46 protein-coding genes (1 of these 46 cut by a window edge) are annotated in these 54,016 nt (G+C 28.9%); 31 read left to right on the top strand and 15 right to left on the bottom strand.

Translation table 11 applies throughout. The features are described from left to right. From glgD to BMY82_RS01265, 18 genes are all read left to right on the top strand, one after another. Positions 1-193: the end of a glucose-1-phosphate adenylyltransferase subunit GlgD gene (gene glgD, locus BMY82_RS01180; protein ID WP_091973561.1), read on the top strand. The gene continues 914 nt to the left of window position 1, outside the view; 193 of the gene's 1,107 nt are visible here — the last part of the coding sequence; the start codon falls outside the window, past its left edge; it ends in the stop codon at positions 191-193. Between the two features lie 140 nt (positions 194-333). Further along, positions 334-1,764 (top strand): glycogen synthase GlgA, encoded by a 1,431-nt coding sequence (gene glgA / locus BMY82_RS01185; RefSeq protein WP_091973564.1) that lies wholly within the window; start codon positions 334-336, stop codon positions 1,762-1,764. A gap of 105 nt (positions 1,765-1,869) precedes the next feature. After that, the gene (locus tag BMY82_RS01190; protein WP_091973567.1) at positions 1,870-4,257 is read left to right on the top strand and encodes a glycogen/starch/alpha-glucan phosphorylase; all 2,388 of its coding nucleotides are present in this window, start codon (positions 1,870-1,872) and stop codon (positions 4,255-4,257) included. Between the two features lie 188 nt (positions 4,258-4,445). After that, the gene (locus BMY82_RS01195) at positions 4,446-6,059 is read left to right on the top strand and encodes a potassium/proton antiporter (protein ID WP_091973570.1); all 1,614 of its coding nucleotides are present in this window, start codon (positions 4,446-4,448) and stop codon (positions 6,057-6,059) included. Between the two features lie 119 nt (positions 6,060-6,178). Continuing rightward, complete coding sequence (locus BMY82_RS01200; RefSeq protein ID WP_091973573.1) at positions 6,179-7,540, top strand: GTP pyrophosphokinase; 1,362 nt, start codon at positions 6,179-6,181, stop codon at positions 7,538-7,540. Positions 7,541-7,554: 14 nt separating this feature from the next. Continuing rightward, the gene (locus BMY82_RS01205) at positions 7,555-8,430 is read left to right on the top strand and encodes a radical SAM protein (RefSeq protein WP_091973575.1); all 876 of its coding nucleotides are present in this window, start codon (positions 7,555-7,557) and stop codon (positions 8,428-8,430) included. A gap of 140 nt (positions 8,431-8,570) precedes the next feature. Beyond that, on the top strand, positions 8,571-10,199 hold the full coding sequence (locus tag BMY82_RS01210) for a Na/Pi cotransporter family protein (protein ID WP_091973578.1): 1,629 nt from the start codon (positions 8,571-8,573) through the stop codon (positions 10,197-10,199). Positions 10,200-10,362: 163 nt separating this feature from the next. Next, on the top strand, positions 10,363-10,728 hold the full coding sequence (locus BMY82_RS01215; RefSeq protein ID WP_091973581.1) for a NifB/NifX family molybdenum-iron cluster-binding protein: 366 nt from the start codon (positions 10,363-10,365) through the stop codon (positions 10,726-10,728). A 19-nt stretch (positions 10,729-10,747) separates the two neighbouring features. Then, entirely contained in the window at positions 10,748-11,578 is an 831-nt protein-coding gene (locus tag BMY82_RS01220; RefSeq protein ID WP_091973583.1) for a P-loop NTPase, read from the top strand. After that, entirely contained in the window at positions 11,569-12,420 is an 852-nt protein-coding gene (locus BMY82_RS01225; protein WP_091973586.1) for an ATP-binding protein, read from the top strand. Before BMY82_RS01220 ends, BMY82_RS01225 begins: the two co-directional genes overlap by 10 nt. Before the next feature lie 22 nt (positions 12,421-12,442). Next, complete coding sequence (locus BMY82_RS01230; protein ID WP_091973590.1) at positions 12,443-12,892, top strand: DUF134 domain-containing protein; 450 nt, start codon at positions 12,443-12,445, stop codon at positions 12,890-12,892. A gap of 465 nt (positions 12,893-13,357) precedes the next feature. Then, positions 13,358-16,561, top strand: a complete 3,204-nt coding sequence (locus BMY82_RS01235) for a DEAD/DEAH box helicase (protein WP_091973594.1) — start codon at positions 13,358-13,360, stop codon at positions 16,559-16,561. A gap of 157 nt (positions 16,562-16,718) precedes the next feature. Further along, positions 16,719-17,972 (top strand): ABC transporter substrate-binding protein, encoded by a 1,254-nt coding sequence (locus BMY82_RS01240; protein ID WP_091973597.1) that lies wholly within the window; start codon positions 16,719-16,721, stop codon positions 17,970-17,972. Positions 17,973-17,993: 21 nt separating this feature from the next. Further along, positions 17,994-18,884, top strand: a complete 891-nt coding sequence (locus BMY82_RS01245; protein WP_091973600.1) for an ABC transporter permease — start codon at positions 17,994-17,996, stop codon at positions 18,882-18,884. A gap of 129 nt (positions 18,885-19,013) precedes the next feature. Next, positions 19,014-19,841 carry an ABC transporter permease gene (locus tag BMY82_RS01250; RefSeq protein WP_242938879.1) on the top strand — a complete coding sequence of 276 codons (828 nt, stop codon included), beginning with the start codon at positions 19,014-19,016 and terminating at the stop codon, positions 19,839-19,841. 115 nt (positions 19,842-19,956) lie between these two features. Beyond that, positions 19,957-20,985 (top strand): ABC transporter ATP-binding protein, encoded by a 1,029-nt coding sequence (locus tag BMY82_RS01255; protein ID WP_091973603.1) that lies wholly within the window; start codon positions 19,957-19,959, stop codon positions 20,983-20,985. A 110-nt stretch (positions 20,986-21,095) separates the two neighbouring features. Next, on the top strand, positions 21,096-22,115 hold the full coding sequence (gene add / locus BMY82_RS01260; RefSeq protein ID WP_091973606.1) for an adenosine deaminase: 1,020 nt from the start codon (positions 21,096-21,098) through the stop codon (positions 22,113-22,115). Between the two features lie 139 nt (positions 22,116-22,254). Continuing rightward, a complete protein-coding gene (locus BMY82_RS01265) occupies positions 22,255-23,088 on the top strand; it encodes an Mrp/NBP35 family ATP-binding protein (protein WP_091973609.1) in 834 nt (277 codons plus the stop codon). A gap of 91 nt (positions 23,089-23,179) precedes the next feature. Here the strand turns inward: BMY82_RS01265 and BMY82_RS01270 are convergent, their stop codons facing one another. Then, entirely contained in the window at positions 23,180-23,446 is a 267-nt protein-coding gene (locus BMY82_RS01270) for a hypothetical protein (RefSeq protein ID WP_091973614.1), read from the bottom strand. Positions 23,447-23,626: 180 nt separating this feature from the next. Between BMY82_RS01270 and BMY82_RS01275 the strand changes: the two genes are divergently transcribed. The 9 genes from BMY82_RS01275 to bsh all read left to right on the top strand — a co-directional run bounded on the left by BMY82_RS01275 (position 23,627) and on the right by bsh (position 31,632). Next, positions 23,627-24,244 carry an NUDIX hydrolase gene (locus BMY82_RS01275; protein ID WP_091973617.1) on the top strand — a complete coding sequence of 206 codons (618 nt, stop codon included), beginning with the start codon at positions 23,627-23,629 and terminating at the stop codon, positions 24,242-24,244. Beyond that, a complete protein-coding gene (locus tag BMY82_RS01280) occupies positions 24,244-24,552 on the top strand; it encodes a GIY-YIG nuclease family protein (RefSeq protein WP_091973620.1) in 309 nt (102 codons plus the stop codon). Before BMY82_RS01275 ends, BMY82_RS01280 begins: the two co-directional genes overlap by 1 nt. A 343-nt stretch (positions 24,553-24,895) precedes the next feature. Continuing rightward, complete coding sequence (locus BMY82_RS01285) at positions 24,896-25,300, top strand: GntR family transcriptional regulator (RefSeq protein ID WP_242938880.1); 405 nt, start codon at positions 24,896-24,898, stop codon at positions 25,298-25,300. 18 nt (positions 25,301-25,318) lie between these two features. Continuing rightward, positions 25,319-26,038, top strand: a complete 720-nt coding sequence (locus BMY82_RS01290; protein ID WP_091973624.1) for an ABC transporter ATP-binding protein — start codon at positions 25,319-25,321, stop codon at positions 26,036-26,038. A 214-nt stretch (positions 26,039-26,252) separates the two neighbouring features. Further along, entirely contained in the window at positions 26,253-26,861 is a 609-nt protein-coding gene (locus tag BMY82_RS01295) for a hypothetical protein (RefSeq protein WP_144019708.1), read from the top strand. 9 nt (positions 26,862-26,870) lie between these two features. Next, the gene (locus BMY82_RS01300) at positions 26,871-27,776 is read left to right on the top strand and encodes a hypothetical protein (protein WP_091973632.1); all 906 of its coding nucleotides are present in this window, start codon (positions 26,871-26,873) and stop codon (positions 27,774-27,776) included. Continuing rightward, the gene (locus BMY82_RS01305; protein WP_091973635.1) at positions 27,777-29,069 is read left to right on the top strand and encodes a hypothetical protein; all 1,293 of its coding nucleotides are present in this window, start codon (positions 27,777-27,779) and stop codon (positions 29,067-29,069) included. A gap of 255 nt (positions 29,070-29,324) precedes the next feature. Beyond that, positions 29,325-30,428, top strand: a complete 1,104-nt coding sequence (locus tag BMY82_RS01310; RefSeq protein WP_091973639.1) for a DUF3810 family protein — start codon at positions 29,325-29,327, stop codon at positions 30,426-30,428. A 232-nt stretch (positions 30,429-30,660) separates the two neighbouring features. After that, complete coding sequence (gene bsh, locus BMY82_RS01315) at positions 30,661-31,632, top strand: choloylglycine hydrolase (protein ID WP_091973642.1); 972 nt, start codon at positions 30,661-30,663, stop codon at positions 31,630-31,632. 172 nt (positions 31,633-31,804) lie between these two features. Here the strand turns inward: bsh and lexA are convergent, their stop codons facing one another. Beyond that, positions 31,805-32,443: a transcriptional repressor LexA gene (lexA, locus tag BMY82_RS01320; protein WP_091973645.1), complete on the bottom strand. Its 639-nt coding sequence runs from the start codon at positions 32,441-32,443 to the stop codon at positions 31,805-31,807. 227 nt (positions 32,444-32,670) lie between these two features. Here lexA and BMY82_RS01325 point away from each other — a divergent pair, with 227 nt between their 5' ends. After that, entirely contained in the window at positions 32,671-33,228 is a 558-nt protein-coding gene (locus BMY82_RS01325; protein ID WP_091973648.1) for a hypothetical protein, read from the top strand. A 99-nt stretch (positions 33,229-33,327) separates the two neighbouring features. Here BMY82_RS01325 and BMY82_RS01330 read toward each other — a convergent pair whose 3' ends face one another. Continuing rightward, a complete protein-coding gene (locus tag BMY82_RS01330; RefSeq protein ID WP_091973651.1) occupies positions 33,328-34,467 on the bottom strand; it encodes a tyrosine-type recombinase/integrase in 1,140 nt (379 codons plus the stop codon). A 192-nt stretch (positions 34,468-34,659) separates the two neighbouring features. On the opposite strand from BMY82_RS01330, the gene BMY82_RS01335 reads away from it, so the two are divergent. From BMY82_RS01335 to BMY82_RS01345, 3 genes are all read left to right on the top strand, one after another. Further along, positions 34,660-35,709 carry a threonine aldolase family protein gene (locus tag BMY82_RS01335; protein ID WP_091973655.1) on the top strand — a complete coding sequence of 350 codons (1,050 nt, stop codon included), beginning with the start codon at positions 34,660-34,662 and terminating at the stop codon, positions 35,707-35,709. 11 nt (positions 35,710-35,720) lie between these two features. After that, positions 35,721-36,695, top strand: coding sequence for a metallophosphoesterase (locus tag BMY82_RS01340; RefSeq protein ID WP_242938881.1), 975 nt, complete (start codon positions 35,721-35,723; stop codon positions 36,693-36,695). Between the two features lie 249 nt (positions 36,696-36,944). Beyond that, positions 36,945-37,811: a DNA/RNA non-specific endonuclease gene (locus BMY82_RS01345; protein WP_091973660.1), complete on the top strand. Its 867-nt coding sequence runs from the start codon at positions 36,945-36,947 to the stop codon at positions 37,809-37,811. Between the two features lie 121 nt (positions 37,812-37,932). On the opposite strand, the gene BMY82_RS01350 is transcribed toward BMY82_RS01345, so the two are convergent. From BMY82_RS01350 to BMY82_RS01405, 12 genes are all read right to left on the bottom strand, one after another. Beyond that, complete coding sequence (locus tag BMY82_RS01350) at positions 37,933-38,784, bottom strand: DegV family protein (RefSeq protein ID WP_091973662.1); 852 nt, start codon at positions 38,782-38,784, stop codon at positions 37,933-37,935. Between the two features lie 1,465 nt (positions 38,785-40,249). After that, entirely contained in the window at positions 40,250-42,010 is a 1,761-nt protein-coding gene (locus BMY82_RS01355; protein ID WP_091973665.1) for a cell wall-binding repeat-containing protein, read from the bottom strand. Between the two features lie 9 nt (positions 42,011-42,019). Beyond that, positions 42,020-45,232 (bottom strand): hypothetical protein, encoded by a 3,213-nt coding sequence (locus tag BMY82_RS01360; RefSeq protein ID WP_091973668.1) that lies wholly within the window; start codon positions 45,230-45,232, stop codon positions 42,020-42,022. 485 nt (positions 45,233-45,717) lie between these two features. Beyond that, positions 45,718-46,530, bottom strand: a complete 813-nt coding sequence (locus BMY82_RS01365; protein ID WP_242938882.1) for a hypothetical protein — start codon at positions 46,528-46,530, stop codon at positions 45,718-45,720. Between the two features lie 15 nt (positions 46,531-46,545). After that, positions 46,546-47,289, bottom strand: coding sequence for a tRNA (guanosine(46)-N7)-methyltransferase TrmB (gene trmB / locus BMY82_RS01370; protein WP_091973671.1), 744 nt, complete (start codon positions 47,287-47,289; stop codon positions 46,546-46,548). A gap of 222 nt (positions 47,290-47,511) precedes the next feature. Beyond that, positions 47,512-47,832: an iron-sulfur cluster assembly accessory protein gene (locus tag BMY82_RS01375; protein WP_091973674.1), complete on the bottom strand. Its 321-nt coding sequence runs from the start codon at positions 47,830-47,832 to the stop codon at positions 47,512-47,514. A gap of 299 nt (positions 47,833-48,131) precedes the next feature. Further along, the gene (locus BMY82_RS01380) at positions 48,132-49,031 is read right to left on the bottom strand and encodes a radical SAM protein (protein WP_091973677.1); all 900 of its coding nucleotides are present in this window, start codon (positions 49,029-49,031) and stop codon (positions 48,132-48,134) included. A 127-nt stretch (positions 49,032-49,158) separates the two neighbouring features. Continuing rightward, on the bottom strand, positions 49,159-50,007 hold the full coding sequence (gene panC / locus BMY82_RS01385; RefSeq protein WP_091973680.1) for a pantoate--beta-alanine ligase: 849 nt from the start codon (positions 50,005-50,007) through the stop codon (positions 49,159-49,161). 36 nt (positions 50,008-50,043) lie between these two features. Then, positions 50,044-50,895, bottom strand: coding sequence for a 3-methyl-2-oxobutanoate hydroxymethyltransferase (gene panB / locus BMY82_RS01390; protein WP_091973682.1), 852 nt, complete (start codon positions 50,893-50,895; stop codon positions 50,044-50,046). A 43-nt stretch (positions 50,896-50,938) separates the two neighbouring features. Continuing rightward, a complete protein-coding gene (locus BMY82_RS01395) occupies positions 50,939-51,820 on the bottom strand; it encodes a Rossmann-like and DUF2520 domain-containing protein (protein WP_091973684.1) in 882 nt (293 codons plus the stop codon). Positions 51,821-52,242: 422 nt separating this feature from the next. Beyond that, on the bottom strand, positions 52,243-52,767 hold the full coding sequence (locus BMY82_RS01400; RefSeq protein WP_091973687.1) for a CAMP factor family pore-forming toxin: 525 nt from the start codon (positions 52,765-52,767) through the stop codon (positions 52,243-52,245). 161 nt (positions 52,768-52,928) lie between these two features. Then, positions 52,929-54,016: M24 family metallopeptidase (locus BMY82_RS01405; protein ID WP_144019709.1), on the bottom strand; the 1,088-nt coding region annotated here is incomplete at its 5' end.

Consider the following 54,016-nt stretch of genomic DNA (forward strand, 5'->3'; position numbering starts at 1 on the left):
AATATTTAGAGATGTGACTATTGAAGAAGGTGCTAGCGTTAAAAATAGTATTTTGATGTCTGGTACAGTAATTAAATCAGGAGCAAAGCTTGATTATGTAATATCTGACAAACTAGTTACTGTAAGAGAAAATAAAGAGCTAAAAGGAGATAAAAGTTGTCAGTTTACAATTCCTAAGGGAAAGATTATATAATTATGTTTTAACAAAAAAAGGTGTATATTTTAATTTTATAATTTAAAGTATGGCTTTTGTGACTTTATTTAGTATGGAATTATAATTTAATTTATTAAGATATAGTTGATTTTAAAATAGATAATAGAGGTGACTTTTTAATGAAGGTATTGTTTATTGCTGCAGAATCTGCTCCATTTGTAAAAACAGGTGGATTGGGAGATGTTGTAGGTTCCTTGCCAAGAGCCTTGAAAGAAGAAGGTATTGATGCAAGAGTAGTACTTCCACTGTATTCAGATATTGATAGAGAAAAATATAATATAAAATTTGTAAAGTATATTTATGTTTCACTTGCTTGGAGACAAATTTATTGTGGTATTTTTGAAGCAGAGTACAAAGGTGTAAAATATTACTTTATAGATAATGAGCAGTATTTTAATAGGCATAATGTATATGGTGAAGTTGATGATGGAGAAAGATTTGCATTTTTTTCAAAGACAGCAATAGAGATTATGCCACATATAAATTTTAAGGCTGATATAATTAATGCAAATGATTGGCATACTGCTCTTTCAATAATATATTTAGATAAATTTAAAAAAGATAACTTTGAATATTATAGGGAAACAAAAAGTGTCTTTTCCATTCATAATGTGGAATTTCAAGGTAAATATAATCCATATATTTTGGGAAGTCTTTTTGGACTAGAAAATGACTATTTGGATATTATGAGTTTCGATAATGATATTAATCTTTTAAAAGCTGCTGTACAGTTGGCAGATAGAGTTAATACAGTAAGTGAAACATATGCAAAAGAGTTATTGGATCCCTATTTTTCATTTGGATTAAGCCCTATTTTTAAAAGGGAAGAATGGAAGTTAAGAGGAATAATAAATGGTATAGATTATGACATATATAATCCTTATGACGATTCATATATTGCTCATAATTATTCAAAAAATAAATTTGAAATTAAAGATAAGTTTGAGAATAAACTTTTTCTTCAAAAAGAATTAGGTCTTGAAGAAAATTCTGAAATACCTTTAATCGGTATGGTAACAAGGCTTACTGATCAGAAGGGAATCAATTTGATTTTAGATGTAGCAGATCAAATAGTGGACATGGGTGTTCAGCTTGTAATACTTGGAACAGGTTATAAAGACTTTGAGGATAGGTTAAGGGAGTTAGAGTATAGGAGACATGATAGAGTTCGCTCAATAATAATGTTTTCTAATGAAATGGCATCAAAAATATATGCTGCTGCAGATATTTATCTAATGCCTTCAAAGTCAGAACCTTGTGGTTTGTCACAACTTATTGCAATGAGATATGGTGCAGTTCCGGTAGTAAATCGTGTAGGTGGTCTTAGAGATACTGTTATACCATATAATCCAGAAAATGGTGACGGAAGAGGATTTACTTTCGAGACATTTAATGCATATGATATGCTAGATGCTATCAGAAGAAGTTTACAGTTATTTAACTACGATAAAAAAGCATGGATTAAATTAGTTAAAAATGATTTGAAAGTTGATTTTTCATGGAAAAACTCAGCAAAAAAATATATAGATATGTACAATGAAGTTTTTTAATACCGATTATAAAAAATATATGGATATAAGAATTGGAACTTTTTCTAATGGTACTGAAAAGCATAACTATCTTTAAACGTAGGATATTTATAAGGAGTGAAATAAATGGATAATTTTGCAACAGATATAAAAAAGTATTTAGAAAAGATATTTGGAAATACTATTGATGAAGCTAGTGAAAGGCAAATTTATCAAGCTTTGATGGTGATTACAAGAGATAGACTTGCTGAAAAAAGATTTGAAAGTAATAAAAAACTAAAGGAAAGTCAGCAAAAAAGAGTATATTATATGTCTATGGAATTTCTAGTAGGTAAAACGCTTAGAAATAATCTCTACAATTTAGGATATGAAGATGAGATAAAACACTTTTTAGCAAAGCATGGATTTAGTTTAGAAAGAATATACAATATAGAACCTGACCCAGGACTAGGTAATGGAGGTCTTGGTAGACTTGCATCATGTTATATGGATGCACTTACTAGCAATGATTATCCTATAATGGGATTTAGTATTTTATATGAATTTGGCATATTTAAACAGGTTATTTCAGATGGTTGGCAACAGGAGTATCCAGACAACTGGCTTGATTTAGGTAGATATGGATTACTGTATAGAAACGATGAAGAAATAGAAGTTAAATTCTATGGCAATACCAAAGAAGAATGGAGTAGTGAAGGTTTACATATCAGATATGAGGACTATACTGCAATAAAGGCAGAGCCTTATGATTTGTTTATTTCAGGATATGATTCAGATACTGTCAATGTATTAAGATTATGGAAATCTAAAGCCACAGGTGGATTTAATATGAAACTTTTTGAAAAAGGCGAGTATTCAAAGTCTCTAGAATCCGAAGCAATAGCTGAATCTATTTCAAAACTTCTTTATCCAGCTGATGACAATGATAACGGAAAAGCTCTTAGAATAAAGCAACAATATTTTTTTACAAGTGCCTCATTACAACAAATAGTGAAAAATCATTATGACACCTATATGACACTAGATAATTTTGCAGAAAAAGTAGTGATACATATTAATGACACCCATCCATCAATGTGTATTCCAGAACTTATGAGAATACTTATGGATGAATATGAATATTCTTGGGATAAGGCATGGTCCATAACTACAAAGACTTTTGCATACACAAATCATACTATTATGGCAGAGGCTTTGGAAAAATGGTCTGTGGATTTATTTCAGCCTATATTACCAAGAATTTATACAATAATAAGGGAAATAAATAATAGATTTTGTAAATGGTGTAATGACATTGGTGCAGCCGGAGAACTTGACGAAATGTCAATTATACATAATAATGTGATTAGAATGGCGAATTTGTGTATAGTAAGTAGTTACAGTGTTAATGGAGTGTCCATGCTCCATACTGAAATTCTTAAAAAAGATACTTTTAAATCCTTTAATAGAATTTATCCTGGCAAATTTATAAATGTTACTAACGGAATAGCTCATAGAAGATGGCTAGGTCAGGCAAATCCGGAGCTTACAAGATATTTAAACAAGTTGTTAGGTGTCGATTTTATTAAGGATCTTTCTAGTATCGATAAACTACTAGAGTATCAAGATGATAAAGCTGTACTTGAAGACTTGGAAAATATTAAAAACATAAAAAAATTACAACTAGCAGAGTACATAAAAAGTTCTACAGCTATAAAAGTTGATACAAATTCTATATTTGATGTTCAGATAAAAAGACTGCATGAATATAAGAGACAACTTTTAAATGCATTACATATAATATATCTATATAGAATGATAAAGTTTAATGGGCTAAAGCCTTATCCAAGAACATTTATATTTTCTGCAAAGGCATCATCAGGTTATGTTATGGCTAAAAATATTATTAAATTAATTTGCTCTATATCAGAGATTATAGAGGCTGACCCTATTGTAAGAGAATATATTAAGGTAGTTTTCCTAGAAGACTATAGAGTTTCTCTAGCAGAAAAGATTATTCCAGCAGCTAATGTAAGTGAACAGATTTCTCAAGCAGGTAAGGAAGCATCAGGTACGGGAAATATGAAACTTATGTTAAATGGTGCAGTTACACTTGGAACAATGGACGGAGCCAATGTAGAGATACATAATGCAGTTGGACAAGATAATATTTTTATTTTCGGTCTATCTTCAGAAGAAGTAGAAGAACTTTTCAAAAATGATTATAGAGCAATTGATTATTACAATAATAATCAAGATATTAAGGAAACAATAGATTTTATGAGGACACTTGATAACGGACATACGAATTTTAATTATATTGCAGATTATTTGGTGTCTACAGATCCTTATATGTGTCTTGCTGACTTTGAAAGCTATAAAAATACTCAAAAAATTGTAGAGGATACCTATCAAGATAAGGGGAAATGGAATAAGATGAGTCTTGTAAATATAGCTAAGTCAGGTATTTTTTCAGCAGATAGAGCGACAAAAGAATATGTTGAAAAGATATGGAAAATAGAAAAAATAAAATAGTAAATATAAAAGTGTGGGAGAGTATACTTTCCCATACTTTCTTATTAAAAATATAAATCCATTAAAAATACAATTTATTTGTTCGATTTAAAAATAAATTGTATGGAAATAGATTTATTAGAAGTTAAGAAAATTTTAAAAAGCACTTTTATTATTTAAAGTGCTACGAAAAGGAGGGAAAAACAGCTATGATGAATGTTATTTTGTTACTATCTTCAGCTGTTGTACTCATTTCCACGACTTTTTTAAGTAAGATGTCGAAAAAAATAAGAGTGCCTGCACTTTTGGCATTTATATTTTTGGGAATGATATTTGGAACAGAAGGAATATTTAAAATAGACTTTACGAACTTTAAATTAGCCGAAACAATATGCACTGTAGCCCTTATATTTATAATGTTCTACGGTGGATTCGGCATGAACTGGAATATGATAAAACCAGTTTTTTCAAGAGCGGCTACTATGGCATCTCTTGGTACTGTATGTACTGCACTTGCAGTAGGGGCATTTTGTCACTTGGCTTTAAAGATGAATATACTGGAAGGATTTTTATTAGGGGCTGTTATATCATCAACAGACGCTGCATCAGTATTCTCAATATTAAAGGCAAATAGGCTTTCCTTGAAATACAATACAGACTCCTTATTAGAGATGGAAAGTGGTGCCAACGATCCCTTTGCATATCTGCTAACTATTACTTTAATATCAATGATTCAGGGGCAATCATCTGTTAAGAATGTAGCATTGTTGTTATTTAATCAGCTTTTCTTTGGTATGCTTTTAGGACTTGCCATTGCAATATTAACAGTGAAAATATTTAAAAATTTTAGATTTGAAAATGAGGGGATGCAGTCTGCCTTTATGGTTGCCATTGCCACTCTATCTTATGCACTTCCAACAGCTATTGGTGGAAATGGTTTTTTAAGTGCCTATATTGTAGGTGTTATTTTAGGAAACAGATTAAGAGTAAACAAAAAATCAATGGTTAATACCTTTGATAGTATAACAAGCCTTATGCAAATAGTTATATTCTTTATATTAGGACTTTTATCAGTACCTTCAGAAATAGTTCACGCTCTACCTTTAGGAATACTGATAACTATTTTTATGGGACTTGTTGCAAGACCGATAATTTCATTTATTCTAATGAAACCACTAAAAGCGCCAAATGGACAGATAGCGGTAGTTTCTTGGGCAGGGCTTAGAGGAGCTTCCTCTATAGTGTTTGCTACGGTAGCTACAGTTACAATACCTAATTTGAGCATAGACATATTTCATATAGTATTTTGTGTAGTAATACTTTCTATATTAACTCAGGGAACTAGCTTGAAGTTTATTTCAAAGAAATGCCAAATGATAGATCCAGAGGGAGATGTAATGAAAACTTTCAATGATTACAGTGAAGAAATAGATATGGACTTTATAAGTACAATTATAGATCCTTCAAGCAACTGGATAGGTAAAAAAATTTATGAAATTGGAATGCCTAATGATATTTTAATTACTCTAATTCAGAGAAATGGTCAGGACATTATACCAAATGGAGAAACTGTTATTGAGGCGAATGATGAAATTGTACTTACAGCTACAACCTTTAAAAATACAAGTATGGGAATAGACTTACAAGAACATGTAATAGATAAGAAACATAGTTGGGCTTATCTTACACTATCTGAAATTTCGGTTCCAAATAATTATTTAGTTGTAATAATAAAAAGAGAAGGGCATACTGTAGTACCTCATGGAGATACAATTATACTGCCCGGAGATATTGTAGTACTAAATACTTTAAGAAATACATAGAATTTAATATATTATTTATTATATTAAATATACTATCTTTATATCCATATAATTAATTTGTATATGCACAGTAAATTTGGTATAATATCTATGTGTTATAAAAGTAAATGGAGGATATTATGAGTTTAAAAGAGTTCGAGTTTATCGAAACAGCTACTGCTATCCTTGATGAACAAAGACCAGCTTTAGAAGTAATAGAAGATGAACTGGTTAAATTCTTTGGTTCAATACCACTTAAAGAAAATGAACTAATGGCAGTAAGTTCTCGAATAAAGTCAGATAACAGTTTAAAAGAAAAGATTATAAGAAATAGATATATGGTGAAATACTCAAATCCTGCAGAACTTATATCAGATATTCCTGACCTTATAGGTATAAGAATAGAGTGTAAGTTTGTAAAAGAAGAAGAAGATATTTTTATGCAGATAAAGAATTATTTCAGCAAAACAGATGACGGAAAATATTTTTATTCTAAGGCAAATAAAAATATAAGACTTTATCTATTTGACAGACAGCCTCTTAGACAAAAAAATGGTTTTGAAATTTATAAAATAGATGGCGAATATACTTTTCTTAATAGAAAAATTAAGTTTGAGCTACAGATCAAGTCACTAGTAAATGTCTTTTGGAGTGAAATAGAACACAAGATAATATACAAAAATACTACCTATCTTTTAGAGGATAAATTCCTAAAAGATATGATGGTGTCCATAAAAAATAATTTAACAATGATTGATGATCAGCTTCTTAATATTTATAATAATTTTAAGCCAAATAAAAGTATTAGTACAGCTTCTGGAAGAAAGGAAGTTGAAAAGCTGTTTGCTAAATTCCTATATGATACAATTACATACAAGATGGAAAAACAGCTATCATATGCAATTGACTTTAAGAAGCCGTGCGAAACTATTCTTAATTACTCAATTCATAAATATGAGGATTCAGTAGATGGAACAAGTTCTTTTATGACTGAAGAATATACTAAAATTTGCGATTTTATTAAGAAGGACATAGATTTTAATGAAGTGTTAGAACTTGAAGAAGAAATAGAATTTGAAGATGATTTTTCAAACAAAATAGCTAATCTTTTTATTGAGAAGATGAATTCAGAAGTACCTTGGAATTTATTTTTTAGAGTTTTATTTGAATTGGAACCAGACAATAATGCAGAGGATTTTGCAAACTTTATAAAGTTCTACAAAAGATCACTAATATCAAGAGAAAGTATTTACAATACAGTTGATAAATTTGGTGAATATAGTGATAAGATAATAATAGATGTTTACGAATGTATATTTAAAATGATATCACAGATTGGAAAAATAGATATATTTTATGACTATAACCTTAGAAAAATCAATAAGTTGACTTCAGAAGGTTTAGAATATGTTTGTTATGAATTTGATACTTACTATGACTATATGGAACAAAGAAGAATTATTTCCAAAACCATAACAGATAGTCTTATTAAAATATTTTAAAGGAAGTGAGAACTATGGATGAGAGTTTATCTTATCTACGTCTAATTGTAACAGAAGAAAATAATTATTCTCTTATGTACAAAAAGAAAAATGATGATGTTAAAATAATCAGCCAAGATGAACAAGCTATGAAAGTTGATGACTTCAAGGCTGTGATTAAATTCTTCTCAGAAAGAGGTTTAAAAAAGATTAAGTTTGTCGGTGGAGAACCTCTTTTATATAAAGGATTAGAAGAATTAATAGAGTATTCTAAGGAATTAGGAATAGGTGAAATAGGTATTACAACTAATGGTATTGGTTTAGGAACAAGAATCCTTAAACTTAAAGAGTGTGGTCTTACTAATGTAAACATTTCTCTAGATTCTTTGAAAGAATACAAATATAATGCTCTTACAGGTGGAGCCAATCTAAAAGAAGTCTTTATATCAATAGATGCTTGTCAGATGGCAGGTATAAATTTAAAAATAAATTGTGTTGCAATTAAAGATTTTAATGATGATGAGTTAATAGATTTTATGAAACTTACTATAGCAAATAAGATGGATGTAAGACTTATAGAGCTGCTTCCATATAATATAGACAAGAATGTATACGAAAGAGGTTATATGGACCTTAAAGAGTACATGAGAAATATAGAAGCTATTTACAAGATAGACGATGAAGAGTTAAGTGTTACAGAATACTTCCAGATAATGGGAGCAGAAGGTAGAGTAGGTATAATCACTACTTCAAGTCGAGAATATAAAGAAGATTTAAGAAGAGTCAACGTAAGCAATAGAGGTTATATGAATGTAGGTGCTTTACAGGAAAATACATATTTCATAAAGCCTTATGTACACGATAAAGAGAAATTAGACGATTTATTCTATAAAATCACAACAAAATTATAAATTAGAAATGTTAACTCAATGTTAAATTTAACGTTGAGTTAATTTTTTTTGAACATTTTACTTCATTTCATGATATTATATTTATACGAACTAAAATAGAATTTAAAAAGGTTTGAAAATTATTTAAATGAGGTGTGAATATGGAGAGTGCAGTTTACCTAATCGGGGGGTTAGGTATGTTCCTTTATGGAATGAATGTAATGGGAGACGGTCTACAAAAGGCCGCTGGCGAAAAACTTAAAAAAATAATAGAAATGCTGACGACTAACAGACTAATGGGAGTACTTGTTGGAACACTAGTTACAGCTATTATTCAGAGTTCTAGTGCTACAACTGTTATGACTGTTGGGTTTGTAAATGCAGGTATTATGAATTTACAACAGGCAATAGGAATTATAATGGGTGCTAACATAGGTACAACAGTAACAGCACAGTTAGTTTCTTTCAATATTGAAAAGTATGCGCCAATTGCTATTGGTCTTGGTATGCTACTTTGGTTTGTAACAAAGAAAAAGCATGTTAAAAACTTTAGTGAGATATTAATCGGATTTGGTATACTTTTCGTAGGTATGAGCTTTATGAAAGATGCAGCAGCACCTGTATCAAAAATGCCACAGGTACACGATGCAATACTTTATCTAAGTAGAAATCCTCTTCTTGGAATTATTGCAGGTTTTATAATTACTGGTACAATACAAAGTTCAAGTGCATCTATAGGTATCTTGATAGTACTTGCTTCTCAGGGAGTACTTCCAATAACAGCCGCTTTACCAATACTTTACGGTGATAATATAGGTACATGTGTTACATCATTATTATCTACTGTAGGTGCAAGTAGAAACGCTAAGAGAGCCGCTATAATGCATTTATGTTTTAACGTTATAGGTACGCTATTATTTATATTTGTACTAAGCAAACCTATTATAGCTATTGTACAGAGCATAGACCCTACAAATGTTCCAAGACAGATAGCGAATGCACATACATTATTTAACATAGTAAATGTAATAGTACTTCTTCCTTTTGGTGGATACATAGTAAAACTTGCAAACAAGCTTGTACCTGTTACTCCTGAAGAAGAGGAAGAACAGATTTCAACTACTAAGTTCTTAGATGAAAGAATACTTGAAACTCCATCAATAGCTCTTTCAAACACAGTTGATGAAATTATAAGAATGGCTAGTCGTTCAACTAGATCTCTAAATTATGCTTATGAATCAATCAAAACTGGTGATGAAGAAAAGAGAAAGAAAGCTTTTGAATATGAAAAAGTAATAAATACTCTTCAATTGGATATTACAAACTTCTTATTCTTATTAACTACTAAAAATCTTAGTGATCATGAAAGAATAAAGGCGGATGTAATGTTCCATATAGTAAACGATATAGAAAGAGTAGGAGACCATGCAGAAAATCTTGCTGAGATATCAGAGTTTATGGAAAGTAAAAACATAAAGTTCTCTGAAGATGCTCAGAAAGAACTTGATGTAATATTCAAGATAGCATCAACAAACTTCTACGACTCTATAACTGCAATTAAGACAAATGATTACGAACTTGCAGAAGTAGTAAGAAAGCGTGAAAAAGAGATAGATGCTCTTGAAAAGAAAACTAGAAATTCTCACATGGGTAGATTAAATGGAGGATCATGCTCAGTAGAAGCTGGAATATACTTCTCAGATATTATTACAAACCTTGAAAGAATATCTGATCACTCTATAAATATCCTTGAAGAAATGAATAGAATGCAGGGACATGTAACACTATAATATTAATATAAACTATAGCCGACTATACAATATGGTCGGCTTTTTTATGTACTTTTTATCAAAATTTTCATATACATAGTTATTGGCATTTGACAATAACTATGCAAAAGAGTAATATAAAGATAAGATATATAAAAATATAATAATATTAGGGGGAAAAATAATGAAAATATGTATTTCAGCAAAAGGTAAAGAAAAGGAAAGTTTATTAGATAGAAGATTTGGAAGATGTGATTATTTTCAAATATACGATACTGAAACAGGAGATTTCAAAGTTTTAGAAAACGAATCTAAACTATCTAATGGAGGGGCAGGTATTGCTGCATCAAATCAGTTAATAGATGAAGATATAGAGGTAGTAATAACTGGTAATCTTGGTCCTAATGCTTTTGGAATTATTGAAGAAGAAGGAATTAAAGCTTATGCATGTGAAAGTATAGCAATAGGTTCTGTACTAGAAAAGTATGAAAATGGTGAGCTTAAAGAAATTAAATCATCTGGCCCTGCAAATCACAGAGCAAATAGATAGATTGGGGGGGGAAAATATAATGAATATAGCAGTACTTAGCGGAAAAGGTGGAACTGGTAAAACTACTGTATCTACAAATCTTGCCAGTGCATTAAAGTTAAACTATGTAGATTCGGATGTAGAAGAACCAAATGGATTTTTGTTTTTAAATCCTGAAATAGAGGAAAGAAAAAAAGTAATGGTAGAGTATCCAATAATAGATAAGGACAAGTGTGCTTTATGCGGGGAATGTGCAAGGGTTTGCCAGTTTAATTCTCTAGCAAAAGTAAAAGATAAAATTATGTTATTTCAAAATCTCTGTCATAGTTGTGGAGCTTGTGAAGTTGCTTGTAAATATGGAGCTATAACTTACGGAGAAAGAGAAACTGGACTAATAGAAATTGGAAAAACTGAAAATGGGTATTGCAGTAGGGGAATATTAAACATTGGCGAACCTATGGCAGTAGCAGTAATCCAAAATCTTCTAAAAGAAGTAGAAGGTAAGGATAATTTAATCGATTGCCCACCAGGCACTTCTTGCAATATTGTAAATGTCTTAAAGTATTCTGATGCAGCAATACTTGTTACTGAACCATCGCAATTTGGATTTCATGACTTGGCAATAGCAGTAGAAGTTGTAAGGATGTTTAAGATACCTTTTGGAATAATTATTAATAAAGATGATGGAAAAGATAATATGATTAGAAAGTATTGCAAAAAAGAAAACATAGAACTAATAGGCAGTATTCCATATAGAAGAGATATTGCACAAGCTTATTCAAAAGGAGAAACTTTATATAATAATTCGAAATTTAAATCAATTTTTGAAGAATTAGCCAGTAGAACAAAGGAGGTGCTAAAATGGAACTAGTGGTACTTAGTGGAAAAGGTGGAACTGGAAAAACTACCATTGCAACAGCCTTATCTGAATTAGAAAAAGATGTTATAAGAGTAGACTGTGATGTAGAAGCATCTAACTTCTATATGTATTATAAAGGTGAAGATTTAGAAAAAGAAGATTTTTATGCAGGCAAAGTAGCTTCAATAGATGAAGAAAAATGTATACAGTGTGGTAAGTGTGAAGAAATATGTAGATTTGACGCTGTAAAAGATTTTAAAATAGATCCTTTTTATTGTGAAGGTTGTGGAGCTTGTTCTTTAGTATGTCTACAAGATGCTATTGTACTAAAAAAAGAAAAAGTAGCTGACACATTCCTCACTAAAACAGACAAGGGTATAATTACTAGAGCAGAAATGGGAATAGGAAGTGATGCTTCAGGACTTCTTATATCATTTCTTCGTGAAAAAGCAAGAAAATTCAATACTGATGAAAAGTTGACTATAATAGATGGATCACCAGGAATTGGTTGCCCTGTAATAGCTTCAATAACTAATAGCGATTCAGTATTAATAGTAACAGAACCTACAAAATCAGGTCTAGAAGACTTAAAAAGATTGATTTCATTGTGTGAACACTTTGATATTTTTACTATGGTATGTATAAATAAAAGTGATATAAATGAAAACATATCTAGAGAAATAGAAGAATTTGTAGTAGATAGGGGATTAAATTTAGTAGGTAAAGTTCCATACGATGATATGGTTATGAAATCAATAAATGAGCTAAAACCAATAACATATTACAAAGAAAGCATAGCAGAACAAGCAATAGAAAAAATGTGGAAAAATATTAAAAAATTACAAAAAAATTAATTGAAAGGATTAGGTGTTAAAAATGGTTAGACCTACAAAATTAAGAAATGTAGAATTCTTTCCAGAAGGTACATACTTTGTACCTTGGGGTAAGTCTAAATGTGAAGTAGAAGAAATACAATTGAAAATAGAAGAACTTGAAGCCATAAGATTAAAAGATATAGAAGATTTGAAACAAGAAGAATGCGCTGAAAAAATGGAAGTTTCAAGACAAACTTTCCAAAATATTTTAAGCAGTGCAAGAAAGAAGATAGCAATTGCCTTAACAGAGGGAAAAGCTATAAGAATATGTGACGGGAACTATAAGACAAGATCTTGTCAGTTCAAATGTAGGGCTTGCGGAAGTATATACGATATAAATTATAAGGAAGACAAACATACTTGTCCTAAATGTGGTTCAGAGGACGTTACATGCACAAAAAAATCTGATAACTGCAGAAAATGGTGTAGAAAAAGAAATCATAGAGGTTAATAGGAAAAATACTAGTACGAAATATAAACGTACTAGTATTTTTTAAATTTGAATTATAGTCGTTTAAAGAAATACATGTTAATATACAAGTATATATAATTTGAAATAAAAATACTTTGATAGGAGTGATAGATTTGGAAATAACCACAATCAACAGGACTAGAGGATATAGACTAAAATGTAAAGCTAAAATTAATGATATAGAATTTGATATAGCAGGAGATTGTTCATTTAATTTTAATAAAGATAAATAAGAACTTTATAAATAAAATTATTGAAAATGGTAAAAAAGAATTAAAAGATTCAAAAGAACTTGAAAAATATATTAATCTTGCTAATGAATTTTGGAAATTAAAAAAACAATTTATAAATTATAAGTAAATTATTATAAAAACCTTATTCCTTGATATTCTAAGAGATATCAATTAATATTGAATATATATTATAAAAATTAGGAGTGCTTATATGGATAAAATAACTGAAGGTTTGTATGAAGAAGTTATAAATAAGAAAATAGATAAAATAATAGAAGAAAATAAAAACGAATATGATATAGATAAAGAGAAAATAGACAAAGAAGAAGCTGCGAAAATATTTTCAGATTATCTTACAAATGTAATAAAAACGGGATTAAACAATATAAAGGATGATACAAAGAAAAAAGAAAATAGTTTTCAAAGACAAATAAAACTTATAAATAGCATAGTTCAAATTATAGTTGATGAAACAGAAAATGATGATTTAAAAGATTATTTTGTTAAAGACCTAGGAGAACAATTATTCTCTGTGTACAAAAAGAAAAATAATCTAGATTCAGTAAGAAAGCAATCTAAAAAGAAAAACGCTATAAGACCTGAAACATCAATTTCTCAAAGTTCATTGTTTACAGGTGCTTTAAAAGAGCCTAATATGCTTAGTGAGTTTAAAAAAGAAATAGTTAGTTCAAATAGAATAGATCTATTAGTTTCTTTTATTAGATGGAGCGGCTTAATAGTAATAATAGATGAATTAAGAGATTTTACTGAAAACGGAGGTCATTTAAGAGTAATAACAACTTCTTATATGGGTGCTACTGAAGCTAAAGCTGTTCAAGAAATAGCCAATTTACCTAATACAGAAATAAAAATAAGTTATGATACTAAAATGACAAGACTTCACGCAAAAAGTTATATTTTTCATAGAGATACTGGATTTACAACTGCGTATGTAGGTTCTTCTAATATATCAAAAGCAGCTCTTACAAGTGGTTTAGAGTGGAATGTCAAGCTTACTAAAAAAGAACTTCCAGAAACAATAGAAAAAATAGAGGCAACATTTGAAACATATTGGAACTCTTCTGAATTTGAGTACTATGATAAAGAAAAAAATAGTTTAAAAAAATTAAAAGATGCTATTGTATCAGAAAAGAAAAATGATAAATACCTTAAAAATAGAGAAAATCGATATTTATTAGATATAAGACCCTATTCATATCAGCAAGAGGTTTTAGATAGGCTTGAGGCAGAAAGAGAAGTAAGAGGGAATTATAAGAATCTAGTTGTTGCTGCTACAGGTGTTGGGAAAACCTGTATTTCAGCCTTTGACTATAGAAATTTTATAAAAAAGAATCCTAAAAAGAAAAATAGACTTCTTTTTGTAGCGCATAGAGAAGAAATTTTGAAGCAGAGTATAGAAACTTTTAGAGCAATTTTGAAAGATTACAATTTTGGTGATTTATTTGTAGGAAATTATGAACCTGAATCATTGGATCATTTGTTTATTTCAATTCAGACCTTTAATTCAAGAGACTTTATAAAAAATACATCTAAAGATTATTATGATTATATTATAATAGATGAGTTTCATCATGCAGCTTCAAAATCCTATAAAAGTTTGCTAAATCATTATAAACCAAAAATTTTACTTGGATTAACGGCTACTCCTGAAAGAATGGATGGTAAACATAATGAGCTTTATAAAATATTTAATGATAGGATTGCTTCTGAAATAAGATTACCAGAGGCAATTGATAGGGGACTTCTTTGTCCTTTTCAATACTTTGGAGTAACAGATATAGCCGATCTTGATGACATTAAGTTTTCAAAATCAACTTACGATATAAAAGAATTAGAAAACATATATACTATGAATAAAAAAATATCCGAAAAGAGGGCAGATTTAATAATTAACTCCACTGAAAAATACGTTTCTGATATTAATGAAGTAAAAGGATTAGGTTTTTGTGTATCTATCAAGCATGCTGAATTTATGTCAAATGCTTTTAATAGGAGAGGTATAAAGTCTATATACTTAACTGGAGAATCAAAAAGTAGGGAAAGAATAAGTGCAAAAGAAAAGCTTGTGAATGGAGAAATAAACTTTATATTTGTAGTAGATCTATATAACGAAGGTGTCGATATACCAGAAGTAAACACAATTTTATTTTTAAGGCCTACGGAATCAATGACTGTTTTCTTACAACAGTTAGGAAGGGGCCTAAGATTAGCAGATAATAAAGATTGTCTTACAGTTTTAGATTTTATAGCTAATGCAAATAAAAAGTATAATTTTGAAAATAAGTTTTTATCTTTAACTAAAGACAGAGAAAAAAGCATTTCTACTCAAATAAAGGAAGGATTTACGTCTCTACCTAAAGGGTGCTATATCAAACTTGAAAAAAAAGCATCAGAATATATTTATAACAATATAAGAAACTCAATATCAACAAAAAGTGGATTGTTATTGAAGATCAAATCCTTTAAGGAAGATAGTGAGCTTGAATTAAACTTGAAAAATTTTATTGATTTTTACCATATGAATATAGAAGATATTTATTCAAAAGGAAGTTTTTATAGACTGTTGGTTACTGCTGGATTAAGAACTGATTTTGATGAGGAATATGAAGAAGAAATAACAAACTCATTTAAAAAATTTATGCATATAGATTCTAGAAGATTTATAAAATTTTTACTTCGAGTTCTAAGGTCTCAAGAGGAAGCAGATATTAAAAATTTGGATAAAAAAGAAATTAGACTTTTAAATATGTTTAATGTAACTATGTGGCATAAAGATTTTGAAAAAAATAACTTTATAGATGAATTTGAAGGAATAAGAAGATTAAAAAAATCTAAAAATATGTGCAAAGAATTTATCGAAATATTAGAGTATAAATATGAAACAATTTCATTTGTAGATAAACATGTTGATTTAGATTTTGACTGTCCTCTTGATTTGCACTGTAATTATACTAGGGATCAAATATTACTTGCATTTGATCACATGAAGCCATCAAGCGTGCGAGAAGGAGTTAAATATATAGAGGACAAGAAGGTAGATATATTTTTTATTACTCTTAACAAATCTGACAAGGATTATTCTCCAACTACTATGTATAAAGATTATTCTATAAATGAGTTTTTATTCCATTGGCAGAGTCAGAGTAATACTTCAAGTTCTTCTAAAACTGGTCAAAGATATATTAATCATAGAAATATGAATAGTAAAGTTGTTTTGTTTGTTAGAGAACATAAGAATAATAAAAAATTAAATATTGCAGATTCATATACTTTTTTAGGAAAGGCGGAGTTTGTAAGTTATAAGGGCTCAAAACCAATGAATATTATTTGGAAGCTAGAAGAGGCAATACCTTCTAATTTTATAAATAAAACAAATAAGTTAGTTGCGAGATAGAGCTTTCAAGAAGAATTATAGAGTTTTTCTATAATTCTTCTTTTTAAAATAGAAAAAGAGCATGTTTGTTTTTTTATAAAACTATATAAATGCCTTAATAATTAGAAAAAGATGTTATAATGATAATAGTATGCAAATAAAAAATAGGAGGTATAGTATGAAGATTTTTGCAAAAGCTTCTGCATTGTTTTTAGCCGCTACATTAGCTCTTACAGCTTGTGGCTCTGCTAATGAAAAGAAGGAATCCACAAATGACAATGCTCAAAAGATATTATCAGAGTCTTTTGAGGACTACGAAAAGAATTCAGAAGGTACAACTGTAACTATTTATGGTTGGGGAGGTTCGGATCTAACTAACAACTGGATAGATCACTATTTAGCTGATAAGGTGAAAAAGGAATATAACATTACTTTAAAAAGAGTTGGAATGGATATAGATGAAATCCTAAATAACTTGCAAAATAGTGTTCAGGCTAAGGAAGAAAAGGGAAATATAGATATTATTTGGTTAAATGGAGAAAACTTCTATACAGCCATGAATAACAATTTATTATTTGGACCTTTTACAGAAAAACTACCTAATCTAGAAAAGTATGTAGATATAAACTCTGATGATGTAAAGTATGACTTCGGGCATGAAACAAAGGGATATGAAGCTCCTTTTGGAAAGGCTCAGTTGGTTATGATTTACAATTCAGATAAGGTTAAGCCTATTAGAAATTGTGATGAGCTCTTAGCAGCTGCAAAGGCTAATCCTGGTAAGTTTACATATCCAGCATTACCAGACTTTACTGGATCTGCATTTGTAAGAAATATAATTTATGAAAAGGTTGGATATGATAAAATAAAGGACATAGATCCTAAAGATGAAGAAGCCGTTAGAAAAGCTATACAACCAGCTATGGATTATCTAAAAGAGTTAAAGCCTTATCTTTGGAAAGAAGGAAAAACTTACCCTACTGATTCAACTCAGTTAGACAATATGTTTGCTGATGGAACAGTTTATTTTGATGTAAGTTACAATCCAAACTTTGCATCTACTATGATAGAAAAGGGAACTTTCCCAAAGAGTACAAAAACTTGTGTATTTGATAAGGGAACTATAGGAAATACTCATTTCTTGGCAATTGCTAAAAATGCTCCTAATAAAGAAGGTGCTATGGTTGTAATTAATGAAATAGAAGGATTTAATTCACAGCTAGAGAAGTATAAGCCAGAAGTTTGGGGGGATCTTCCTGTTATAGACAACTCAAAGTTAAGTGAAAAGGAAAAGGAAGAAATAGACAGTGTTAAGCTTGGAAGTGCAACACTAGATCAATCAGAGTTATTAGAAAAAAGAAAACCTGAGTTACCAGCTGCTTTTGTTCCAGTAATTGAGAAGATATGGACTGAAGAAATACCAGGTAAGTAAGTTTTTTAAAAAGGAGTATATATGGCAAAAATAAGAAGATACAAGGCGTACTTGGAAATATTACCAGTAGTATCAATTTTATTATTTGTCTTTGTAGTGGGGATATTCGGGGCTTTTATACAAAGTCTCGGATATTTTCCTATTATAGGGATGAAAGAATTGAGCTTTAAATTTTATTTAAAGATTTTCAAAGACACTAACTTTTTAAAAAGTTTATTTTTTACACTTTATATAACAGCTATTTCATCTATTGTATCTGTATCTTTGGGTATTCTTATTGCAAGAGCGATAACAGAGTTGGAAAATAATAATATTGTTAAAAATAAAAAAATTGATATTTTCTATAAGGTGCCAATAGTTGTACCACATATAGCAGTAGCCTTGTTTGCTATAACTTTTTTATCGGATTCAGGGGTATTGGCTAGAATATTGCATGCTATTGGTTTTGAAAATGCTCAAAAGATATTTTCCAATGTTTTATTCAGTTCCAGTGGAGCAGGTATTATACTTTCATATATTTGGAAAGAAACACCTTATGTATTGCTAAGTACATTATCTATTTTGAGAAAGATAAGTATCAAGCATGAGATGGCAGCAAGAAATTTAGGTGCAAGTAGGATGTATGCATTTTTTAAAATTACACTACCGATGTTACTTCCAACTATAATTTCTACTTTTACTATTGTTTTTTCATTTTCCTTTGGTTCTTATGAAATTCCAATGTTGCTTGGAAGTACAGTTCCAAAGACATTACCTGTTCAGGCTTTTATAGAGTATCAGAACCCTATGCTTACTGACAGACCATTAGCCATGGCTATAAATATGATAATAATATTCTTCTGCTTGGTATTTGTGTTATTATTTAATTATGTAATAAAGTCTTTGATTTTGGGTCGAAAAGTTGGGAAATAGATATTGTTCAGTAAAATAATTTATAGTATTGTTATATAAAAAGAAATATGGTTTTAAAAACAATATTAATGAATTTGTATAATAATAAAGTTTAATGGTGATAAATATATAATAGAGGGAAAGTTTATTATGATAAATATAAGAAAGTTTATTTTAAAAATGATAGTTGTAGTTTCTATACTTATTATTGTTATTCCTATAATTACCATGATAATTTGGTCTTTTATAAATAACTATAAGTGGCCAGATCTATTTCCATCTAATTTTTCTTTAAGAGGATGGAAATATATAATACAAAATAATACAAGAGTTTTAGAGGTCTTAAAAAACAGTATTTTTATATCCATAATGACTACGATTATAACTATAGCTATTTCTATACCTTGTGCAAAGGCTTTGGCTTTTGAAAATTTCAAAGGGAAAAAGCTAGTAGAATTGTTGGTTTTTTCACCAGTTATAATACCAGCTGTATCTATTGGTATGGGTCTTAATATACAGTTTATTAGGCTTGGTATAGCGAGGACCTATATAGGTGTAATTCTTGTATGTGTAGTTCCATGTATACCATATGCAGTTAATATGATAAAGGAAGTTTTTATAATTACAGGTAGAAAATATGTAGAGCAAGCCTATGTGCTAGGGGCATCTAAGCTAGATGTAATTAGAAAGATATCTATACCAATGATTATGCCAGGAGTAATTTCGGCTTCAATAATGTGCTATATTGTTTCTTTTAGCCAGTACTTTCTTGTTTATTTAATAGGTGGTGGAAAGATAGTTACTTTTACAATGGATATGTTTCCATTCATTCAATCTGGAGATAGAATGATGGGTTCTGTTTATGGAATTATATTTATTGGAAGCACAATTTTATTGTTAAGTATTATGGAGTATATAATGAGCAGGGTGTATAAACAAAGTTTGGAAAACTATGTGTCTTTGGAAGTAAGTGATTAAACTTGTTTAATAAAAACAAAAAATGAAAATATTTTTATCTTTATTGGAAATGAATATTTTCTTATATAAGTTTTTCTTGCTTCTAATAAAAATAAAATGGAGATACTGATAATTTATGTTTAAATTAATTTTAGAAAATATAGGTAAAAAATATGGTGATAAAAAAATTATAGAGAATTTAAATTTATCTGTTAGGGAAGGCGAAAGAGTAAGTATTTTAGGTCCTTCAGGCTGTGGAAAGAGCACCTTATTTAAAATAGCTTCAGGTATAATTAGCGATTTTGAAGGTAGGGTCTTACTAGATGGAAAAGATATTTCTAATTGTCAAATTAATAAAAGAAATATAGTAATAGTCAATCAAGAAAATCTATTATTTCCACATATGAATGTCTTTGAAAATATAGCTTTTGGGCTTAGAGTTAGAAAAGTGAATAGTGAATATATAAATAATACCGTAAAGAATCTTTTAAATGAGATCGGTTTAAATGGATATGATAATAAAAAAGTATCCCAGCTTTCTGGAGGAGAAAAGCAAAGAGTTGCCCTAGCAAGAGCCCTTGCTGTAAAACCAGAAGTTTTGCTTTTAGATGAAGCCTATTCAAGTTTAGATACAAATTTAAGAGAAAAAATGAGAGAACTGACAATAGAACTTCAGAAAAAACATAATATAACAATGATATTAGTTACTCACGACAAGGAGGAAGCTATTTTATTTAGCGACAGAGTTGCTGTAATGCTAAATGGAGAAATTTTACAATTTGATAAACCAAACTTAGTATATGAAAAGCCTAAAACATTGGAAGTTGCTAAATTTATGGCTGAAAAGAATTTTATAGTTCTTGGGGAAAATACTGTTTTTATTAAGGTTGAGGATATTATAACTTCCAAGACTATAATAGAAGATAGCGTCTATGCCACTGTTATAGATTGTAAATATTCTGGTTCAAGAAATATATATACTGTTAAAATAAAGGCTTTAGACTTTGCAAAAGTAATGGATAAATCTTTTTTAGAGGAATTTTGTAATAATAAAGATAAATCTCAAGAAGATCTAATTGAAATTTCTTTAGAAGCGGATAAAAATACTATATACAATTTAGGTGAAGAAATATATATTAAGATTAAAAAGTATAATTTATACTAAGTTTCTACTAAGAAATAAACTTGTAAAGAAGTTTTTTTGCTTTTATAATAAATACAAGACATATATTTTGAAAATAAGATATCTATAATGATGTAAGAAGAGGTGAATAAATGGAAAAAATATTAGGATATAATGATTTTTTAGAGCTTCCCAAAATAGAACTTCACTGTCATCTGGATGGTTCTTTAAGAGCAGATAGTGTTGTAGAAGAAATAAGAACTCAAAATATTGATATTAGTGAAGATGATATAGTTAATATAAATAGCATTTTAAAGGCGCCACAGGACTGTACCTCACTTGTAGAATACTTAAGTGCCTTTGATATGCCTCTTAAAGTTCTACAGAGCAAAAGGGCAATAAGAAGATTTGTATTTGAAGTTTTTGAAGATGCCTACAAGGAAAATGTAGTTTATCTTGAACTTAGATTTGCTCCGATTCTTCATACTCAGAAAGGACTAAGTATGAAGGAAATAATTTCTTCTGCAATTGAAGGGATGAATAATGCAAAGGATAGGTACGACATTGAAGGTGGACTAATTTTATGTTGTATGAAAAACTTCTCTGAAGAAGATGCAATAAGTACTATTGAATCTGGGAAAGAGTTTCTAGGTAAGGGAGTTTGTGCTGTGGATTTGGCAGGTCCAGAGGATGAAGCTTTTGCTTATAAATTTATAAATGCTATGAAACTTGCCAAAGAGTATGGTTACAAAATTACAATCCACGCTGGAGAGGCTGCTTCTGCTCAAAATGTAAAAGATTCTATAAAGCTTCTGCATGCTGATAGAATAGGACATGGAGTAAGAACTATAGAATCTGAAGAAGTATATAATCTAGTCAAGGAAAATAATGTACTTCTAGAAATATGTCCTACTAGTAATCTTCAGACAAAAACTGTAGAAAGTCTAGAAAAACATCCTTTGATAAAATATTTTAAAGATGGACTTGCTTTTTCTATAAATACCGATAATAGAACGGTTTCAGACACTACAGAAACAAAAGAATGCAGTATTGTTTCAAAACTTGTCTGCATGAATGTAGACGATTATAAAAAAATATATTATAATACAGTTGGGGCAATTTTTGCCTCAGATAAAGTTAAACAAAAACTCTTAAATAGATTAAATAAATAATAGTATTGATTTTACATAACAACCTAAAATAAATTGTAGTACTTTCTTTACTACTTATTAGAAGTTTCTTTTGTACAGAATACTTTTAAGGTGAACAATTTATACGAGGAGTTTTTAAAACAAATTGGAGGTGTTTTATTTGGGTAATTGTGATACATGTCCATCAAAGGGCAACTGCAATACAAATGCAGAAGCGTGTGGAATTCAAAACAATCCTAATAACAAAATAAAAAACATTATAGGTGTAATGAGTGGTAAAGGCGGCGTTGGTAAATCTACAATGACAACTCTTATCGCTAAGCAGCTAAATGCACAGGGTTATAAAGTTGGTATACTTGATGCAGATATTACTGGTCCAAGTATTCCAAGACTTATGAGAATGGGAGATGTGAAAGCATTTTCAGATGGTACTAATATAATACCTGTTACTACTTCTGCAGGAATAAAGGTTATATCACTTAACCTTATGCTTGAAGATGAAAACTCACCTGTAATATGGAGAGGACCTATGATAGGTGGAGTAGTTAAACAGTTCTATACAGATGTATTATGGGAAGAACTTGACTACCTTCTAATAGATATGCCACCAGGAACAGGGGATGTTGCTCTTACAGTAATGCAATCTATTCCAATTACTGGTGTTGTTATGGTTTCTATGCCTCAGAATCTAGTATCAATGATAGTTTCAAAGGCAATTAACATGACTCAACAGTTAAATGTACCTGTAATAGGAATTATAGAAAATATGAGTTATATACAGTGTCCAAATTGTTCTGAAAAGATCAGAATGTTTGATGATGACGATATAAATAATTTCCTAGATAGCAATAAGGTTGAACTTTTAGGAGAACTTCCTATGTCTAAGGAAATAATAAAGATTTCTACAGAAGGTGTTGGAGAAATAAGTCCAGACCTAAAGGGTATAATAGAAGGAATTACAAGCAAAGTTGAAAGTTTCTGTGCAAACAGATAAAACAAAAGAAGGTACCTTTTAAAAGGTACCTTCTTATTATAGTAATATTCAAAAAAACTTACAAAACGACTATTTCAATTGAATCACCAACCTAGAGCTTCTTAATGTATTTAATTGAATTGATAGGTATGTGTAGTGATTCTGTTTCATTGTAATTTGGATTTTCTTCATCAAGGTACGTAATAGTTAGTGTTAGGGATACATGATCACACTCGGAGATTACTCCATATAACTTAGAACCACTTATGTAGGAACTGATTTCAACGAAATCGTGCACATGGTTTTCAACAAACTTTCTAAATTTTGTTTTTTGATCTTCTCTTTGTAACTGTTTTTGTCTAGTCTTAATTTTTACCATTTAAATCACCCCTTTTATCTGAATGCTACTGGCCTTACTAGATGAATATGAAATTTATTTTTTAAAAAAGATTTTAAAATCAAGTTTTAAAGTTATTCTAATTATAGAAAACGTTATCCTTCTTTTCTTATTTTTATTATATAACTAATTAAAACATATGTAAATACAAAAGGAGAAAAAATGCGAAAATTTGGAAAAATTAATAAAATAACTAAAATTGAAGAAGTATACCACTCAAAATTCCTAAATGTTTTTGAAGTCTATTATAAAACAGAGTTAGGAAATGAAAAAAAGTGGATGGTCGCTTCGAGAAAGAATTTAGAAGACTATAAAAAAATGTTATATAAAGAAGAAAAATTTAGAAATGATGCAGTTATAATTGTACCTTTGGAAACTAATAGAGATGCTCTTGTCTTAATAAGGGAATTTAGAATGCCTATAAATGACTATATATATTCTCTTCCTGCTGGACTTATAGATCCAGGAGAAGACATTTATGAATCCGCTGTAAGAGAAATGTATGAGGAAACTGGCTTAGAACTTTATGAAATAGATAAAGATAAATCTTGTAACAAAGCTTTTGCTTCAGTTGGAATGTCTGATGAATCGCTGGCGATAATCTATGGAAAGGTAAGGGGAGAGTTTTCGACTAAAGGGCAGGAAGAAAGTGAAATAATAGAACCTATTTATGTAGATAGAAAAATGGCAAAAGAGATTCTAGCAAGTAATGTAAATATTGACATTAAAGCATGGTTAATTCTTAAAGAGTTTGTGGAAAAGGAGAGTAAAAAGTTTTAGTGTATACATATATATTAAGATGTAAGGACAATAGCCTGTATTGTGGCTATACTACAGATATTGCTAGGAGAGAAGAAGAACATAAAAATAAAATCGGTTCTAAATATGTAAGAGCTCATGGATTCAAGAAATTGGAATTGTATATAGCATTGGAAAGTAAAAGCCTTGCCATGAAAATGGAATGTGCAATAAAAAAGCTAAGTAAAGGCAAAAAAGAAAAACTTATTCAAGGTGATGATAGTATTATAGATAAATTAGATATAGATTATATATCAATAAATAGACTATCAGCGGATGAAAGAAAATAATATTTATAAAAATATATAAGAAATTAGTGATAAACTTTTCAAAATAAGTCATATATATTTTTTAAAATAAACTATAAAAAATTGAAAACATCGATTATTTTAAAAAGATATTGCTAAAAAAGCCTAAAAGAACAGATGTTCTTTTAGGCTTTTTTTAATACTAGAAGAAAATAAATTTAAATTTAATAGGAGTACATTTGTTTTTTTATATCAAAAATATTAAAAAACAAAATATAATTTCTTTTACATAAAATATAAATATAATCTTGCTTAAAGAGTGTACTAGATATATAATACACTTATAGATGTACTAGTCATATAGTACACTTTAGGAGGTGCAGAATTGAATATTTCTGAATTTAATTTCAACAATAATACACCTATATACCTACAAATTGCAAAATATTTCCAAGCAAAAGTATTTATAGGTGAACTTTCTCCTGGTGATGTTATGCCCTCTAGAAGAGAGCTCGCAGGAGAAGCTAGGGTTAATCTCAATACAGTTCAGAAGGCATATGCCTTTATGGAAGATATTGGGCTAATAAAGACTGAAAGAAATAGATTTAGCTCTATTACAGATAACAAAAATATTATAGAAAATCTTAGAAATGAATTTATCAAAGAACCTCTTGAAAACTTTATATTGACGATGAAATCTGTCAATATAAGTAAAGAACAGGTTTTGAAACTTATTGATAAGGAATTTGATAATATAAAAGAAGTTTCTGAGGATAAAAAAGAAAAATAGATAAAAAGAGGTGAAATTATGATACAACTAAAAAATGTTACAAAAAAATATAAAAAAAGTGCAAATGGCGGTAAAAAATATATGCAGTATGCTTTAGATAATGTATCACTGAATATTGATTCTGGAAAAATAACCGCTATTTTGGGTATAAATGGAGCAGGAAAATCTACTATGTTGAAAATAATAGCTGGCTTGGTTCAAACTACAAGTGGTGAAGTCTATATCGACAATGAAAAAATAAGTGAAAAAATATATGAAAAACTTATTTTCGTTCCAGATTGTGAAACTCATTTTCCTTCATTTACAATAGAGGATATGATGAATTTCTATAAGGATTTTTATAAAACTTGGAATCAAGAAAAAGCAGATGAAATGATGGAATTTTTTAATCTTAATAAAAATGATATAATAGATTCTCTTTCAAAAGGAAATATTGCAAAAGTAAAACTTATTCTAAGTTTTGCTTTAGACATGAAGTATATTCTTCTTGATGAACCTTTTAATGGCATAGATATTTTCAAAAGACAAGAATTCGTAAGTATTATTGCTAGATATATAGATAATGATCAGTCTGTAATTATTACTACACATGAAATTGATGAAATTGAGCAGATTGTAGATGATGTGATTATTCTTTCTGATGGAAGAGTAGCTGCTAAATTCGATGCCGAAGAAATGAGATTTAATGAAGGAAAATCTATAAAAGATAAAATCAGAGAGGTGTCTATAGATGATTAAGTATTTAAAATTATTTAAAGTTAATATTAGACAAAATCTGAAAATATTTATATCATTTAATATTATATCCATTTTATCTTTTATAATAATATTTTTAATTTGTAAATTTAGCATAGATGCTGCTATTATGAATCATATATCAAATGGCATTGAGCTTACCCTGAATTTAAATTTTAAAATAGAAACCTTTTTATTATTTGAGACGGTTTTATTTATGCTATTTGTATTGACAACTATACATATTAGATTTTCAGATTACTTTGGGACTTTATATACAACCATGCAAATACCAGTAAACAGAGCATTTCATGTGATCTCTATTATTTTAGAAGCAGTAATATTTATAGCAATACAGTATGTTTTATTCTATATTTTGCTAAAATTAAACTACACTTATATTCTAAGTAGTCTTTCAAAAATAGAATATTCTCATTTGTATAATGTCTACGATGGCTTTAAAAATACAACATCTATTAATGCTTTTGGCGAACTTATACCTATCTGGAATCTTTCAATAAAAAATATTATATTTAGATTGTTTATATCTTGGCCTGCTATAGCCTCATACTGCATTCTTTTTTATATGATATTTTATAGATATGGAGCTAAAATAGTTTCAGCCATTATTACTGCTATTTTAATTTTAATAATATTTATAAGTAATATACATTTGATTTCTAATATTATAGATTTGATATTTATATTATTATTTGAAGTGATTTTTCATAATTTGTCATCAGGTAATATAATTAACTCAATTTTAATATTAATAGGGAGTGTACTTTTAAATTCATATATTATAAGAAGAAAACTAGATTTTTAGGAGGATGTTATGAATCAATTATTAAGTTTATACTATTACGAACTTAAAAAGAATAAAACAAAATTCCTGATAATGACATTGTTTGCTATACTATTTTTTATTATATCGTGCTTTACAATATTTTTTCAAAATGGCTATGGTATGAATGTTTTAGAGGCAAAAAAAGTTGTTGAAATGTCTTTAAGAAATACAAATATAACTTCAAATATGTCAGCTGAAATACTAGAAAATTCAATAGCTGGAATATCTTTTACGGAAGATTTCATTTTTATATCAGCTATTTTAAAAGTAATAGGAGCTGTACTAGCAGTTTTAATGTCATTTGGAGTGGCTATAAGGAGTTTTAAGAAGAAAAATAAAAGTTACTATATTGATTCTTGTTTACCAGTTAAAATATGGAAAATAAAGCTTTCAAGAATCTTATGTGGACTTAGTATATATATATATTATTTGCTTTCTCTTTCCTGTGCTTTAATTATAATAGATATATTACAAAAGATTCTGTTAGGTAAGTATTATACTGGAGCAATGGGCTTGTTTTATCCAGAGCTTATTTTCATACCAACAGATCCCCCAATAGCAGTATTTATAACATTTATGTTTGTCCCTGTTTGTATAGCAGGAATTCAAACAATAGCAGACATATTTTTTGTTCAAAGCTCAGGTAAAAACATTGTAAAGAAAATATTTTCTATTGCAATACTTGTTATATGTGGAATAGGCATGATTGCATTAATAATATATATGCAAATTTATGAAAGCTTTATGCTAAGTACAGATTTAGAAGTAGGAAATAGTCTGATATTAAACATAAACCCATTTTACTTAGGAATGTTTGTATTTCCTGTAATGTTTTTGATTTTATTTATAATTGACGTGAAAATTAGCAAAAGAAAATTTAGAGGAGGTGTTTAAATGTTAAAAAGTTCAAAAAAAGGTGCATTTATACTAATATCCTTGATACTATCACTTATTTTAGTATCTACAATATTTAAACACTTTACTAAAGAAAAATTTACAGTTGAAAGCCTAAGCGGTGATCAAAAATACTTTGATGATATTAACCTTATTTATTCAAATAATTTAGAGTATCTACAAGGTTTAATAAATTCTAAAACGCCTGAAAATAAAAATATAAGAATAAAAAATTCAATATTAATATCTGGAAAGGAGAATAGTGATTTAAATAATATCTCTATAGAAGATAATAAATTTGTTTTTTCAAGTAAAGATAAGGATAAGTATAATATTAATTACTACAATGTTTCAGTATTTAACGATGTATATAAATCTTATATACTTTACAATGATACTATTAAAGGAGAACGTAGAAAATTTTTAATAAAGGATAATGGTCTTTTGAATAAATTTAAAGATTATAATTATCAGGATTATTCTTTGCTAGAATACAAAGGAGAAAAATATATTATAGGATATTTTATGGATGATAATATGCAAGAGAACCCTCCTAGTAAATTGACTCTTGAAATGCTTTCTTTAAAGTTATCTAAAAAAGGCAATTCCTATAGTGAGTTTGGAAGTAAAAGTTTTACTATAAATAATGTTTCAAAGAAAGAGGAAGATGGTAAAAGCTATAGCATAGAAAAATACTCTAAAGCCTTTCAAATTGACGGAAAATCATTTTTAGCTTTTAAAATAGGAGATACTATTGATGTTTATTTATATAGTCCGGAAGAAAATACTTTTGAAAAAGTAAGAAATGTAGAAAAAGATTTGTTTCCAGAATTAGAATATGATGATTCATTTTTTGTAAACTATGAAAATAAATTATACTACATATACTTAAAGGGCAATGTACAATATATAAGGGAAATAGAATATAAAAATAATAGTTTATCTTCTTCTGTTACTTCTGAGACAGGAATCAAAAGAAATTCTGCAGACTCTAAGTTATCAGAAATGAACTTTGATAAAAATGGAAATAAAGTGTCAAAAGATAAAAACTATGATTATGGATTTTGGCTTCAATCTCCAGCGTCTCGTTTCTTTGTAAAAGATAATAAAGTGATTTTTATAGCAGAAAATTCACTTATGATTTCTAATCCTAGAAGTTATAATATGAACCCTATATTTAAGGTGAGTATTCTAGATCTAGACAAGAAAAAAGAGATTTACAGAGGAATAATAAGGGCAAACTTTAACGCAAATGTCAGTGCTATGTATATTTCTGATAAAATAAGTAAATAAGTGATAAAAAAGCACATTACTTGACTTAAATAATATCTACTTGAAGGTTTGATTTATTTAAAAAGATAATGTGCTTTTTCATTGAAATATTTAAAGTGCTTTATACTTGAAGTTTAGCTAAATATAACTTGCTTTTAATCTTTAAAATAAAATGAAAAACGGCTTAAAATCAACGTTTTAAAACATTATTATTCAAATGTATACAATGAATATAAATTGTGGTATAATATAGACTGTTAGTTGGAGGTGAGGTTTTTGTTTAAGTTTAGAGTAAGACCTTTATTTTTGTTTCTAATTTCTATATTTTTTATAGGATTAGCTTCAAAATATAATAAGGCTACTGAACTTATATATACTAATGTAATTAATAAATTTATAAGAGAAAAACTAAGCAACTTGTTCAGTTACATACCATTTCCAGTAGGAGATATTCTGACACTTGTATTTATAGGCTTAATAATATATTGTGTGGTAACTCTAGTTAGAAGACTGAAAAAGACTTCAAATGTGTTTGAGTTTCTTTACAAACTATTTTGGGGGATTGTAAATGTGTCTTCTATCTTATTTTTTGTATATATTATTGTGTTTGGATTGAACTATCACACAACTCCTGTAAAAAAGGTGCTTATAGACAAGTATAACAGCAAGTATGCTACTAACATAAAGGTGGATATTGATAACGCAAAAAGAGTCGAAGTTTATAATTTTTTGGTAGATAAAGCAAAAGAAACGAGAAAATTGGCACTTGATTCAGAGACAAAGTATTCTACTAATAATTTGAATCTTGTATCAGAGCAAGCGGATGAAGGCTATAGAATGATTTCCGATATGTTTCCTACTCTTGAAGGTAACTACGGTAACGCTAAAGCCTCTATAAAGTCTCCAGTATTTAACTTTTTTGGGCTTGATGGAAGACATTATGACCTAACAAATGAGATAAGTATAAATAAAAATGTACCCAGTGAGTATCTTCCGTTTATCGTTTCAAAATATATGGCTTATCAAAGAGGTGTTGCTAGAGAAGATGAGGCTTGTTTTTATGCTTATTTAGCATGTATAAACAATACTGATCCTAAGTTCAAATACTCGGGTTACCTTTCAGCTCTTGAATATGTAATATCTACACTTAGAACAAACGATAAAATAGATTACAATAATTTAATCGTTAATCTTGATCCAGAAATTAGACGAGATTTGAATACTATAGAAGCTTACCAATCTCAATATGGATTTGGAACCGAGTTAAAAGATCAGTTCATGTATAAATTCAAAAGACTAAATGGAGATATAAGAGTCGAAGATATTGATACACAGGTTACCGATTTAATAGCAAGCTATTATTCTCTGTTTACATATTAGTAATGAGTTCACAAGAGACTACTTATATATTGGTAGTCTCTTTTTTATTGTAAAAATTATAAAAATATAAACTTAAGCTATTGTAAAAATAAGATATGTCTAATAGCGGCTTTTTTATCTGTAAAATAAAGCGAGTTACAGATGTCCAAAATTTGCTTTTAAGGAAAAATATAGATTTATATGCTATATTGTTTTAAAATAAAAGAATATTGAAGAAGGTGAGGTAATATATATGTGTACATTTTTTACCTATAAGAAAGATGATTTTTTTGTTGGAAGAAATATGGATATAGAGTATAGCTTCGGAGAAAGAGTTGTTATATCTCCAAGAAAGTATCCTTGGAAGTGGAAAATGCAAAAGAAAAGCTTATCTTCTTACGCAATAATGGGGATGGCTAATATTACTGATAATTTTCCGCTATATGCAGAGGCTGTAAATGAGTATGGTCTTTGTATGGCAAGTCTTAACTTTCCTAAAAGCGCAAAGTATTTTGAAGCCAAAGACAATAAGGTGAATTTAGCTCCATATGAACTGATTCCATATATACTTACAAAGTTTAAAACTGTTGAAGAAGCTAGAAGCACAGTAGAAAATATCAATATAATCGATATTAGGTTTAGAGATGATATGCCACTTGCTCCTTTACATTTTGTACTTGCAGACAGCAAGGATTGTATTGTTATAGAGCAAGACGAACAAGGATTACATATCTATGATAATGACATAGGTGTTCTTACTAATAATCCATCATTTCCTGCACATAGGGTTAATTTGGAAAATTATATGAATCTTAGTCCTAGAAATCCTAAATCTTGCTACTCAGATAAGATAGTACCTAATTCTTATGGTCAGGGTATGGGAGCAGTAGGTTTACCTGGTGATTCATCTCCTATGTCTAGATTTGTTAGAACTGTATATAATAAGTATGTATCACTTAACTCTCCAAGTAAGAGAGCCGTAACAGAGGTATTTAAAATTTTAGATCAAGTGTCAATGATAAGAGGAAGTGTGATTACGGAAAGTAATTTATATGATATAACATCGTACTCATGTTGTATCGATGCTTCTAAGGGGATTTATTATTTCAAGACATATGATAATCTTAAGGTTTATGCAATAGATATGCATAGAGAAAATCTCAACTCTCATATACTACTTGATTTCCCACTGCCAGATGAAACTGGAATTTCTGATTTGAACTAAATTGTTGCTATACGGTATAAGCTAGAGAAGACTAAAATTTAATATTTTGTTATAAATAAAAGAGCTAAGTCCATATAAATAGTGACCTAGCTCTTTACTTTATTAGATAAACATACCTAAAATTATTTCTAGAATTAATCCAAAAGATAGTAACTAATTAAGACAGTTAATTCTAAAACGTTCTAAATAAACCAGTAACTGTTCCAAGTATTTCTACTTCATTAGCTTCAAATACCATATCGCTATATAAAGAGTTCTCTGGTTTTAAAATTATTTTACCGTCTTTTTTATAAAATCTCTTAACTGTTGCATCATCTCCATTTATTAAAGCAGCAACAATTTTCCCCTGTGAAGGAGTTGTCTGAGAAGCATCTACTACTATATAGTCCCTTTCAAAGATTCCTGCCTCAATCATACTATCGCCCTTTACCTTTAGAAGAAAACAATTTTTACCTTGAATATGTGAAGCTGGAAGCGGTACATATTCATCGATATTTTGTGCAGCTAAAATTGGTTCTCCAGCTGCTATTTGCCCTAATAAAGGAAGGTTTAGAATCTCCGCATTAAGACCTATTGCATCATTGTTTTCTATACTCTTATCTAGTATTTCAATAGCTCTAGGCTTTGTAGGATCTTTTCTTATATATTCAAGTTTTTCAAGTCTTTTAAGAACTGCAAAAACAGTAGAAGTAGATTTTATATCCGCCTTTTTACAAATCTCTCTTACTGAAGGTGGATATCCCTTCGCACCACAATGTTCTTTTATATAATCAAGAACGGCAATATCTTTTTCCTTCAAGTCTTCGTACATAAATATCTCCTTTATGATATAAGTTATTAATATTATACCATACAGTGAACATATGTTCAAGAAAATACTAATTAGGCTTTTTCCGCAGTTTTATAGCAAATAAAATTAAGAACTTTAATATCGTATAGTTATTTTATAAAAATTGAAAAAATATTTTTCAAGATATATAATAAGATAAAGGATAAACACAGACAATATTTTTATTTCTTATGAGAGGAGTGCTTCAAATGAAAAGTAGAAAAGAAAAATTAAGTTATCTAAGAAAAAAGGATTTTATTTCAATTTTAATCACGACAGTAACATCTGCACTTATTTTTATATTTTTAAAAAGATACTTTCTAGCTACTTCTGAAGTTTCTATCTTTTCCTATATTGGATTTTTAGGTGCCATTATTGTAGTAATTATATCTTATTTTGAAAGTAAGAGTGAGGATCCCTTTGTAACAGGTAAGACTTTAACTTTAGGTGTAATGAATAGCTTTGTTGCAGCTGCTGTTGTTATAGTTCTTTTATCTTTTAAATTTGGTTTGATTCTAAGTGTTATAGCTATAGATATATTAATAATTATTGCAAGAGAGCTTGGGCGAAATAATAGACAGAAAATGATTAACAAATATATGAACAGAACTGGAAAGATTGTAAAAGACTGTGGTAAGGGAAAATATATTATGGATTTAAATTCACAGAATGTAAATGTTTATTCTAAAGACAAACTAATCCTTGGTAATAACGTAAAGGTATCAGAATTAAATGGAACATATATTTATGTTGAAAAAATAGATTAAAGTAAAAATCAGGGGCATTAAAGCTCCTGATTTTTAAATTTGTTTGTTTACTAATTTTTATATCTTGTTGTTCATTTCTTTTAGAAGTTTATAAGAGATTTAGTCATCTCTTTTTTCACCTAGAACACTGTCTTCATCAAGCCAATCGAAATTTTTAACAATATCTCTTTTAACATTTTTTCTATGAGCAGCATAAAGCTGTGTAGTAGTTACATTATCGTGATCTAGCAAATTTTGAACATCATATATTGAAAAGCCCGTTTGTATAAGAGACGTTGCTGCCGTTGCTCTTAGCTTGTGTGGACTGTAACCTCTACTTCTTTCTGTTTTCATTCCTATAGAAGTGTATTTTTTTACCAAAAGTCTTATAGATTTTGCAGTCATTCTTTTTTTCTGAAGAGATAAAAATAAAGCATCATGATATTCTTCAGCGACTAATTCATTTTTTGGTCTTTCAAGTTCTATGTATTCTTTAACTACTTTTTCGCAGGCATCATTAATAGGCATTAGTACTTCTTTACCACGCTTTCTAAATATAACAAATTCTCCTCTTGAAAAGTTAAATGAAGAAATATTAAGTTCCCTTAACTCATTTAATCTAAGACCATATGTTACGAAAAGCACCAATATAGCTCTATCTCTAAGCTTGGTTTTCATCCAATATTCCTTTTCCTTGTCTGTAAGTCCACTACCATTTTCTACTGCATCGAGCATTATAGCAACCTCATCTATATCCATACGCTTTATAGCATCTGGTTGGGGTTTAGGAAGCTTGATAGGGTTAAAACCACCTGTTATATCCTCTTTAAGTTGACCGTTTCTAAATAGAAATTTAAATAGAGTGGATATAGAGGATTTTTTCCTAGCAAGAGCCTTATTGTTATTTTCATATAGTACTCTTTCATTGTTTATTTCTTTATAATATCTATTGCAATAGTCTCCAAGAAATAAATTAATATCTCTTGATCCTATTTCACTAAATTCTTCAAGAGTAATATCCTTTATATTTTCAGCACTTGTAAACAAATCTGTTCCTACTATATAGTTACAGAAGAACTTTATATCCTGAAGATAAGCTCTTCTTGTAGTAGATGCCACAGAGCCCCTAAGATATACAAAGTAATCTCTCATAAAGCTAGGAAGCTCTGATTCTATTTTTTCGCAATCTTCAATAACACTATTATCTCTGATAACTATGTTATCAGGTTTTGATGATTTATTATTAACTTTTATCGCCAAAATTATGCCTCCTTCTTTTATTTATAAAAAATCTTCATAAATACATTATACCAAATTTTTATCAGATAGTGTATTTTCTTATTTTATTGTAAAGATTTAAAAGTAATTTTTTCCAAATTTAAAGAAAAGTTTTAAAATTTATTGTATAATAGACATTGTAAGTCAAATTGATTAATACTATGAGGAGGAGCCATGATTAGATTTGAGAACGATTACGCAGAAGGTTGTATTGATGAAATACTTGAAAAGTTAGTTGCTACAAACTATGAGCAGACAGCTGGATATAGAGTAGATGATTATTGTAAGTCAGCAGCAAAAAAAATACAAGATTATTGCAATAAAGATGTTGATGTTCATTTTCTTGTAGGCGGAACACAGGCAAATATGACTGTACTTGATGCGATACTTAGACCTCACCAAGGTGTCATTTCACCAGTTTTAGGTCATATTAATGTTCATGAGGTAGGCGCAATAGAAGGTAGAGGTCATAAGGTTATAGCTTTATCCAATGGAGATGTAAAGGCTGATGAAGAATCAAAACTTCTTCCAGAAACTTTAGAGAGTTATTTAGATGACTTCTTCAATCCACTTGATTGGCATAAGGTTCAGCCAGGTGCTGTATATATATCTCATCCAACCGAGAGAGGAGCTCTCTATTCAAAAGATGAACTTATAAAGATTAAGTCTATCTGTGATAAGTTTGAAATACCTCTTTTTTTAGATGGAGCAAGATTGGCATATGCCCTTGTTTCAGAAGAAAATGATATTACAATGGAGGATCTTGCTAAGTATACTGATATTTTTTATATCGGTGGAACTAAGTGTGGAGCTTTATTTGGAGAAGCAATCTGCTTTACTAATGATAAATACAATAAAGATTTTCATTGTATAACTAAGCATAATGGAGCTGTTATAGCAAAGGGAAGAATAATCGGTATACAGTTTGATGTTCTATTTACAGATAACAATTATATTGAAAAGGCAAGAAAATCCTACCCCTATGCAATGAGAATTAAAGAGGCTTTTAAAAAGAAAGGGATTGAATTTATTGTTGATTCCTATACAAATCAGCAATTCCCGATACTTACAAATCAACAAAAAGATTTTATTGAAAGCCAAGGAATTTCATTTAATGTAGAAAAAAAACTAGATGAAAACAGAGCAGCTCTGAGATTCTGTACTAATTGGGCAAGCTCAGAAGAATCAATTAAGGCTTTAGAAAAAGCGATAGGAGTGATGTAAGCTTGTATTTAGTGTCAACAATAATGCTGATAGTGGCAATAGTAGCCTACTTATTTATAGAAGTAAATAACTTAGAAGTTACTAAATTCTATATAAAATCTGATAAGTTGGTAAATAAATTTATAGGTAAAAAAATTATACAAATAAGCGATCTTCATGGAAAGTCATTTGGTAAAAATAATGACAAGCTTATTCAGTATATTGACAAGGAAAAACCAGATGTAATATTTGTAACTGGAGATATGATTGAATCTGATAAAAAAAATTATGAACCAGTATACCAACTTTTAAAACATCTTTCAGAAAAGTATAAGGTTTACTATATTACAGGGAATCATGAACATAAAGCACTTTTAAAAAAGTATAGAGATAATTACCTTGAATATTTTGAAAAGATAAAAGAGTTGAATATTGTTAGGGTAAATAATCAAAAACTTGTTCTTGATACCAATTTTAACCTAGTAAGAAGGTTTTCTATAAAACCTGAAGATAAGTTGGATATTGATGAAGAAAGTACCATTACAGAGGAAATTTCTAGTGAAGAAGGAGTTCAAAAGAAGCATAAGAAACAGAAAAAGTATAGATACTTTAATTTATATGGATTAGTTCTTCCTTTTGATACATATAGATATCTTTTCAGTAATAGAAATGCTAAAAAGGTTGACTACGATTATATAAAGAATAAACTAGGAAATCTTAATAAGGATGAATGTAACATGCTTCTTGCCCATAATCCACTTTATTTTGAGGAATATGCAAAATGGGGTGTAGATTATGTATTTTCTGGACATGTTCATGGAGGTATTATTCGACTTCCTAAAATAGGTGGACTATTGTCTCCTGATAGAAAGTTCTTTCCTAAGTATAGCTTTGGAGAATATACAAAGGATAATACAAAAATGTTTGTAAGCAAAGGTTTAGGAGGATCAGCAGTAAAGGTTAGAATAAACTGCAGACCAGAGATTGTATCAATTAAATTTATCTAATAAAAAGCGTTACCTTTAACGGTTTTGAAGATGTAAAGCCATGTGTTTTAATCTTTAAATAATAGTTACTAGGTAGCGCTATTTTAAAATATTTATTTGTAAGTTGAATAAGTTGAAAATGAAATGAAATCTTTTTATAAATAAGTAAATTGACAATTGACGAATAAATAAAAAAGAGCATATGTTCGGGAACTATTTTTAAATATATGATATAATAACATATATTATAAAGAAAGAAGAGGTATATATATGGGTAAAAAACGTAAACAAGCACCTAAGATTTCAATTGCTTCTATTCTGCTTGCCTTGTTACTTATTATAGGATCTAAGTTCATTGATTCAGATACAAATAATAATCATAAGTTAGAAACAAGTCAGAATACTCAATATGAAACAAGAGCCGATAAGGACAATAATAGTAAAGAAAGTGAAGATAAATCCTCACAAGACAAGAATCAATACAAAAATAATGATGGAAATAATAATGATGAAAATAATAATGATGAAAATCAAGTAGGACAAAATACAAGCTTTGATTATAATAGAGATGTTCCTACTTATTCAGGCAAGGCAAGTGTAGTAGTTAATAACAATACACCATTCTTCCCCAAACCTACTAGCACAGCAGTGTATAAGAAGTATTCAGACTTAGACAATCTCAATAGAGTAGGAACTTGCGAGCTTGTAACAGGTCCAGAATATCTTCCAAAAGAAAAAAGAGGGGATATTAGCCATGTTAAACCTACAGGTTGGAAGCAAAAGAAATATGATTTTGTTGATGGTCAGTATTTATATAACAGATGTCATCTTATTGGATATCAGATTGCTGGAGATAACGATGATTGGCGAAATCTTATGACTGGAACTAGGTATATGAATGTTGATGGAATGTTACCATATGAAAATAAAGTTGCAGAGTATGTAAAGTCGACAAAAAATCATGTTAAGTATAGAGTTAGTCCTATATTCATTGGTGATGAGAAAGTTGCCAGAGGTGTTTTAATGGAAGCTAGAAGTATAGAAGATAATAGACTCAAGTTCAATGTATTTTGTTATAATGTACAGCCAAGAGTATCTATAGACTATGCAACAGGTTATTCAAAGTTGAAAAAGTAAAGACTTCCGAAAACTTTTTGTTTAAGGAATAGTTATGTTGTAATATAAAAAGGCAGTATTTAATCTATACTGCCTTTTTGCTGCTTATCATAGATATCTTCTACACTATAATTTAAATCTATTATTTTACGAAAAAGGCTAGTCCTACTGCATTAGGACCTGCATGAGTACCTATTGAGCTACCAATCTGATATACAGGTATAAAATCTAGCTTAGTTTCAAATATTTCTTCATACTTTTCCAAATATTTATCTAATAATTCTCGACTTTTTCCAGAATAGCATACTGCAAAAGGCTTATCTCCATCAAATTCACCCTTATCGATTGCTATTTCTCTTAAAAGATTATTTCCCTTTTTAAAACCTCTAGCTTTTCCAGCAAGGACAAGATTTTTGTTTTCTACAGTAAGTATTGGCTTTACAGAAAGTAGAGCACCAGCTATAGAAGTCATCTTTGAAATTCGACCACCTTTTTGTAAATATTCAAGAGTATCTAATAAAAATAGAACTACTATTTTTTCTTTAACTCGGTTTAGTTCAGAAACTATTTTTTCTGGATTTGTTTCAGTTTTCAAAAGTTCTAGAGCATACTCAATTAAAATTCTCTCCCCAACAGATCCAGAGAAGCTATCTACTACATATACCTTACCGTCATCAAATCTATCAGCTGCAATGGAAGCACTTGAATAAGTACCTGAGAAGCTAGACGCAATTGTTATAGCAATTGCAATATCTCCATTTTCTACAATTTTCTCAAAAGCTTGTTCATATTGAAATGGAGTTACCTGACTTGTTTTAGGTAAAATAGGTCCATTTTCCAACCTATCATAAAATTCATCATGTGATATATCTATAGTGTCTTTATATTCTTCATCTCCAAATGTAACTGTAAGTGGTAAAAATACCAATCCCATTTTTTCAGCTTCTTCATATGAAATATCTGAAGCCGAATCAACTACTATTTTTATTGCCATTAAAATCCTCCTTCTAGTACAATTTATTTCTTTGTACTTAGTATAACTATTATATCATAAAACGATATGCAAGATAGTATATTTAATAAATAACTTTGATAATAAAAATAAAATAGGGAATATATTAAAATCAACTGTTTATAAGATGATTTTTTTAAATATATAGGATTTTTTTTGATAAAAAAAATAGATTAAATACGTATTCTAACTTTATAAAATAGATTTTTAAGGATATTTATTCATTTTTCTAGTAATATAGATATTATAAGTCAATCATATTAAATAGTCATAGCTGTTTGTAAATAAATACAGTCTATAGTAAAAATATAATAAAAGAATATTAATTTAGATTACCAAAATAATAGTATGTGATTTGTATAAATAAAATAAGTGAATAAAATATATTTTAGTAGGTTAATATCTATAAATAAGAAATCAGCATATAATGGCAATAAATAGAATTTCATTTCAAAAAATATAAATATCTATATACTATAAAAATTTCAAGCTATCTATATAATAAAGAAATTTTGATAGATAATAGATATATGAAGGCAGCCACTATAAGATTATTAGGGAATAAGAAGAAGATTAAAAATATATACAAGAAGAAAGAAGTAAACACACATAAAAAAGCTATAAAATGACAAATTATAGGAATTAGTAAAAAATAGCAATTTTTAGCATAAAATCAGCTATTTACATATTTCACATATCAACTATTCCCTAAATATACATTTAAAGAATAGTTATGTCTCAACTACTATTTCAACAACGTATGACTTTTATCATAAAAAATGGCTTTTTTTATGTATGTTTTTATAAAAATTATAATTTTTTCTTAAAATTCCTATAGAAAATATAATTTATATTTTCTTTCATTCTAAAGTTTACGTACTTATAAGTACACATAGAGTTACAAGCCCGTATATATATTATTATAATTTCATATAGATTAATATTCTTTATGTTTATACATCAAGTTGTATTTCCATAGATGGCAAATGTTTAAATCTTTTCCCTTGTTTTTATTAATTATTATTTAATTGAGAATATATCATTCTAATTGAGAATACTATATCACATAGCTATATATAGTTTGCATCTAATGAAGAACACTTCTAACTTCTCTATTCTATTTATTATCAAAAACTCAATATTTGCTTAAAATACGTTGCAAAAAAATTAATTTACAAAAACCTATCAGCTATTATTTCTAGCTATGTAATAAAAATATGACTTCCATTTTTTGCTATTTTTGATAAAAATCGATATTTTACGACCTTCTAAAATCGATTTTAAGCTTCGCTATAGTAGTAATACACCTTCAATTTATTAAAATGGGTGTAAAGCATTCTAAAATAGATTTTATATTTATTTTTCAATTATTTTCTTCGATTCTATTATTAAAAATGCTCTCCACCGAATAACTGGCAAAGAGCATTTTATATGTTACTTTATGATTTTACTTATTATCTTTAACTAAACCGTGAACAGTCTTTACTGTTTCGTCGCTTATAGAATTTTCGCCACCAACAAAGATGTTTTTCTTTATTTTGTTGTTTTTCAAATAATCCTTTGTGCTTTCTGATATGTTCTTATCGTTTACAAGAATAATCGGAGCATTCTTGTAACCGCTTAATTGAGCTGAAATCAATGCGTCTTCTATCTTTGTTCCATTTGCATATATACATATATCAGAGTTACCTGAGAACGTTCTAGCAATTTCTACTGCAGTTTCATATCTATCTTTTCCTGAAATTCTTTCTACATTCTTTGATGGTTTAGAACGTACAAACTTTTCAAGATTATCAGATATTGACTGAGATCCACCTGCCAGTATTACATTTTTGCTACTAGAAATTATCTTGTCTGTTCCTTCTGAAAGGTTATTTCCATTTGTCAACAGTATTGGAGAAGTTTGTCTTATAGCTATTGGAGCTATTGATACAGCATCCACCTGACTATCTCCATTTGCTATTACAATGTTATCTGAAGTTCCTAATAACTTCATCATTCTATCTGCTATCATTGAAGAAGTTTCATATCTGTCTTTGCCGTTGATCCTGTCTATTTTAATTCCCATTGCTTTCAACTGTTTTTCCTGAGACTTAGTTATAGACTGTTCTCCACCAACGATTACTATTTTATTTGCTTTTAACCTTTTTATTTCATTTACTATACTGTCTGGTACATCAGATGTATTAGAGTAAAGTATTGGAGCCTTTAATAAATTAGCATATGGAGTAGCCGATATTGAGTCACTTGATTTATCTTTATTAGATATTACAACTATATCTGCCCCTTTTGGATAAATAGACTTACTTACTTTTACTGAAGTTTCAGTTCTGTCTTTTCCTGCTAATCGTACTAGATTTCTTGTACTGTCTATATCTGAAGAAATTATTATGTCATCTATCTTGTATTCATTTTCAGTTACAACGGTAGAATTTTCATATTTCTTCTTTCTTCTTGAAGAACTTGATGGTCTACTTATGCTCGCATCTTCTTTCTTAGTTACAGTTATAGTAACTTCCTTAGATATAGTTTTATCACCATTCTTTACTGTTACATTTAATTTAATCGTTGATTTATTCTTTCCTGGTTCAAATACTATATCCTTTGGCATACCTACTAATGAACCATTTTCATCTATCTTAAGTCCATTTACTTCGTCGCAAATTATCTTAGAACCCTCTAGGTTAGGTACTACTATATCTGCTACATTTACCTTTTCATCTTCTGTTGCTACTGCATTTTTTATTTCTGCATCTAAAATAGCTTCTTTAGAAACTTTTTCATATTCATAATATACAATCGGTTGCTCTTCATATGTTTTTTCCATGTCAGGTTTCTTAACAAGCTTGTACCCAGAAATATCTTTTGCTTCAGAAAGAAGTTCCAAAGTCTTAAAATATGAATAACACTTAATTTCTTCAGTTTTTGCTATTTCTTTTTTAGTATCTTTATCAATATATTTTACTTTGGCTAATTTAACATCATCTTTAGTATAATTATGATAATCATGTAGTTCTTTTACCATTTCAGTTTCTAATGTCATATATACATAAGGTGTATCAACAAAGTTTTTACCATCTATTGCTACTTGAATTTTATATCTTTTATTTGGACCGATTCTTCCAGGAGGTAATATTTCTATTGTTTGAGTATTTCCATCTCCCATTACACCATTATGGTTAGTATAAGCGATTGCACTGAATCGCACTGTTCCCTCTCACGTAGAAACATGGTTAACTGGGAATATAACACCATTTTCATCTATAGCTCTTACTTCTGTTATCTTAGAATTTAAGTTTGTTCCATATAGATGAAGCATTGCTTTCAATCCACCTTCACCAGGCTTTACAAATACTGTAATATCTGTATTATTTTCATTATTACCTTTATAATCATTTGCACTAGCTCTAATTGCACCTAAAGTTTGTTCGTCTTTATTTTTTCCTTTTGGAAGAACTGATGCTGCTGTCATCTCTCCATAACTTACCATATTGGTATAATCAGCTTGTCCTTTAACTGATGCACTGAACACATATGTTATTGTTTTATCTGTTTTATTCTCTGGTAAAGTAAATCTTACAATAGGTTCTACTCCATACTCAATTTTAACAGGAATATCAATAGATTTAGTTGTTCCACCTATATTTATAGAAACATTCAAATCTCCTTCTTTGAGAACTCCCATTCTGTTACCTTTTATACGTACAACAGCTTCTCCACCTTTATAATCATAAAGATTATTGTCATATTTTGTTTCATAAATTCTTGAACTTGTAGATATTGCCCATTGAAGATCTCTTACAATGCCTCCGTTATCAGTAATTAATGAACCTTCCTTAATTATAAGCTTGGCACTTGTTTTTATTTTTTTAGGTTTTTCAAAGTTTATTATCAACTTATTATCTTTAACTGATATTTTATCATTTTCTCCTAAAAAAATATTTCCTTGTTCATCACTTGCATTCCAAACAAACTCTTTTACATATATCAATTCTTTTATCTTTTTAGGATCTTTTTCTAGAAATTCTAAATTCTCCTTAAATGTAGCCTCTATTGTATTATCATCTGGCATTTCTACATATATTGGATTAAGTTCTGTCTTCCATATGTTCTTCTTCAATTCAACTGTAATTGGCTTACCATCGAATTCCTTTTTATTTAAAGTTTTTATCTCTGTACTGTCAACTGTAAATGGTATTGGATTATCTAACTTATATTTTTTAAAAGATTTTTCAAGTAATATAGCTGCATTTTTTAGTTCTTTTCTTTGAACTTTTATAGCCACAATACCGTTTTCATCAGCTTTATATGTATTTTTTAATGGTGAAAAAGAATCCATATCAGTAACAGAAAAAACACTATCATTTATAGGATATCCATTCTCATCAACTACTCTTAATAAGATTGTATCTTTTCTAGCTTCTGGTGCATCTACATCTTTTACCTTTATTACAATATCTTTTCCTTCATACTTAATACCATCGATTTTATCCCACTGAGTTCCCTCATTGCTTGTAAGTTCGTATTCACTTCCACTTCCATTCATAAACATAAAATCTCTATATGGTTTTTTAACAGATAGTGCGAATTCACCTGCTTGTGTCGGTTTTCCAACCTTGCAGTTACCTTCCGTATCTGTAACTAGAGTTTCAATAACTTTATCATTATTGTTTACATCTATATAATCAATTTTTGCGCCCATAATTGGAGCATTATTTTCATCAACAAACTTTACATTTATTTTTTCAAGCTTATTTTCTGGTGTATCTGGAACTTCTGGTATATTGGGATTTTCGGGAAGCCCTGGATCTACCGGTTCTGATGGAATTTCTGGAGTAATTACTGAATCATTTTCTATTAATTCAACTAGTAGTTCAGAACCATTAAACTCTTTGTCTTCAACCTTTATCCAGCTTTCGTTATCACATTGAAGTGAATAGTTAAATTTATTTGGTATTTTCGGATCATAGTTTCTACGGTTACTTAGGTCAAGTTTATAAGAACCTTCATATATAGGCTTTGTAACTGTCATATACCCATACTTATCGGTTTCATAACTTGCAACTGAATTTCCACCATTTTGTAAATCAAGTAGCTTAAATCCGATTCCTTCTATTGGTTTACCTTTCTGATCTATAACTTTAACTCTTACTTTATCAAATTTTTCTTCTGATTTTATATCATCTTCTATTGATGTTGGCTTAGAAGTTTTTTCCTTAACTTCTACAACAAATTCTTTACCATTATAGTCTTTTCCATCTACTGTTTTCCATTCGTTTTGATTATATATACAGGTGAATGAATTCTTATTCGGTATGCTACTTTCATAATTATTCTCTGAATCTAGAGAAATAGCATATGTTCCTATAAACTTCGGATTTGGAATATTTACAATTCCAGCTTCATCACTAATATATGTCCCTACTACAGTAGAAACCACTTTATCAATAAGTTCTATTTTTGCACCTTTTACAGGCTTTTTATTCTTATCTAAAACCTTAATTTTTAAATTAGTTAAATCACCTTTTTCTTTGGGATTCGTTTCACCAGGGATTTCAGGCTTTATTTCTCCTTCATCAGAATTTGTTACTTCATCGGGAACAATATTTCCTTTTTCTTCAAGCTTTATATTTATAACTTTTCCATCATATTGCTTACTAGCAATTACAATTGGTGTAGAGTTATTAGAAACAATATATCTACCTTTTCCCTCTACAATATTATATTTCTTAGCTACTGAATCATCTATTTTTAATTCATATGGTTTCGCTTCTAAATCTGCAATTGGTATTATTATCAAGCCGTTTTTATCAGATGTAGGAATATTTAAAGGTTTATTTTCATCAAATGCCTTCATTAAATATTTAACACCTGATATTGTATTACCATTATTATCTGTTATTTTCAATCTAATATTTTCGTTATCTACTTCTTTAAAAGAATCTTCGCTTTCAACAACTGTATTTAAATGTATAGTCTTTACTTCACCATCAAAATCCTTTTCATCAAAAGTAATATTGTTTTCAAACTTTTTTATTTTATATTCTCTTTTGTTTGAGCCTACCGTTTTATCAACGAAATTAGAATATTGTGGATCTGATAATTCTATAATATAATCGCTATTTTTCAGTTCATCTACACTTAATATACAAATTCCTTCACTGTCTGTTTTATAGTCTTTAGTACTAGCTGTCATTTCATCCTTTAAAGTGAATATGGCATTCTTAACAGGACTCCCAACTTTATCTACTACTTTTATTCTAATATTATTTTTATCTTCTGAATTTTCAAAAGATTTTTCAGAAAGCAAACTGCACTGTCCGCTATTGCATTCTGTCTCTAAAGCATTTGAAAAATCAATAGCTAAATTACTAGTAAAGATAGTAAATGCTAAAGATATTGATAATAACTTTTTTACTCTTTTATGCATTATTTTCCCCCTTTAGATATTTTATTATAATAAATTGCGCAATCTCAATATTTATATTATATTATAATATTTATTTTTTCAAATTGATAAAATCAATATATATTCTACCCATATATTCTAAATATCTATATCGTTTCATTATATTAAAGTTGGAAATAACAAGCGAAATAACTTAAATAACATTAAAGACGCATTATTTAAAGTAAAGAAAAGTATATTTAAGATATTTTTTATTTTTTAAAATTTATCTTATAAATTGATTATTTACTTATTTATAGTAAAAAATAAACTTTTTATTTTATTTAAAAAAATAAATTCAATTAGGTTAAAATTTACTAAAAATATGAGTTTTTTATTATATTGTATTTTTCAATAGCTATAATAGACACTTTTAATTTATATGTTACAATATATAGAAAACTGCTATATTTATTAGCTATAAAATAAATATAAAGAGTGAGAATCCCACTCTTTATATTTTAAAATCATAGTATAAAAAATTCCATTATTTTCGATATCACAAGGGTAAAAATAGCAAATAGCAAGCCAACTGTTAGAAAAGATATTGAACTTATAAACAACTTCAGTAGAATCACCTGATATTTAAGACCTAATACACAGAATATAAGATTTATTAAAAATATAAAGATAACAAATACTACTAATCCAAAAGTGCTATTTGACAAATCTTCCTTGCTAAGATCCATGTGAGTAGTAACTGAATACATAAGATAGATAAATATAATATAAGATAAAAAATTATGACTCCTAAAAGGATTTAAACTTTGTATTATGGCTAATACAATACTTATATATATATTTATAGTATCTTTTACATAGTTTATATTATTCATATAGCTCATATTAATATTGAAGGTTTTCTTTATGCTATTAAATTCATTTGGGAGAAGAATCCACATACATAGTATTATAAATATTGTTCCAAATATAATTGGTGCAACTCCTATAAAGAAATTCCCCGCTCTTTGATATTTGCTATTTATATTACAACTATGGTTTACATATCCCATGATTCCATCATATCTGCTTTTAAATGGACGAAATAGAGAAAACTCTGTTATTCTATGCCTAAAAATAAGACAAAACACCATATGACTAAATTCGTGCACTATTGTTCCTACTAATCCAGTTACAAGCAGTCCATTAAAACCAAAACTTGCATATATAGAAGATGAATTTTTTTTTTCTACAAAACTAAACATAGCTCCAAATGTCAATAATAGTATCATAAAAAAGGTAGTATAAATTATTGATGTTTTTATATATTCTACTATCACTTTTTAGTCCCCCAATTATTTTTCTCTAATATCAACTGCTTCCAATCTATATATAGGCATTCCCAAATTCATAAATTTTTCTTCATATTCTGTTGTCACATTACCTTTAAAATCACTTTCTACTAGGTCTAAAGTAACATTTTTCAGAACCCAATCATTTTCTGAAAATTCATTTAGACTAAATTCAAATAGACCTTTATTGTCCGTTTTAAAGTTAATGTCACCCTCATCTTTTAGTTTTTTTCTATAAAGTTCAAGAAAGTTTCTGTGTGTAAGCCTTCTTTTGGCACATCTTTTTTTAGGCCACGGATCACAGAAGTTGATATATATTCTAGATAATTCACTGTCATTAAAGTAGATTTCAAGAAACTCGACATTTCCCCAAATAAAAGCTATATTATCTAATTTTTGCTTATCTGCTTTTTCAACAGCCCTTACTAAGACTTCTTCTTTAACTTCCAAAGCAATGTAATTGATATTTGGATTTTCAGCAGCAAGAGTAGTGATAAACTTTCCTCTGCCTGTTCCCAACTCTATATGTATTGGATTGTCGTTTTCAAAAAACTGACTCCACTTTCCTCTATAATTATCTATAATATTATTATAAACATCATTTTTAACGGGAATTCTATTATCAAATATTCCTTCCTCGCATTGTTCTACGTTTTCGGGAACCATCTGATCTATCATTCCATTTATTATATAATCTTCATACGAAAGAAGCTTTTCATCAGCTCCCCTTCTTTTTCTTCTTCTCATAAAAAACTCCTTTTTAAAAATTATTATCATTCAATAAAAGTATACCTTTTTAGAAAAAAACTGTCAACTTACTTAATATTATATTACAGCTAATCTTAGGACTACTATTTACGCCATTATGATTTTCTATAGAAAAGTATATAAATAATATAAAAAAACCGACTTTCATTAATTGAAAGTCGGTAGTATGACCGAAGTCTTTAAAAATCTAATAAGTTTAATTTAGTGACAGCCAGAGCATCCACTACATCCGCTCTCCATGTCTTTTAAGCTTTCTGGTATTACTCTAAATCCTCCACCTATGTCCTGTATAAGCATATCTCCGAACTGGTCATATTCCTGTTCATCCATAACGAATTCTAATTCTTCCACTAAGCAAGATACATCACTTGGCTTCTTTTCATCTAAAGCTAAACCAAAAGATGGTCCTGAACAAGCTGCACCTGCAAAGTACATTCTTATTGAAGTAGGAACTCCTTCTCCCTGTTCTGATATTATCTCTCTTAATACTTCTAATGCTGTGTTAGCTGCTTCTACTTTCATAATATTTATCCTTTCTGCATATAGTTTTATTTTAATCACATATTTGCCTAATGCAAAAATACGCACCAGCTACATTTATATGGTCGATATATCTGTCGACTAGTTAATTATACCATATAAGTAATAATATTAAAAGTTATAGCTAAAGTTTATAATCTAAAAACAAAGAGCAAAATAACTATTTTATATTTTGTTACTTATAGCTTCTATTGAGAATCTATAGCAATTAAAATTAGTATTTCTCTATTTTTATAGCATATTCTTCAAAATATTTTTTACTAATTAAAATTTTAGATTTTCTAAAGCATAATTCTTTTTCTATCTATCCAGCTTTGCATTTCTTCAGCTGTACTTTCTTCAAATATTTCGTTTATTTTATTTAACATTTTCTCTCTATCATTAGGCAAAATTCCCTTTATAAACATTGTATTTGAATTATGTGCCGATGAAAGAAGAGCTGTACTTTCTGGATTAAGATTTTCCACTAAAGCTTTAAGTTCAACAAGTCTATCGTATTCTGTGGCTTCCTTGTATTCACCTCTTTGAGTCATTTCCCAAAGTTCAGTTCCAGGAACTAGGGTTACGGACATAGGGAATATAGCTCTACAATTTACTTTACTTAACATTTCACCTGTCATTTTACCGTTTTCAATTGCCTTTTCAACGCCTTCTCCCATCAATCCTGTCAATACCATGGCATAATAATAATATCCATACTGATCTAATCTTTTCATCTCTCTTACAGCTTCATCGACAGTATTTCCCTTATTAATAAATTCAAGTGCCTTTTGATTTCCGCTTTCTACTCCTATGTAAAGATCACTTATACCTGCTTCTTTTATTGCTTTAAGTTCTTCATCGCTTTTGCTCTCTATATCTTTTATAGAAGCGTACATAGAGATCACTTCTACCGTTGGTATATACTTATGTATTAACTCAGCAATTTTTATCAATCTATCTGCTTTTAATACAAATGGATTTCCATTTAGAAGAAAGACTCTTTTAGAATTTCTATAAAAAGGATGTCTACTTGCCTCTATGATATCGGACTCTATTTGCTCTAGACTTTCTATACCAAATCTTACATTTCTATACATACCACAAAATCTGCATTTATTATGTGTGCAACCGTTTGTAACTTGAAGCAAAAGAGACCTCGCTTCCTTAGGTGGTCTGTATATCTGATCATCGTACTTCAAAAAATCACCTTCTTCCTATATCTATATCTTACTATCTTTTCATAAATTTTGAAAGTGATAAAAAGTAATAAGAATTAATTATTACATTCCTTCTGTTTTAAATACTTAAACAGTAATATTTCGAAAATTAAAAATTCAATAAAATAAAATTGTCAATAAGCCTTGTTTTACCAATATAAACAGCTAAAGCTATAATAACGTCATTTTCTATTAATTCAATTCGCTCAAAAGTATCAAAATCTAGAATCTCTATATAATCTATTTTGGCAAGGTCTTCTTTTTTGATAGTTTCTACGATTATATTAGCTATTTTTTTAGTATCTTTTTCTCCTGAAGAAATTATATCTCGTGCTTTATCGATGCTTTTTTTCAAGATAGTTGCAGCTTCTCTTTCCTCATAGTTAAGATATCTATTTCTAGAACTTTTTGCCAAGCCATCATTTTCTCTAACTATTGGACAGCCTTTAATATCTATATCGAAATTCATATCTTTTACCATTCTTTTCACTATTGCAAGCTGTTGTATATCTTTCTCGCCAAAATAAGCTCTATCAGGAGCTATTATATTGAAAAGTTTCGTAAGGACTGTACATACACCTCTAAAATGTGTCGGTCTAGATATGCCACACATAATATTTGTCATATTTTCTCCTGGAATCATGTATGTTGAAAAACCATTTGGATACATATCTTCTGGATTAGGATTAAATACATAATCCACGCCTTCTTCTTTGCATATTTTAGAATCTCTTTCTATATTTCTTGGGTAGTTCTCATAGTCTTCTCCTGGAGCAAATTGTGTGGGATTTACGAAAATACTAACAATTACTATTTCATTATCTTTTCTTGCTCTAGAAATAAGACTTTTATGCCCTTCATGAAGACATCCCATAGTTGGTACAAAACCTATAGTTTTTCTTCCTTTTAAATTTCTTGAAACTTCTCTCATAGTGTTTATGTCTTTTATTATTTCCATAAATTGCGACCTTTCTTATCTTAGTTTATATAAAAACTATTTTGTTATTTCTTCTATATAGCTATCTATTTCATTCATTACATCATCATCAATTTTGAAGGTATGCTTTTCTTCTGGGAATTGATTTCCTTCGACATCGATTATATATTCTTTTATTCCATTTCTCATCATTTCTCCAACATTAGAAAATTTTTTTACAAACTTCGGTGTAAAATCATCATACATTCCAAGCATGTCATTAACTACAAGAACTTGACCATCACACCCTACGCCTGCTCCTATACCTATTGTAGGAATTTCCAGAATTTCACTTATTCTTTTAGCTAGTCGTTGAGGGACACATTCCAAAACAACTGCAAAAGCTCCAGCTTCTTGAACAGCAATAGCATCTTCTACTAATTTTTTAGCTGTAACTAAATTTTTCCCCTGTACCTTGAAGCCACCAAAAGAATTAATTGCTTGTGGCGTAAGACCGATATGTGCACAAACTGGAATTTTTGCTTCTGTAATAGCTTTTATTATATGTGAATACTCCTTGCCACCTTCTAACTTTACACAATTTGCTCTACCTTCACTCATAAATCTTCCAGCATTTAACAATGCATCTCTTACACCAGTGCTATATGACATAAACGGCATGTCTCCTATTATAAGAGCATTTTTTGCACCTCTTGCTACAGCGGCTGTATGATGAATCATATCATCCATTGTTACACTTAACGTATCTTCGTAGCCTAGCATCACCATTCCTAGTGAATCACCTACTAGAATTGAATTTATTCCACACTCATCAACTATTTTAGCTGTAGAATAATCATATGCCGTAAGCATAGTTAGTTTTTCTCCATTTTCTTTCGCTTTTTTAAAAGTCATTACAGTATTCTTCATTTTTAATATTAGGCAAAAGCCTATCCTCCTATATAAACATTGATTATTTCCTGTTTTTTAGTATAGATTTTATGCTTGAATAATCTCTATCAGGATGTTTTTTTTCGGCAATCTCTGTGATACAAAGACTAAGAATTCTATAAGCATTATTTAAAGTATTTAATTTTTGATTATCCCATAATTCTTCCAATAACTTTAAATGTTTGCTAACTGTTTTACAATCATTTCTTTCGATTGGTCCAGTCAATGAGCTTTCAAGGTCTGATTCAAATAATTTTTCCATATTTTCTAAAGCAAGAAACTTCATTGCTTCAACTGATTCTTTTTCGCTAAAACCACACTGATCCATAAGATCAAACGCCATACTAGCAATTCCTATTACAAGATTACTCATAAAAACTGATGCCACATGATATTTTACTTTGTTTTGGGAATTAATTATTTTGTATTTATTTCCTTTCTCCCTAATTAATTCTGTCATTACCTTTAAGGCATCTTCATCACCTTCTAAAGTAAAATATGAATCTTTCATTTTAACGTACGAAGTTCTTATATCACTTACTGCCATTAGTGGATGCATCGAACATGATTTTACTGCCTTCTCTGATGCGTTGAAGAAAATTTCCGACGAAAGTGAGCCACTACAGTGACACACTATTTTATTTTGAATATTATATTTTGATATTTCTTCCCAGACTTCATATATAATATCATCTGGAGTTGTAATTATTAGAATATCACATTTTTTTACAAGTTCTTCTAAATTTTCAAACTGTGCTGATCTAGTGAAGTTTGAGGCAAAATCTGAACTAGACATACTCTTGCTATAATAACCACATAGAGTTGCTTTGTTCGTATTGCTAAATAAATATTTGCCAATACTTGTTCCAACTTTTCCAGCACCTATAATACCTACTTTATTCATAGTTATCACCTCCTTGATAGAGTGCAATACTAATAATTATACTTTTTGAGATTTTAATAATCTCCTACTTTTAATATTTCAAAACGTGCAGTTTCTTCAAGAATACCACCATAATAAAATTTAACATAATTTTCATATAAAATCAAGAATTTAAAATTGATGGAACTTAAGTCCTATAAAACTTGCAATCGAAATACTTGTAAAACTTATTATTAAATTTAGTATACCTTTATTCTTTTTCATTTTTAAACCTTCCAAAAATCATTTTTTGTAAAAACATAGTTCTTAAATTAAAAGGACAAAAGATTAATTAATCCTTTGCCCTTTCATGATTGTTTAACTCGAGGTTTTTATTTTTGAGAAAATATTTTACTTATCTATATTAAATTTTATTGTATTATAATATTTTAAAAAACTTAAATTTATTTGCTTGATAAAGCAGTTTCATATGCTAAATTCAAATTAGTGATTGCATTATCTATATCAATACACTTTGAAGCTGGATTTAATTGAATTCCCACAGCTTTTGTTATAGCTTTATTTAACTCCTTATATGTTTCAAAGGATTTTTTATTTAATATATACTTATCCCTGTTAATTCTTGTATTCCAAATAGTTTTATCTAATTTAGATTTATAATAGATTGTTGCTGTGTCATCAGCAGTTAAATCTGGATATGTTGAAACCTTTTCAATCAAACTATCTAGCACACTTTCTTCTTCCTTCAGTCCTTCTACTGATTCAAACGGATTTATTGCTTTTGCAACAGCTTTAGTAATTTCAAGCCCAATTTCAATATGTGCCTTTTGGATTTTATTAGTTAACTCTGTAGTTGCAATGCTAATAGTTTTACCACAATGTATCAAAAGTTCTATTCTAGCTGAAATGGAATCTATGTCATAGATTGTTTCGGGATTAGCTTTTAATTTATTAGACGCTTCTTCAATAGATCTTAATTGAACTAACTATTTTTTATTATATTCATCTTATTAATATATAATTTTTTTAGACATTAAAAATATAACGCTGACAGATAGTTAAACTTATAAAATATTTCTTAAGCACTAAACTACTGTCAACGTTATGAATTATGAAACAATCATTCTATTTATATTGCTCTAGTGTATTTCTTTAGCCATTCTCTTTCTTTTTCATTAAGATTTGGAGATACTACTTCGAATACCTTTGCATGGTATTCATTAAGATCCTTCTTATCTCTTTCTGTAAGCATTTCTGGAATTATAGCATCAAGGTCAAATGGAACAAATGTTATAGTTTCATGGTACATAAACTGTCCATACTCATTTGCTTCTCCCTTTCTTACTACAAATTCATTTTCTAATCTTACACCGTGAGAACCTTCAATGTATATACCTGGTTCATTAGTTATAACCATACCATCCTGTAGAGGATATACTTCATGAGCTCTATACTGCCATCTGATACCAGTTGGTGGTTCATGTATATTTCCTAAATAACCTACACCATGTCCTGTACCATGATTGAAGTTTATGTTTTCTTCCCAAATTGGCTGTCTACAAAGTATATCTATATTCATTCCGTTACATCCATATAGATATTGTGCTCTTGCTAATGCAAGATTACATCTTAATACAAGTGTAAAGTGTCTCTTTCTTTCTTCACTAACTTCACCTATTGCAAATGTTCTTGTAATATCTGTAGAGCCTTCCATAAATCCAGCTCCTGTGTCAGATAAGTAGAAGTTTCCTTCTTCAATCTTAACATCTGTTTCTGGAGAAGATTCATAGTGACACATAGCTGCATGTTCACCATATGAGCTTATTGGAGCAAAAGACTGCCACTTGTAACTTGGATGTTCTTTTCTCAATGATTCAAGCTTATCACTTGCGCTCATTTCTGTTGCACCTTCCTTAAGGGCATCATTCTTTAACCAATACATAAATTTAGCATGTGTTATAGAGTCCATAACTTCAGCCTTATTTATGTTTTCTATTTCTACTTCATTCTTCATTGCCTTAAATAAAACTGTAGGGTTCATTTCTTCCACTACCTTAACATCCTTTGAGATGTTGTTATATAGGGCATAGTTAAGTCTTCTAGGGTCTATAAGTATTGTGTCTCCCTTTCCAAATTCCTTAACATCTTCATATATATCATTGTAAGGTCTTAATTCTACATTGTCCTTTGCAAGAATTGCCTTTATTTCATCACTTA

Origin of the sequence: Peptostreptococcus russellii (assembly GCF_900110295.1) — a bacterium.
In the GTDB taxonomy this organism is placed as follows: Bacteria; Bacillota; Clostridia; order Peptostreptococcales; family Peptostreptococcaceae; genus Peptostreptococcus; species Peptostreptococcus russellii_A.

Coding starts and splice junctions, on each gene's coding strand:
- BMY82_RS01195 (WP_091973570.1), top strand. CDS start 4,446: ATGATGAATGTTATTTTGTTACTATCTTCAGCTGTTGTACTCATTTCC.
- BMY82_RS01395 (WP_091973684.1), bottom strand. CDS start 51,820: ATGAATAAAGTAGGTATTATAGGTGCTGGAAAAGTTGGAACAAGTATT.
- BMY82_RS01235 (WP_091973594.1), top strand. CDS start 13,358: ATGGATAAAATAACTGAAGGTTTGTATGAAGAAGTTATAAATAAGAAA.
- BMY82_RS01360 (WP_091973668.1), bottom strand. CDS start 45,232: ATGCATAAAAGAGTAAAAAAGTTATTATCAATATCTTTAGCATTTACT.
- BMY82_RS01190 (WP_091973567.1), top strand. CDS start 1,870: ATGGATAATTTTGCAACAGATATAAAAAAGTATTTAGAAAAGATATTT.
- BMY82_RS01300 (WP_091973632.1), top strand. CDS start 26,871: ATGAATCAATTATTAAGTTTATACTATTACGAACTTAAAAAGAATAAA.
- BMY82_RS01275 (WP_091973617.1), top strand. CDS start 23,627: ATGCGAAAATTTGGAAAAATTAATAAAATAACTAAAATTGAAGAAGTA.
- BMY82_RS01255 (WP_091973603.1), top strand. CDS start 19,957: ATGTTTAAATTAATTTTAGAAAATATAGGTAAAAAATATGGTGATAAA.
- BMY82_RS01250 (WP_242938879.1), top strand. CDS start 19,014: ATGATAAATATAAGAAAGTTTATTTTAAAAATGATAGTTGTAGTTTCT.
- BMY82_RS01225 (WP_091973586.1), top strand. CDS start 11,569: ATGGAACTAGTGGTACTTAGTGGAAAAGGTGGAACTGGAAAAACTACC.
- BMY82_RS01205 (WP_091973575.1), top strand. CDS start 7,555: ATGGATGAGAGTTTATCTTATCTACGTCTAATTGTAACAGAAGAAAAT.
- BMY82_RS01210 (WP_091973578.1), top strand. CDS start 8,571: ATGGAGAGTGCAGTTTACCTAATCGGGGGGTTAGGTATGTTCCTTTAT.
- glgA (WP_091973564.1), top strand. CDS start 334: ATGAAGGTATTGTTTATTGCTGCAGAATCTGCTCCATTTGTAAAAACA.
- BMY82_RS01290 (WP_091973624.1), top strand. CDS start 25,319: ATGATACAACTAAAAAATGTTACAAAAAAATATAAAAAAAGTGCAAAT.
- BMY82_RS01375 (WP_091973674.1), bottom strand. CDS start 47,832: ATGAAAGTAGAAGCAGCTAACACAGCATTAGAAGTATTAAGAGAGATA.
- BMY82_RS01230 (WP_091973590.1), top strand. CDS start 12,443: ATGGTTAGACCTACAAAATTAAGAAATGTAGAATTCTTTCCAGAAGGT.
- add (WP_091973606.1), top strand. CDS start 21,096: ATGGAAAAAATATTAGGATATAATGATTTTTTAGAGCTTCCCAAAATA.
- BMY82_RS01220 (WP_091973583.1), top strand. CDS start 10,748: ATGAATATAGCAGTACTTAGCGGAAAAGGTGGAACTGGTAAAACTACT.
- panB (WP_091973682.1), bottom strand. CDS start 50,895: ATGAAGAATACTGTAATGACTTTTAAAAAAGCGAAAGAAAATGGAGAA.
- BMY82_RS01270 (WP_091973614.1), bottom strand. CDS start 23,446: ATGGTAAAAATTAAGACTAGACAAAAACAGTTACAAAGAGAAGATCAA.
- lexA (WP_091973645.1), bottom strand. CDS start 32,443: ATGTACGAAGACTTGAAGGAAAAAGATATTGCCGTTCTTGATTATATA.
- BMY82_RS01350 (WP_091973662.1), bottom strand. CDS start 38,784: ATGGCAATAAAAATAGTAGTTGATTCGGCTTCAGATATTTCATATGAA.
- BMY82_RS01335 (WP_091973655.1), top strand. CDS start 34,660: ATGATTAGATTTGAGAACGATTACGCAGAAGGTTGTATTGATGAAATA.
- BMY82_RS01245 (WP_091973600.1), top strand. CDS start 17,994: ATGGCAAAAATAAGAAGATACAAGGCGTACTTGGAAATATTACCAGTA.
- BMY82_RS01325 (WP_091973648.1), top strand. CDS start 32,671: ATGAAAAGTAGAAAAGAAAAATTAAGTTATCTAAGAAAAAAGGATTTT.
- BMY82_RS01295 (WP_144019708.1), top strand. CDS start 26,253: ATGCTATTTGTATTGACAACTATACATATTAGATTTTCAGATTACTTT.
- panC (WP_091973680.1), bottom strand. CDS start 50,007: ATGGAAATAATAAAAGACATAAACACTATGAGAGAAGTTTCAAGAAAT.
- BMY82_RS01200 (WP_091973573.1), top strand. CDS start 6,179: ATGAGTTTAAAAGAGTTCGAGTTTATCGAAACAGCTACTGCTATCCTT.
- trmB (WP_091973671.1), bottom strand. CDS start 47,289: ATGAGAAGAAGAAAAAGAAGGGGAGCTGATGAAAAGCTTCTTTCGTAT.
- BMY82_RS01305 (WP_091973635.1), top strand. CDS start 27,777: ATGTTAAAAAGTTCAAAAAAAGGTGCATTTATACTAATATCCTTGATA.
- BMY82_RS01240 (WP_091973597.1), top strand. CDS start 16,719: ATGAAGATTTTTGCAAAAGCTTCTGCATTGTTTTTAGCCGCTACATTA.
- bsh (WP_091973642.1), top strand. CDS start 30,661: ATGTGTACATTTTTTACCTATAAGAAAGATGATTTTTTTGTTGGAAGA.
- BMY82_RS01215 (WP_091973581.1), top strand. CDS start 10,363: ATGAAAATATGTATTTCAGCAAAAGGTAAAGAAAAGGAAAGTTTATTA.
- BMY82_RS01345 (WP_091973660.1), top strand. CDS start 36,945: ATGGGTAAAAAACGTAAACAAGCACCTAAGATTTCAATTGCTTCTATT.